The 57,671-nt window shown below is 46.0% G+C and carries 51 protein-coding genes and 4 tRNA genes (1 of these 55 running past the window's edge); 6 read left to right on the top strand and 49 right to left on the bottom strand.

Annotated features, from left to right (window positions below; translation table 11 throughout):
* The 9 genes from HFE01_RS18065 to HFE01_RS18025 form a co-directional block, all read right to left on the bottom strand.
* Positions 1-524, bottom strand: partial view of a peptidase U32 family protein gene (locus HFE01_RS18065; RefSeq protein WP_019688310.1) — the beginning only. Its footprint begins 808 nt before the window's first position; the window shows 524 of its 1,332 coding nt (coding positions 1-524); it begins with the start codon at positions 522-524; its stop codon lies beyond the left edge, outside the window.
* 32 nt (positions 525-556) lie between these two features.
* Positions 557-1,486, bottom strand: a complete 930-nt coding sequence (locus HFE01_RS18060) for a peptidase U32 family protein (RefSeq protein WP_016819081.1) — start codon at positions 1,484-1,486, stop codon at positions 557-559.
* An 11-nt stretch (positions 1,487-1,497) separates the two neighbouring features.
* Entirely contained in the window at positions 1,498-2,526 is a 1,029-nt protein-coding gene (gene mltG, locus HFE01_RS18055; protein WP_019688311.1) for an endolytic transglycosylase MltG, read from the bottom strand.
* Positions 2,527-2,620: 94 nt separating this feature from the next.
* A complete protein-coding gene (locus HFE01_RS18050; protein WP_019688312.1) occupies positions 2,621-2,926 on the bottom strand; it encodes a DUF1292 domain-containing protein in 306 nt (101 codons plus the stop codon).
* Positions 2,923-3,225, bottom strand: coding sequence for a DUF1292 domain-containing protein (locus HFE01_RS18045; protein WP_013372606.1), 303 nt, complete (start codon positions 3,223-3,225; stop codon positions 2,923-2,925). The genes HFE01_RS18050 and HFE01_RS18045 overlap by 4 nt, the downstream gene beginning before the upstream one ends.
* 13 nt (positions 3,226-3,238) lie before the next feature.
* Positions 3,239-3,655, bottom strand: coding sequence for a Holliday junction resolvase RuvX (gene ruvX / locus HFE01_RS18040; protein ID WP_016819084.1), 417 nt, complete (start codon positions 3,653-3,655; stop codon positions 3,239-3,241).
* 9 nt (positions 3,656-3,664) lie between these two features.
* The gene (locus HFE01_RS18035) at positions 3,665-3,925 is read right to left on the bottom strand and encodes an IreB family regulatory phosphoprotein (RefSeq protein WP_007431624.1); all 261 of its coding nucleotides are present in this window, start codon (positions 3,923-3,925) and stop codon (positions 3,665-3,667) included.
* A 136-nt stretch (positions 3,926-4,061) separates the two neighbouring features.
* Positions 4,062-6,695 (bottom strand): alanine--tRNA ligase, encoded by a 2,634-nt coding sequence (gene alaS, locus HFE01_RS18030; RefSeq protein ID WP_019688313.1) that lies wholly within the window; start codon positions 6,693-6,695, stop codon positions 4,062-4,064.
* Positions 6,696-7,045: 350 nt separating this feature from the next.
* Positions 7,046-8,113 carry an AI-2E family transporter gene (locus HFE01_RS18025; RefSeq protein WP_107734572.1) on the bottom strand — a complete coding sequence of 356 codons (1,068 nt, stop codon included), beginning with the start codon at positions 8,111-8,113 and terminating at the stop codon, positions 7,046-7,048.
* Between the two features lie 211 nt (positions 8,114-8,324).
* Between HFE01_RS18025 and HFE01_RS18020 the strand changes: the two genes are divergently transcribed.
* Positions 8,325-10,298, top strand: a complete 1,974-nt coding sequence (locus HFE01_RS18020; protein ID WP_016819087.1) for a methyl-accepting chemotaxis protein — start codon at positions 8,325-8,327, stop codon at positions 10,296-10,298.
* Between the two features lie 177 nt (positions 10,299-10,475).
* Here HFE01_RS18020 and HFE01_RS18015 read toward each other — a convergent pair whose 3' ends face one another.
* The 4 genes from HFE01_RS18015 to cymR form a co-directional block, all read right to left on the bottom strand.
* A complete protein-coding gene (locus HFE01_RS18015) occupies positions 10,476-10,688 on the bottom strand; it encodes a hypothetical protein (RefSeq protein WP_013311529.1) in 213 nt (70 codons plus the stop codon).
* A gap of 10 nt (positions 10,689-10,698) precedes the next feature.
* Entirely contained in the window at positions 10,699-11,220 is a 522-nt protein-coding gene (locus HFE01_RS18010) for a PRC-barrel domain-containing protein (RefSeq protein ID WP_016819088.1), read from the bottom strand.
* A gap of 135 nt (positions 11,221-11,355) precedes the next feature.
* The gene (locus HFE01_RS18005; protein ID WP_019688315.1) at positions 11,356-12,507 is read right to left on the bottom strand and encodes a cysteine desulfurase family protein; all 1,152 of its coding nucleotides are present in this window, start codon (positions 12,505-12,507) and stop codon (positions 11,356-11,358) included.
* Positions 12,508-12,897: 390 nt separating this feature from the next.
* On the bottom strand, positions 12,898-13,317 hold the full coding sequence (cymR, locus tag HFE01_RS18000) for a cysteine metabolism transcriptional regulator CymR (protein ID WP_013372613.1): 420 nt from the start codon (positions 13,315-13,317) through the stop codon (positions 12,898-12,900).
* 304 nt (positions 13,318-13,621) lie between these two features.
* Here cymR and mnmA point away from each other — a divergent pair, with 304 nt between their 5' ends.
* Positions 13,622-14,743 carry a tRNA 2-thiouridine(34) synthase MnmA gene (mnmA, locus tag HFE01_RS17995; protein WP_025365607.1) on the top strand — a complete coding sequence of 374 codons (1,122 nt, stop codon included), beginning with the start codon at positions 13,622-13,624 and terminating at the stop codon, positions 14,741-14,743.
* Positions 14,744-15,265: 522 nt separating this feature from the next.
* Here the strand turns inward: mnmA and HFE01_RS17990 are convergent.
* A complete protein-coding gene (locus HFE01_RS17990; RefSeq protein ID WP_016819093.1) occupies positions 15,266-15,616 on the bottom strand; it encodes a hypothetical protein in 351 nt (116 codons plus the stop codon).
* Between the two features lie 14 nt (positions 15,617-15,630).
* Positions 15,631-16,836, bottom strand: a complete 1,206-nt coding sequence (locus HFE01_RS17985) for a WXG100 family type VII secretion target (protein WP_167438593.1) — start codon at positions 16,834-16,836, stop codon at positions 15,631-15,633.
* A 286-nt stretch (positions 16,837-17,122) separates the two neighbouring features.
* Here HFE01_RS17985 and HFE01_RS17980 point away from each other — a divergent pair, with 286 nt between their 5' ends.
* Positions 17,123-17,953, top strand: a complete 831-nt coding sequence (locus HFE01_RS17980) for a PPK2 family polyphosphate kinase (RefSeq protein ID WP_016819116.1) — start codon at positions 17,123-17,125, stop codon at positions 17,951-17,953.
* A gap of 106 nt (positions 17,954-18,059) precedes the next feature.
* Here HFE01_RS17980 and crcB (HFE01_RS17975) read toward each other — a convergent pair whose 3' ends face one another.
* From crcB (HFE01_RS17975) to HFE01_RS17910, 14 genes are all read right to left on the bottom strand, one after another.
* Positions 18,060-18,425 carry a fluoride efflux transporter CrcB gene (gene crcB / locus HFE01_RS17975; RefSeq protein WP_019688317.1) on the bottom strand — a complete coding sequence of 122 codons (366 nt, stop codon included), beginning with the start codon at positions 18,423-18,425 and terminating at the stop codon, positions 18,060-18,062.
* Positions 18,422-18,823: a fluoride efflux transporter CrcB gene (crcB, locus tag HFE01_RS17970; protein WP_016819118.1), complete on the bottom strand. Its 402-nt coding sequence runs from the start codon at positions 18,821-18,823 to the stop codon at positions 18,422-18,424. The genes crcB (HFE01_RS17975) and crcB (HFE01_RS17970) overlap by 4 nt, the downstream gene beginning before the upstream one ends.
* A gap of 85 nt (positions 18,824-18,908) precedes the next feature.
* Entirely contained in the window at positions 18,909-20,219 is a 1,311-nt protein-coding gene (locus tag HFE01_RS17965; RefSeq protein ID WP_019688318.1) for a replication-associated recombination protein A, read from the bottom strand.
* Positions 20,220-20,495: 276 nt separating this feature from the next.
* The gene (locus HFE01_RS17960) at positions 20,496-22,637 is read right to left on the bottom strand and encodes a HelD family protein (protein WP_019688319.1); all 2,142 of its coding nucleotides are present in this window, start codon (positions 22,635-22,637) and stop codon (positions 20,496-20,498) included.
* Positions 22,638-22,770: 133 nt separating this feature from the next.
* On the bottom strand, positions 22,771-24,597 hold the full coding sequence (locus tag HFE01_RS17955; RefSeq protein WP_019688320.1) for an ABC transporter ATP-binding protein: 1,827 nt from the start codon (positions 24,595-24,597) through the stop codon (positions 22,771-22,773).
* 97 nt (positions 24,598-24,694) lie between these two features.
* Positions 24,695-25,993: an NCS2 family permease gene (locus HFE01_RS17950; RefSeq protein ID WP_019688321.1), complete on the bottom strand. Its 1,299-nt coding sequence runs from the start codon at positions 25,991-25,993 to the stop codon at positions 24,695-24,697.
* 172 nt (positions 25,994-26,165) lie between these two features.
* The gene (locus tag HFE01_RS17945; RefSeq protein WP_019688322.1) at positions 26,166-26,915 is read right to left on the bottom strand and encodes a tRNA threonylcarbamoyladenosine dehydratase; all 750 of its coding nucleotides are present in this window, start codon (positions 26,913-26,915) and stop codon (positions 26,166-26,168) included.
* Between the two features lie 158 nt (positions 26,916-27,073).
* Positions 27,074-28,852 (bottom strand): aspartate--tRNA ligase, encoded by a 1,779-nt coding sequence (gene aspS / locus HFE01_RS17940; protein WP_019688323.1) that lies wholly within the window; start codon positions 28,850-28,852, stop codon positions 27,074-27,076.
* An 85-nt stretch (positions 28,853-28,937) separates the two neighbouring features.
* Positions 28,938-30,182, bottom strand: coding sequence for a histidine--tRNA ligase (gene hisS, locus HFE01_RS17935; RefSeq protein ID WP_013372628.1), 1,245 nt, complete (start codon positions 30,180-30,182; stop codon positions 28,938-28,940).
* Between the two features lie 656 nt (positions 30,183-30,838).
* The gene (locus tag HFE01_RS17930) at positions 30,839-31,309 is read right to left on the bottom strand and encodes a hypothetical protein (RefSeq protein WP_016819125.1); all 471 of its coding nucleotides are present in this window, start codon (positions 31,307-31,309) and stop codon (positions 30,839-30,841) included.
* Between the two features lie 61 nt (positions 31,310-31,370).
* Entirely contained in the window at positions 31,371-31,877 is a 507-nt protein-coding gene (locus HFE01_RS17925) for a type 1 glutamine amidotransferase domain-containing protein (RefSeq protein ID WP_019688324.1), read from the bottom strand.
* Between the two features lie 229 nt (positions 31,878-32,106).
* Complete coding sequence (locus HFE01_RS17920; protein ID WP_016819127.1) at positions 32,107-32,268, bottom strand: hypothetical protein; 162 nt, start codon at positions 32,266-32,268, stop codon at positions 32,107-32,109.
* Positions 32,269-32,400: 132 nt separating this feature from the next.
* On the bottom strand, positions 32,401-32,847 hold the full coding sequence (dtd, locus tag HFE01_RS17915) for a D-aminoacyl-tRNA deacylase (protein ID WP_013372633.1): 447 nt from the start codon (positions 32,845-32,847) through the stop codon (positions 32,401-32,403).
* A 137-nt stretch (positions 32,848-32,984) separates the two neighbouring features.
* A complete protein-coding gene (locus HFE01_RS17910; protein WP_016819128.1) occupies positions 32,985-35,162 on the bottom strand; it encodes a RelA/SpoT family protein in 2,178 nt (725 codons plus the stop codon).
* Positions 35,163-35,431: 269 nt separating this feature from the next.
* Here HFE01_RS17910 and uraA point away from each other — a divergent pair, with 269 nt between their 5' ends.
* Positions 35,432-36,742: a uracil permease gene (gene uraA, locus HFE01_RS17905; protein ID WP_017427785.1), complete on the top strand. Its 1,311-nt coding sequence runs from the start codon at positions 35,432-35,434 to the stop codon at positions 36,740-36,742.
* Positions 36,743-36,888: 146 nt separating this feature from the next.
* Here the strand turns inward: uraA and HFE01_RS17900 are convergent, their stop codons facing one another.
* From HFE01_RS17900 to HFE01_RS17870, 7 genes are all read right to left on the bottom strand, one after another.
* A complete protein-coding gene (locus HFE01_RS17900) occupies positions 36,889-38,937 on the bottom strand; it encodes a methyl-accepting chemotaxis protein (RefSeq protein WP_019688325.1) in 2,049 nt (682 codons plus the stop codon).
* Between the two features lie 249 nt (positions 38,938-39,186).
* A complete protein-coding gene (locus tag HFE01_RS17895; RefSeq protein WP_013372637.1) occupies positions 39,187-39,699 on the bottom strand; it encodes an adenine phosphoribosyltransferase in 513 nt (170 codons plus the stop codon).
* A gap of 65 nt (positions 39,700-39,764) precedes the next feature.
* Positions 39,765-42,161 (bottom strand): single-stranded-DNA-specific exonuclease RecJ, encoded by a 2,397-nt coding sequence (gene recJ / locus HFE01_RS17890; RefSeq protein WP_019688326.1) that lies wholly within the window; start codon positions 42,159-42,161, stop codon positions 39,765-39,767.
* Positions 42,162-42,194: 33 nt separating this feature from the next.
* Positions 42,195-43,151, bottom strand: a complete 957-nt coding sequence (locus tag HFE01_RS17885; protein WP_019688327.1) for a cation diffusion facilitator family transporter — start codon at positions 43,149-43,151, stop codon at positions 42,195-42,197.
* 140 nt (positions 43,152-43,291) lie between these two features.
* Complete coding sequence (secF, locus tag HFE01_RS17880; RefSeq protein WP_019688328.1) at positions 43,292-44,206, bottom strand: protein translocase subunit SecF; 915 nt, start codon at positions 44,204-44,206, stop codon at positions 43,292-43,294.
* Positions 44,196-45,452, bottom strand: coding sequence for a protein translocase subunit SecD (gene secD, locus HFE01_RS17875; RefSeq protein WP_016819134.1), 1,257 nt, complete (start codon positions 45,450-45,452; stop codon positions 44,196-44,198). The genes secF and secD overlap by 11 nt, the downstream gene beginning before the upstream one ends.
* A gap of 90 nt (positions 45,453-45,542) precedes the next feature.
* Positions 45,543-45,800 carry a post-transcriptional regulator gene (locus HFE01_RS17870; protein WP_013372642.1) on the bottom strand — a complete coding sequence of 86 codons (258 nt, stop codon included), beginning with the start codon at positions 45,798-45,800 and terminating at the stop codon, positions 45,543-45,545.
* Positions 45,801-46,108: 308 nt separating this feature from the next.
* Between HFE01_RS17870 and spoVB the strand changes: the two genes are divergently transcribed.
* Positions 46,109-47,680 carry a stage V sporulation protein B gene (gene spoVB / locus HFE01_RS17865; RefSeq protein WP_016819135.1) on the top strand — a complete coding sequence of 524 codons (1,572 nt, stop codon included), beginning with the start codon at positions 46,109-46,111 and terminating at the stop codon, positions 47,678-47,680.
* A gap of 6 nt (positions 47,681-47,686) precedes the next feature.
* Here the strand turns inward: spoVB and HFE01_RS17860 are convergent, their stop codons facing one another.
* Entirely contained in the window at positions 47,687-48,463 is a 777-nt protein-coding gene (locus tag HFE01_RS17860; protein WP_016819136.1) for a YetF domain-containing protein, read from the bottom strand.
* Between the two features lie 206 nt (positions 48,464-48,669).
* Between HFE01_RS17860 and HFE01_RS17855 the strand changes: the two genes are divergently transcribed.
* Positions 48,670-49,059, top strand: coding sequence for a TIGR04086 family membrane protein (locus HFE01_RS17855; protein WP_016819137.1), 390 nt, complete (start codon positions 48,670-48,672; stop codon positions 49,057-49,059).
* Between the two features lie 69 nt (positions 49,060-49,128).
* On the opposite strand, the gene yajC is transcribed toward HFE01_RS17855, so the two are convergent.
* The 12 genes from yajC to HFE01_RS17795 all read right to left on the bottom strand — a co-directional run bounded on the left by yajC (position 49,129) and on the right by HFE01_RS17795 (position 57,561).
* Positions 49,129-49,464, bottom strand: coding sequence for a preprotein translocase subunit YajC (yajC, locus tag HFE01_RS17850; RefSeq protein ID WP_016819138.1), 336 nt, complete (start codon positions 49,462-49,464; stop codon positions 49,129-49,131).
* A 35-nt stretch (positions 49,465-49,499) separates the two neighbouring features.
* On the bottom strand, positions 49,500-50,639 hold the full coding sequence (gene tgt / locus HFE01_RS17845; RefSeq protein WP_019688330.1) for a tRNA guanosine(34) transglycosylase Tgt: 1,140 nt from the start codon (positions 50,637-50,639) through the stop codon (positions 49,500-49,502).
* Positions 50,640-50,659: 20 nt separating this feature from the next.
* Entirely contained in the window at positions 50,660-51,688 is a 1,029-nt protein-coding gene (queA, locus tag HFE01_RS17840; protein ID WP_107734569.1) for a tRNA preQ1(34) S-adenosylmethionine ribosyltransferase-isomerase QueA, read from the bottom strand.
* 7 nt (positions 51,689-51,695) lie between these two features.
* Complete coding sequence (locus HFE01_RS17835) at positions 51,696-53,789, bottom strand: SpoIID/LytB domain-containing protein (RefSeq protein WP_107734568.1); 2,094 nt, start codon at positions 53,787-53,789, stop codon at positions 51,696-51,698.
* A 224-nt stretch (positions 53,790-54,013) separates the two neighbouring features.
* Complete coding sequence (gene ruvB / locus HFE01_RS17830) at positions 54,014-55,021, bottom strand: Holliday junction branch migration DNA helicase RuvB (RefSeq protein ID WP_044787290.1); 1,008 nt, start codon at positions 55,019-55,021, stop codon at positions 54,014-54,016.
* A 50-nt stretch (positions 55,022-55,071) separates the two neighbouring features.
* Complete coding sequence (gene ruvA / locus HFE01_RS17825; RefSeq protein ID WP_025365638.1) at positions 55,072-55,686, bottom strand: Holliday junction branch migration protein RuvA; 615 nt, start codon at positions 55,684-55,686, stop codon at positions 55,072-55,074.
* Positions 55,683-56,186, bottom strand: coding sequence for a crossover junction endodeoxyribonuclease RuvC (gene ruvC / locus HFE01_RS17820; RefSeq protein WP_016819144.1), 504 nt, complete (start codon positions 56,184-56,186; stop codon positions 55,683-55,685). The genes ruvA and ruvC overlap by 4 nt, the downstream gene beginning before the upstream one ends.
* A 230-nt stretch (positions 56,187-56,416) precedes the next feature.
* The gene (locus HFE01_RS17815; protein ID WP_016819145.1) at positions 56,417-57,118 is read right to left on the bottom strand and encodes a BofC C-terminal domain-containing protein; all 702 of its coding nucleotides are present in this window, start codon (positions 57,116-57,118) and stop codon (positions 56,417-56,419) included.
* A 113-nt stretch (positions 57,119-57,231) separates the two neighbouring features.
* Positions 57,232-57,305, bottom strand: a tRNA-Pro gene (locus tag HFE01_RS17810).
* Positions 57,306-57,312: 7 nt separating this feature from the next.
* Positions 57,313-57,392: transfer RNA gene (locus HFE01_RS17805), tRNA-Leu, on the bottom strand.
* Between the two features lie 12 nt (positions 57,393-57,404).
* Positions 57,405-57,481: transfer RNA gene (locus HFE01_RS17800), tRNA-Arg, on the bottom strand.
* A 5-nt stretch (positions 57,482-57,486) separates the two neighbouring features.
* Positions 57,487-57,561, bottom strand: a tRNA-Gly gene (locus HFE01_RS17795).
* Positions 57,562-57,671: the final 110 nt, after the last annotated feature.

Raw genomic sequence — 57,671 nt, 5'->3', positions numbered from 1 at the left:
TCGATGTCCACATGCTTTTTAATTTCTTCGATTTCCTCCAAGCTGGTTTCACGTCCAAGTACCACACGCGGCAGTCCCTCGTCTTTCCAGAACTTTACCGCTTGCCAATTCAGCGTGGACTGCTGTGTGCTCAAATGCACTTCCAATCCGGGAACTGCCCGCAATGCCACGGATACAATAGCCGGATCAGCGACGATAACAGCATGAATTCCTACTTCATACAGATTGCGCAAGTATTCCTCAATTCCGGCAATATCTTCATTGTGAGCATAGATATTAGTCGCCACAAGCACCTTAGCACCGTACTTGTTGGCGAATTCCACACCTTCACGCATTTCTTCAAAACTGAAATTATCGGCGTTAGAACGCAGACCGTATTTTTGCCCACCTATATATACAGCATCCGCGCCATAGTGAACGGCAAACTTCAGCTTTTCTAGATTTCCGGCAGGAGCCAACAACTCCGGCTTAGCCAAACGATTTCGTTTACCTGTATATTTTCTCGTTTTGGTGATCGTTCCCATGACGTTCCCCCCTCTGTAAATTCATTTTGTAATTAATAAACCTGCTCTTTGTAGAAAAATCCGAAGGAAAGTTCCCGTTCAGGGTCTTGAAGGCGGCGAACCTCATCCAGCCAGCTTTCATCATAAACATAAGCATCCGGGTCGGCTGTATAACTGTCTATAGCTTTACGGTAAGCACGGACAACTGCCTCATTGTAAGCGGTAGGTTTCAACAAGCCCTCGATCTTAAAGCTGTGCACGCCCGCCTCCATCAGAATATGCAGATCCTCCATGATACAAAAATCATCCGAACTCATAATATGTGTCCCGTTGATATCTTCGTAAATGGGGAACTTCTCTTCCTTCCGCTCTGCTTCAATCAGAAACAAGCCACGCCCTCTACCGAGATCACCTTCTACCGTGCGACCTTGGTGCAGCATATAGCTTTGAACAAGCTTACGCTTGGAGTGATAAATATTGGTCATTCCATGTACCTGAACCTGTGCTTCTATGTTCAACTTTGGAATCATTTCCGTAATTTCATCCATACTGAGCTCACGAGCCAAGATGACACGTGACGCCCCTTTTTCACCCCAGTAGTTGGCGGTTGCGAAGTTGGTAGAAATCATCTCTCCGTTCCAGAAGAGTTTCAGATGAGGGGCATATTCCTTCACAGCCATGAGCACTGCTGGATCATTAAACTCAATGGCGTCTACGCCGCATCCAGCTATGGTCTGCACATATTCGGGAAGAAGTGGCAATAGCTCATTCGTCATCAAATTCGTCATAGATACATATACCTGCGCCGCATGCTTCCTTGCCTCTTCCACAACCTCACGGATTTGGTCCGGGGTAAAATGTCCTGGCAGTCGCATGCCAAAGCGGTCATCTCCAATCAGCAATGCAGTTGCTCCAGCCTCCAGCATATGGCGGGCATCCTCCGGAGAGCTGGCAGTTGCCAGCAGTTCGGGTTTGTAAGCCATAGGCTCACCTCCTAATTTGTCTTACGGTTACTTATCTGAATGTTATGCAAATGTTCTTTATACGTTTTGGCAAATAAATGTTTATGTGTCCCATCTTTTTTGGTCACATAAAATAAATAATCTGTAGATTTTGGCTGTAGAGCCGCCACTACTGATTTCAGACTGGGACTTGCAATCGGTCCTGGCGGAAGTCCCTGATGCATATACGTATTATAAGGACTTTCTACAGCCAAATCCTTGTAATACAGTCGTTCCTTTTGCTTGTCCAGCATATATTGAACTGTAGCATCAATTTCCAGCTTTTTATCCTGTTGAAGGCGGTTATAAATAACGCCAGCTACGATAGGCCGCTCATCGTCTACAACCACCTCGCGCTCTACCAGAGAAGCAACTGTCAGCAACTGATGCAGTGTTTCACCGCGTTGCTGCAACCCGGCATCCAGATCAGAAATGGTATCCAGACGTTTTTGCGTCTGCTCCAGCATCGTCTGAATGATATCCTTGGTTGTGCTTCCTTTTTTCAGTTCATAGGTTTCCGGGAAAAGATAGCCTTCCAGCGCATAGCGAAGCCCCGTCTGCTTTGGTATGTCCCGCACCAGCGCGACGTCAAAAGCGGACGGATCGTTGGCCAGCTGCAAAAATTGCTGCCGGTCCGCCAGTCCTTCCTTTTGCAGCTTATCAGCCATCTGTCTAATCGTAAAACCCTCCGGGATTGTAAAACGAATCATTTCCTCTTTGACTACATCCCCAGCCGATAGCTTGGCAATCAACTGATCAAAGGTTGCGCCAGGCTGCGCTTCATATTTTCCAGCCTGAAATGCGTTTCCTTGCTGTTTGAATTTTACATAAGCCTTAAACACAAGCGCATTACGTATAAGTCCCTTTTGCTTCAGCATATCTGCAATAGCCGATGTTCCCGTACCCCTTACCACCGTAAAAGCAACGGGTTGTGTTTTCGGCTGAACAGGCTGCATGGCATTCCATATATAGAGGAGTGCACCTCCTGCTATGCAAACAAGCAGGAGAAGCAACGTAAGCATCCTTGTCCTTCGCTTCACATCCACCCAACTCCTTCACAGCCAAAAAGGGCGGACTGGTCCGCCCTTTCAGGTTTGATCTCCTCGTTATCCAGACTTACAGCTCTTCCGGCAACGTACATTCGTCGTACAGCTCAGAAATATCTTCCCACTCATCATCATCTTCAATGGTGGTGATGGAGATTTCGCCGTCTGTGGATGAGCTTACATGATATAATTCATGTTCGCCAGCAGCAGCGCCAGGTCTACGCAATACGGCGTACCGTTGCTCACCTACCTTGAACTCTGCTTCCAACTCCATGCGTAACGCATGACCCTGTTCATCCTGCAACTCTATGTCACCATCAAAAGCTTCTTTCAAATCAGAGGTCCAGCTCAGGTCTTCACGTGAATAGCTCGTCATTTCCCGTCTTCCTCTTCTTCTTCCTCTACAAATGTATTAAAGGTCTCTTCGACGATTTCCCATTCGGCATCGTCTTGGATCACAAACAATTTAATATCATCGCCTTCTTCCTCGTAACGGAAGGCGTACACATCGGACTCATCAGCTTCAGGGTCCACTGGCGCAACCATCATGTACTTCGCTTCGGAACCATCTACCTCAAACTTCATAATGACCTCGAACTCTTCCTCGTTGCCCTCGTCATCGGCAATATAAATAATTTCCGGCTCTTCTTCCATACCCAATTGATTTTCAGCCATTACGAAATCCCCCTCACCTTGTACTGTGTGCGTCCAAATAATTTTGCAAGATCAGGCTTGCGGCCAGTTTATCTACCACCTGCTTGCGTTTTTTGCGGCTGACGTCGGCCTCCAGAAGCGCACGCTCTGCCGAACGCGTCGTCAGCCGTTCATCCCAAAGGTGAACGGGTAAACCCAGTAACTCCTTGAGCCGGTTCGCAAACTCAATGCAAATCTCACCGCGTGGACCCACGGTTCCGTTCATATTTTTCGGCAAGCCTACAACAACCTCACCAATTTCATGTTCACGAACCAAATTTGCAATTTTACCGAACTCGCTGTCGTCACCGCGTCGTTCTATGACTTCCAATCCTTGGGCGGTCCAGCCGAAGGCATCACTTACGGCGACCCCAATTCGGCGATCCCCGTAATCCAATCCCATTACTTTCATGCCTGTCTCCTAACGATGCTTAGCGAGATAGAAACGAACCAGCTCTTCAATCAATTCATCGCGTTCTTTTTTACGCACCAGGCTTCTAGCATTATTATGCCGTGGCACATAAGCCGGATCACCGGATAGCAAATACCCGACGATTTGATTGATCGGATTGTATTCTTTTTCTACCAACGCATCATATACGGTCAACAAAATCTCCTGAGCAGAAGCTTCCTTCTCATCCGCCTTGACATTAAATTTGACCGTTTTGTCCATGGAATCCATTGTTGACACCTCGCTTCCACAAAACATGTGTACATGTTTATGCCAGCTTATTCTTTTATATCATACCATAAGCAAAGCCCTTCAAGGAAATGTCTAAGTCCGTTTTTTTCCAAAAATCCGCAAAAATTATCGAACTTTATCCTTGTGAGGCTGCTGACACCAATTCATGTGCACGTTGAAGTGCTTCGTCCAGCTTGCTGGCATCCTTACCCCCGGCTTGCGCCATGTCAGGTCGTCCGCCGCCACCGCCGCCGCATACGGCCGCAATTTCTTTCACGAGCTTACCTGCATGAAGTCCTGCCTTGGTATGCTCAGCTGGGACAGCAACGACAAAATTAACTTTGTCGTCCATTGCAGCGCCTAGCACCAGCACAGCTGCAGGAAGCTTACTTTTCAGCTCATCAGCAATTGCACGCAGCGCATCCATGCTGGAGGCCTGCACGCGTGCAGCCAACAACTGCACTCCGCCAGCTTGCACAACCTGATCAGTCAGTTGACCCGCCTCAATAGCGCTCAGCTTGCTTTGCAGTGATTCATTTTCACGACTGAGGTCTTTGATCTGTTGCTGCAAAGATTCGATGCGTTTTGGCACCTCGGACAGCTTGGATTTAACCAGCCCAGCCGACACCTTCAACAGCTCTAATTGACCTTCCATGTACTCAAAACCAAAACGTCCGGTCACTGCTTCAATACGACGTACACCTGATCCGATGCCGCTCTCGCTAACAAGCTTGAACAAGCCAATTTGCGAAGTATTGCTGACATGACATCCTCCGCACAGTTCGATACTGTAATCGCCAACCTTAACGACCCGTACGATATCACCATATTTCTCACCAAACAGCGCCATCGCTCCAAGAGCCTTAGCTTCGTCAATCGGTTTCAGTTCAATAGTCACATCCAGTTGGCTCCAGATGGCACGGTTAACCCGCAGTTCAATATCTGCCAGCTCTTCTGGGGTAATGCTACCAAAATGGGAGAAGTCAAAACGCAGACGCCCAGGTTCTACCAAGGAACCCGCCTGATTGACATGGTCACCCAGCACTTCTTTAAGCGCTTTGTGAAGCAAATGTGTAGCCGTATGGTTTTTCTCGATTTCTCCACGTGAAGCTTGATCTACTTCAGCTTTTACCGTATCGCCTACGTTCAGCTCACCAGCCTCTACAACGACCTGATGCACATGCTGACCTTGCGGCGCCTTGAACAGCCCTTCAACCTTCGCGGTTACCGTTCCGCCACGCAGTAAGCCATGGTCACTGACTTGTCCGCCGCTTTCGGCATAAAAAGGAGTCACATCCAGCACGACCTGACAGGACTGCCCTTCACTAACACTCTCCACCAGCATATCATTATATACAATTGCCACAATTTTGGACTCAGTTATGAGGTCATTATATCCAACAAATTCACTTTTAACCGCCAGATCGGACAAAGCTCCGCCCTGAATCTTCATGCTGGCATTGTCTTGGTGAGCGTCACGCGCACGTTGACGCTGTTCCTGCATCGCTTCATCAAAACCTTCACGATCAACTTTCAAGCCCTGCTCGTCCGCATAATCCTCTGTGAGATCAAATGGGAACCCATACGTATCATACAGCTTGAAAGCATCTGCTCCGCTAATGACATTGCGGCCTTCGGCCTTTGCCTGAGCACTGATATCAGCCAAAATAGCTAGTCCGTCTGTCAATGTTTCATGGAAACGCTCTTCTTCTGTTTTAATCACCTTGATGATGAAATCACGCTTGTCCACGACTTCAGGGTAGTACACGCCCATGATGTCCCCAACGGTTTCCACCAGTTCAAACATAAATGGACGGTTCATGCCCAACATCTTTCCATAGCGAACAGCCCGGCGCAGCAAACGGCGAATGACGTAACCCCGTCCTTCGTTGGAAGGAAGTACACCGTCACCAATCGCGAAAGTCACGGTACGAACATGGTCAGCAATGACCTTGAGAGCCACATCACTGTCCACATTGTCGTTATATTTAACTCCTGCCATGGCAGCCGTTTTCTGGATTAGTGGCTGGAAGATATCCGTATCAAAATTGGAATCGACATTTTGCAAAATGGATGCAAAACGTTCCAAACCAGCTCCTGTATCTATATTTTTATTGGGAAGCGGCGTGTAGCTGCCATCTTTGTTATGGTTGAATTGTGAGAATACGAGGTTCCACACTTCCAGATAACGCTCATTTTCTCCCCCTGGATACATTTCAGGGTCTGTCATGTCGTTGCCGTAGGCTTCGCCACGATCATAAAAAATTTCCGTACAAGGTCCGCAAGGGCCTTCACCGATATCCCAGAAATTGTCTTCCAGTTTGATGATACGTTCAGCCGGAAGTCCAACTTTTTCATTCCACAGCTTATACGCTTCTTCATCCTCAGGATATACCGTTACAGCCAGACGTTCTGGATCAAAGCCAATCCATTTCGGGTCTGTCAGAAACTCCCATGCCCATGTGATGACTTCTTCCTTGAAATAGTCGCCAATAGAAAAGTTCCCAAGCATTTCGAAAAACGTATGATGACGACGCGTTTTACCGACATTTTCAATGTCGTTCGTACGAATACATTTTTGCGAATTGGCGATACGTGGATTTTCTGGTTTTACGCGTCCGTCAAAATAAGGCTTAAGCGGCGCCATACCCGCATTAATCCATAGCAGGGAAGGATCTTTGTGTGGAACAAGCGGTGCGCTTGGTTCAATCACATGTCCCTTACTTTCAAAAAACTCCAGCCATTTGGAGCGGATTTCACTAGCTTTCATATAAGTAGCCTCCTAATTATGGTGTCACTGGTTTCTGGCACAGGCCATAAAAAATAGAAAAACGCCCCTGAACGGATCAGGGACGATTGTATCGCGGTACCACCCTGGTTATCGCCGTCCCCTCTGTACGAAATGCCACATGTGCAAGCGCACACCAACATCTGCTTAACGGACGATCGATCGCCTTGTTTTCACTGGTAACGGGAGCATCCCGGCGGGTTCAGCCCGCACTCCGAAATGAGCTTTCCCTACTGGATAAACACATTTAAACATACTCAATTCAGTATATCCGTGTCATTTAGCCGTGTCAACGCGATTTCAGACAGCATGCATCCGGGATATAGACGAAATTAGATTGTTTTTCGCTTCACGTAATATGCAAAAAAATGCTGAAGCCCTACCTTCAAAACAGCCATCACTGGAACTGCCAAGATCAAGCCAGCAATTCCCGCAATTTCCCCACCCACTAGCAGAGCGAAAATAATGGCTAACGGATGCAGATGCAGCGTTCGCCCTACCACCTGAGGGGATATTACATTACTTTCCAGAACTTGAATACAGGAATTAACGACTACCACTAAAAGCACCATTTTTAAAGAAACCGTAGAAGCCATAATTACTGCCGGGGCAGCGCCCAAAAAGGGGCCCAAATATGGAACAATATTAAAAAGAGCCACAACTCCGGCCAGCAACAGCGCATAAGGCATGCCAATCAGCATATATCCAATATACGCCATTACGCCAATAATGACGCACACCAGCAATTGGCCCCTGACATAGTTGCCAAGCGCCTGATCAATTTCCTTAAGCACCGATACAATCGCCTTACGACGAGAACGCGGGAGATAAGAAACAATCGTCCGTTCAAACACGTCAAAATCCTTTAAAATATAAAAAATGAGAAAAGGTACGATGAACACATTAAACAACATGTTGATCATCCCACCGATGTTGTCCATAAAGGTAGAAATCCCAGTAGCCATCCGATTCTCCAGTTGGAAAAACCATTGATTCATCCCCGTACGCACCCCTTGGGGTAAAATACTGCTGTCCATATTCGTCATTAGTCCCTGTGCATGCATGGTCAGCTCTGGCAGATGCTCATTCAGTTCATCCAGTTGTTCAATGAACATCGGAATCAGATTCATCAGGATCACAATAAGACTGGCCAAAAACACAGCGTAAATAAGCAGTACAGCTACACTACGAGGCACCTTTCGACCGCCCAGCATACTCACTACAGGATTAAGTACATAGGAGATGATCATCGCTACCGCAAACGGAGCAATGATTGTTTTCAGAAATTCATACAAATGAAAAAACAAAGGTCTCAGCAGCCAGATAAAATATAGAATGACAAGTCCCAGCAGCGTCCATATGCCGTACCGGAACAGTCTACTTTTCGTTAATTGGTCCATTTTGTGCCCCCTTACCGGACTAGCCTCCTTTAAGTATATGCCTGTACCTGTACTTTAATCCTTCCCGCCAGTCTGAGATGTCCCATTAATAACCATTGTGAAAAATTGATGAAAATGGATGAAAACAATAAACAAAGTCATTCGATCTGACGATATAAGTACAAAGCACTATCCTAAGCTTTCACATTTCTGAAACATCGGGGGTCGTTACATGAACTTAAAAATGAAGCTTATTCTCCTTTTCACTTGCATTGTAATCGTTGCAGCTGGGCCTTTGTCCGTCATTAGCATGACAAGTGTTAAAAATCAGGCCAATCATGATATCCAAGAGCTTATGAACAGCAAAGCTTCCGAAACCGTCAATCAGCTCGACGGATGGACAGGCGGCAAAGCTGAAATTATTGAAACATTAGCTGCGAGTCTGGAATCCAGCGATATTTCATCAGATGCCAAAATAGCATCTCTGAAAGCAGCTTTCCAAAACTATAAGGATCAAAATATTTCCAACATTTATGCAGGGTATGAAGATGGATCTTACTGGGATGGATCTGGCTGGTTTGAAGAGGGTTACGATCCTCGCGCTCGTCCGTGGTACAAGGACGCCAAAACCAAGGGAGAAATGTACTATTCCTCACCTTATACTGATGCAGGCAGCAATGACTTCACCATTTCCATTGCTAAACCTCTCAAGGATGCCAACGGCTCGATCACCGGGGTAGTCAGCGAGGATATTATGCTCAACGATATGACAAAAATGATTAAAGGCATAGACTTGAACGGATTGGGCTACGCATTTCTGATTGACCAAAAGGGAGTCGTAATCGCGCATCCAGACAACAAGCTGGCTGGCAAAAACCTCAAGGAAACCCCCGAGTTAGGATCATCGACCGCGACCCTGCTCAGCACAGCTTCGGGAAAAACAGACTATAGCTACAATGGCAGTGACCGTCAGCTTTATTTTAAAAGAATGCCTAGCACAGGCTGGATTGTAGGCCTGTCTATTTCTAAAGATATTGCTTTTCAGGAATATTACTCTACTCGTAATCAGTTGATTATTACTGTTGCTATCATTTTAGTCGTTGCTATGCTGCTGGCGATCTGGGCGGCAAACAACTTTATCAAGCCGATTCGCAGACTCCAAACAAATGTCAAACGGATAGCTGAAGGCGATATGACCGCTCGTGTGGATATTAAGGGTAAAGATGAAATTGCCAGTCTGGGGACAGATTTTAACCTCATGTCAGACAATCTCTCTCACCTGTTGCGCAAGGTATCAGATACAGCTAGCGATGTCAGTTCTGCTTCCCATGATATGCACCAACACGCCAAAGATACTGGAACCATTGCGTCACAAATCTCCAGTGCAGTTCAGGAGCTAGCGCAAGGAGCCAGCGACCAAGCCGAGGCGGTATATTCCGGTTCTGAGAAGCTGACACACATGACAGGCTCCATCAACCAGATTGGCGAAAGTGTCAAACGGACCCAAACTGCTGTATTCGAAACAGATTCTGCTGTGCTGGCCGGCTATGAAACTGCAGAGCGTCAAGCGAAGCTGGCAGCCGAATCCAGACAAACGACCACCGCGGCAGGAGAAGCGGTAGATTCGCTCACGCTGAAAACCCAGGATATTGGGCGGCTGGCCGGGGCCATCCACGATATCGCCGCACAAACAAACCTACTGGCCCTCAATGCATCCATTGAAGCGGCACGGGCCGGGGAACACGGACGAGGTTTTGCCGTCGTCGCGGGAGAAGTGAGAAAGCTGGCCGAACAAGCAGGTAGCTCCAGTGACAGTATCATGAGTAAGCTGGAAGAAATTAAAATTGCGGGAGTACAAAGCGCGGAAGAAATGAAGAAGGCTCTTGCTGTAACTGTAGAGCAGGAGCATGCTGCCATTGCAACGAGACAGGCGTTTGAATCCATACGTGGCGCTTCTCAGCACATGCTTGCCCAAATTGAAGATGTTTCTGCTGCAGCAGATCATCTGCGTGTAAATGCCGGACATATTTCTGATGTCATCTCCAGCGTTGTCGCTGTTTCTGAGCAAAGTGCAGCATCTACCGAGGAAGTAGCTTCCTCAGTACAAGAACAAGGTCATGCTATGAACAATATTGCCGACCTTTCTGCCAAACTTGATTCTCATGCAGATCTTTTATTGGAAGAGGTCAAACGCTTTAAATTGTAAAACTAGCCATCTTCACAAGAAAGGATATACAAAAGAGGGTGCCCCCAGGCCAATAGCCGTTCGGGACACCCTCTCCATTTTTTATTAAGCATGATCCAATCCACTTAGCTATATGTTAAGCCATAGGGGGAAGATCACACCTCTTCGTAAACAGCCTGTCCACTTCCCGAGTCAAGCTTAGGAAGAAGCGTGAATTTGCGGCAAGTCCTGTTGTGCCATCTCATCTCCAAAGAATAAGTCGTCCAGCGAACTGAGCGTTCCATCCTCTTCCACTTGGTAGACAGACATTTTTTCACCATTCACTTGAAGTTCGATAAAGCATCCCCAGCAATAAAATTGATGGGAGCCAATTTTTCCGATATCTTTGGAATTACAATTCGGACATCTCAATAAACTCACCCTATCCATTAACAGAATATATGGCTTTTTCCAGACGCTGCTCGCTTAACGGGGGAACCATAACAGCATTTTCCCCGATGGACATATCTTCGGTGCAGGGCAGCCATTTCCGCCCTTCAATAATATCCGATACAAAACCATCGCTGATTTCCAAGCCTATTATGTTATTGCCCATTTCCTGGTCAAAATAAACATCCGAGATGTGCCCGAGCATAAGCCCTTCCTCTGTTAGCACGGATAAATCCTTCAGTTTACCGGGTCCAAGCAAGTACGTATGTTGTATATCATGGGCCTCTGTTTTACGGACGGCCTGCTGATTGCGAATCATAATCGCATCCTCACCATAAGCAACGATGTCATCCCAGGCCACCATTTTGACATGAGATGAAAAAAGCCCTTTACCTTCTAGCTCAATCCCTGTAATTCGCCAATCAGCTGTCAACATAAAGTCATGTATTTTACCAATCTGCTTCCCGTCCTCGACATCGAAAACAGCAAGTCCGATCATGTCTTGAAGCCTCATATATAGGGTCCCTCCTTACTATGCAGTCCGAACGAAGGTGCGGTGTTTTTCCTACATGCCTGTCAATACCTTGCTTCCGTTCATGCAATGAAATGGAAACCGCTCCTCCCTTCTTACTAAAATGCGGAGAAATCCCTAGTACCTAGTACGCAGCCGCTTCCATATAGTTTCAATTTTCTTGGCCGTGTATTCCATTTCTTCCGTAGTATTACCCAAACCGAAGCTAAATCGAATCGCTGAATTCAAAACATCTTCAGGAAGATCCATCGCCTGCAACACATGTGATAGCTCTAGAGACCCTGAAGTGCAGGCTGAGCCGCTGGCCGCTGCGATTCCTTCCATATCGAGATTCATCAGCATGGTCTCTGTACCAATGGCCGGAAAGCTAATATTTAGCACATTAGGCACAAAATATTCAGGATCGCCATTGATTATAAACTCATGACTGCCCAGAGAGCTTTCCAACGCTTTTAGCAGCGTTTGGCGAAGAGCCATATCATGTGCTCCTCGCTCTTCAATGGAAGCATTGGCAAGAGTTGCGGCTTTAGCCAGCCCAGCAATGCCGGCGATGTTTTCTGTTCCTGCACGGCGTTTCTTCTCCTGAAGTCCTCCATACATTAGCGGCTGAATGCGTGTACCCTGACGGATATACAGTGCACCCACTCCTTGCGGTCCGTTAATCTTATGGCCAGACACACTAAGTAAGTCAATCGGGAGGTTCCCGCAGTCGATGGATATATGCCCGAAGGCTTGAACTGCATCTACATGAAATATAATTCCATGCTCTCTCGCAATCTGTCCTACTTCTTGGACCGGCTGAATGACGCCCACCTCATTGTTGGCATACATCATGCTGATCAAAAAAGTATCCGGGCGAATAGCTGCCTCAATGTCCGCAGGATTCACACGCCCAAAACCATTGACTGGGACATAGGTCACCTGGTATCCTGCTTTTTCCAGCTCATCGCAAGCATGAAGCACGGCGTGATGTTCAATCGCGGTTGTAATAATATGGCCGGAAGTACGACCATCTGCCGTAGCCGTCCCAAACAGGGCCAGATTATCACTCTCTGTCCCTCCGCTCGTAAATATAATTTCTTCAGGCTTGCAGCCCAAAGAGGCCGCAACGGCATCCCGCGCTGCGCTGACGGTGCGCTTGGCATCGCGGCCAAAGGCATGAACGCTCGAAGCGTTGCCGAATTGGCCGGTCATGATATCCATCATAGTCTGCGCAACCTCAGGATGCATAGGAGTCGATGCGGCATGATCCAGATAAATTCTGTTCATGTTATCCACCTCAAATATAGAACATCTTGTTTTTAGTATTGCCGAAGTTCCATTATATACTTCTTTATTGATATAATGCACTTTAAAAGTTTTTGTAAGAGCATTTCAACTGCAAGTATTCACGGAGACCCCCTTGATCCGATTATCGGTGTAAGAAGACAGATACCTCGCAGAGGTCGTACTATAAAAAGCTTTGGCCAAAGCTCAAGCTGCTTATGACGAAATCAAAAAAGGGATTGGTCCGTAAAAAATAACTCTCAGACATGCTCAAGCTTGGTAATTTACAGGATAGACAATTTTAATGTATTTTATATAGAATTAAAGCCCCATATAATGGGGCTAAAACGTTTGATAAACCAAGATCTTTCTCGTTATATACATAATTGGAAATCAAATATAAAACATGTAGTTATCCAATTCATCATGTTCTTGGTATGTGATCAAGTCCTTGAGTGTAGTTGAATCCAGCACTTCAGCAATGCTGTCACGAATTCGCAGCCAGAGCTGGCGTTTTGCCGGATCGTCTTCTTCCGTAAAATCAACTGGAGAAATCGGGCCTTCCAGCACACGAATGATGTCTCCTGCTGTTACGCCTGACGGTTCATTCGCCAAAATATAACCGCCATAAGCACCACGGATACTTTTTACCAAACCTGCATTACGCAAAGGCGCAATGAGCTGCTCAAGATAATGCTCTGATAGCTGATTTTTTTCGGCAATACTTTTTAAAGAAGTTGGACCTTCGCCAAACCTGGCCGCAAGCTCCATCATAATGGTCAGGCCGTAACGGCCTTTCGTTGATATTTTCAATTGTGGCACCTCGCTTATATTAACAATTCCGTTAAACACGCGGAATAATTGGAGTTGTAAACCTCTCTATTCCGATCCTAACCCTCAGCTTATGTTAACATATTAGGGCAGGTAAAGGGAAACATTACGGTAACAATCTTAAAAAAAGTTGCTTTCGAGCGATTAGCAACAGATTTAGCCCGTTTTATGTAGCTTTCTTGCATCGTTCGCCGTGTCGTTTGTTCATCCAAACATCGTAACTTATTATCGTTTATGTTACAATAGGTGGGTTCTACAACAATATTGAAAGAATTGGGTGATGACCATGGCTAAAGCCAATCATGAAACCCGTGTCGTCGTCGGCATGTCCGGTGGCGTCGACTCATCCGTTACCGCGCTGCTGCTAAAGGAGCAGGGCTATGACGTAATCGGCATCTTCATGAAAAATTGGGATGACACGGATGAATTTGGCCGTTGTACGGCTGAAGAGGATGCGGAGGATGTGCGCCGCGTCTGTGAACAGATCGACATTCCTTACTATACAGTCAATTTCGAAAAAGAATACTTCGATAAAGTATTCTCCTATTTTCTTGATGAATATAAAGCTGGACGCACACCCAATCCAGATGTCATGTGCAACCGTGAAATTAAGTTCGGCGAGTTTCTGAACAAAGCGCTGGATTTGGGAGCGGATTATGTTGCTACTGGACATTATGCACGGGTTGTAGAGGAAGACGGCCGCTTTACTTTGCTGCGAGGTGTGGACAGCAACAAGGATCAGACTTATTTCCTGAATGCATTAAGCCAAACACAGTTGTCGCGAGCCATGTTCCCGATCGGTCATCTGCCGAAACCAGAAGTGCGTAAAATCGCAGAAGCTGCGGGACTTTATACAGCCAAGAAAAAAGATAGCACGGGCGTATGCTTTATCGGCGAACGCAATTTTAAGGAGTTTCTGAGTGGATATCTGCCTGCAAAAGGTGGAGATATGGTGGATATTGCTACGGGTGAAGTCAAAGGACGCCACGATGGTCTGATGTACTATACACTGGGTCAACGACAAGGCTTGGGCATTGGCGGCTCAGGTTCAGGCGAACCATGGTTCGTAGCAGATAAGGATCTGGAGAAGAACATCCTGTATGTGGTACAAGGTGATCGTCACCACAGCCTGTATTCTACCAGCCTGATTGCCACGGATGTAAACTGGATTGAAGGCGCAGATGCACGTCCATCTGGCGAATTCCGCTGCACAGCCAAGTTCCGTTACCGTCAGCCTGACCAGCAAGTCACTTTACAATGGCTTGCGGATGGAACTGTGCATGTCGTATTTGATGTACATCAAAAGGCCATTACTCCTGGACAAGCTGTTGTATTTTATGACGGGGAACGTTGTCTGGGTGGGGGAACTATTGATAAGGTTGAAAAACTTCAGCCTGAAACGGTTTGAATGAATGACAATTAACATTGAATAGCCCTAATAAAAAAGTCGTCTCTCCTGATTTGGGAGGAGCGACTTTTTTCTGTTACATGTTTTTAGCCATAAGTCGAAGGGAATTGGTGATCTGCTCTTTATTATGTCTATCATGCTGAACAAACATTTCCTGTAAAAAGGTTTCCAAAGTATACAGGCTATTAGGAATTGGACGCACAAAAGCCGATTCTGGAACCGTTTAGAGTTTCGCAATCATTCGCTTACGCTGAGCAATAGCTTCATTTAGCATCATGTGGTTTCATATTTCTACCGAACGCTACAGATGAGTCGTTGAATGCCTGTACAACGGGATGTTCTTTGAGCGTGACTTGTCCCTTATCAATTATCTGTATAAGCGTCTTAGTGAAGCTTTTGTCCCAGCCCATAATATGACTGACCATATCTTGAATCGACCATGTACCTGCTATGGGTTCACAAAGTAACTCATCTGAGTACGGAGATAAAGCATTAGCATGGATAAGGACTTCTAAAAAAACACTAACTTATTCCCTCTGTAATTCTTTCAACTATTTCTTTATCAAAATCGTCGAGTTCAGACATTAACTGCTCGTACTGTTTTATAGATTCAGAAGTGTTCAATACTCGAAGCACGGCAATACTATAGTGTCCAAGCGTATCAATACCAAAAAGCTTATTTACCTTAGGGTCTCTGAACTGGCTAATATGTCTCAATTTTTCGATTATTTTCTCATTGCATAGTTTCTTTTTAGCGATCTGACTCATTGCATTCAACTGTACCTGATTATGCTGGATATCCAAACATTCCACCAATTGATCGTCGCCTATTTTTCCCTCTCGTATTTCTTTCGATAAAGTAAGTAGCTTCATTTTGTTATCTCCCATCAATCTAGTTTAACTGGCCCATAATTCTCTAAAAGATACTGCCGTTCATCCCTGTAATTGTTCCAAAGGTGTTCTGCAAGGTCCTTATTTCCAATCCTCTCTGCTTCTTTTATCTCGACCATGTAGGCTCTAAGTTCCATAATAATCCTATTTTTGAATTCATATGTTACATCCAGACTAGGAAAACCTTTAGCTTTATCATCAAGAAAATGTTGGTACTCATGCCGCAGTGCACTAATTGAAGCATCCTCATATATATTTAATTGCCCAGGCTTCCCTGATCCCTTGGGGGCATACGCCATAATGTCTCTATCTAGAATCCTAACTTCAACTCCGGCTCCTTGCGTATTCTTAATAATGGTACTCCACTCTTCTGGATGAGAAAGTCGTCCGGGACCATATATATCCCTAAATGGATCAGCATCATTCTTACCTAACATCGTATCAGATAAACGATTCGAAGTCCCTTTAACTTCAATAGTAGCCCCAGATTTCACCTCATATTTTAATGACGAGCCCAATCCAATCTTAGGTTTAATTACCGAACTGACTCCCCCAAATATTCCCGCTGTACCGATCATGTTAGCCCAATGTTCCTTTGACCATGCATTTGTAGGAAACATTGCTTCTCTGATTGTTCCATGTACACCAAAAGTCCAGAAGTTAAAAAAATCATTCCCTGAATCAAACTGCTTGGATGCACGCTCTGCATATCCTTGATACAAACCTTTCGGAATTCCAAACGTCCAATAGTCTAAAAATCCACTTACAGAGTCATAGCGTTTTTCGTACCTGTCCTCCGCAGCAGCCATAAAATCCTCACCAAGCTCTACCAAACTATCTGCTGATTTTTCCAAAGCATTTCTAGTATCTGGAGTAGGGATAGCACATGAATTAGGTGGTGGTGGTAAGCAGCTTGAATCAATATTACCTGCTTCCAGCAAATCAGCTAACCTGAATTTATCCGCATGACGACGCAATTCTTTTGCAATAGAATCTGTCAGTGTAACAAAGTCATTCATATTCTTCTGAGATGTTTGGAAACTATAATAGAACTGCTCTTTGGTCACTCCATCCCAGAATCGTTCCATAGATGAAATTTGTTTTATTAAATTGATATTCATTTGGGTCACTTTTTGCTGTGCAAGTTCGAATTGCTTGGAGATAGTCATAAGCTGCTCAGGTGTTACTTTAATAGTTGTCATATTATACCTCTGTTGAGAGTTCGTCATGACATAATAACACTCTTCAAATTTATGGAGAACCATCTTAATTCCTAATTGTTATAAGAAAGATTAACCTTATTGCCTATGTCTAAAGACTTAAACTTAACTTTTTAATTGTTAAACCTGAAGAAAATTTCGTGACCAGAGGCATCATCAGTAGAAAAATCGCTAATAAAGACCATACATAAGGAATTTTGATAACGCCCCCATTTGGGTATATGATGTAGACAAGATCATTACTTCAATTGAAAAGGAGCGTGCCTTTATGTCTGATTCATTAGGAATGCTGACACCGGGTAAGAAAGTTTCTTTGAAAGAATGGGACCCCAAGGATACGAAGAATATTAAAAATAAAGAAGAAATCCGACAGGAAACAGATCAATTGAAGGAACGCTTCGCAGAATTACAAAGCAAATTATTTACAGAGAAAAAACAAGCCGTTTTGTTTGTATTCCAGGGTATGGATTGCAGCGGAAAAGATGGCGTGATCAAGCAGGTATTTTCTAATCTTAACCCTGCCGGGGTGACTGTACACAGCTTCAAATCACCTACGACTGAGGAATTAAGCCATGATTTCTTGTGGCGCGCCCATAGCGTAACTCCAGGACGCGGATATATTGCGGCGTTCAACCGTTCTTACTACGAGGATGTGCTGATTACGCGTGTTCACGGACAGGTATCCGATAAGCAGGCCAAGCAGAATATGAAGCATATCAAGCATTTTGAACAGTTGTTGCTGGATAGTGGTGTAAAGGTGGTTAAAATCTTTTTACATATTTCAAAGCAATTTCAGTTGGAAAAGCTGATTGACCGGATTGAGAAGCCTCGCAAAAACTGGAAGCTTGATCCGAGTGATTTGCAGGAACGGAAATTTTGGAAGCAATATACCCAATACTATGAGGAGGTACTAGAGCTAAGTGCAACCAAGCAAGCACCTTGGTATGTTGTTCCTTCAGACAATCGTTGGTACAGAGATTATACTGTACTGCGTATTGCCGTCCAAACGCTAGAGGAAATGAAGCTGTCTGACCCTGATCCACGACCTGAACTCAAAGCCCTTTTACCTGAATTATACAAAGAACGAGATAAAAAATAGTTAAATAAGCACAGCACTAAGCTTCCGCCCTCCTATTCACGGCTGATAACGCCTTGAATGAGGGTTTGGAAGCTTTTATGGTGTGCTCACATGTCATTTTGAAAATTTATAAGGTATAACTGACCCTGTACCCGATTGCTGCAGCTATAACTCCTACTATTACAGAAGATAATACATACATAGCCATACGTCGGTATTTATTGTGTTCCATCAGTTGAAGAGATTCATAGCCGAATGTAGAAAAGGTGGTGTAGCCGCCACAAAAACCGGTTCCCAGTAGCATCCAGAGTGCAGGAGACAAATTGTGTTGCGCAAACTCGCCATACAGCCAGCCTAGCAGCAATGAACCGCTAATATTAATGATCCACGTCCCCCACGGGAATACAGTACCCAACCTTTTTCCGGCCCACATGCCAAGCCCGTATCTCGCTAGTGTACCCACCATTCCACCTGCTGCCGCCCACCAAATCATAAATGTTCCTCCTTGGGGGCAACCTGTGTCATTTTTGTGCCTAAACGGATACCTGCCCACGTCAAAAACAAACCCCCGCCTACGCTAAGCAGCAAGTACAATATAGCCGTCAGCATACGATCGTGAACCGTGAGGCGTACAGCATCCACTGTAAAGGTGGAAAAGGTGGTAAATCCCCCTGTAAAGCCTGTTCCGATGGCAAGTCGCCAGCGGGGGTTGATCCGCCACGATCGCAAGGTCACCGTAAAAAACCAGCCGAGAAACAGGCAGCCAAGCCAATTCATTAACAGGACGCCAAATGGAAAGTCTGCCCCAGCCGCAGGCAATAATAATTGTATACTGTAGCGAGCAGAGGTTCCGAGCGCTCCACCTGCTGCGACGAATAGTACGTCTTTCATTTCTTTTATTCCCTTCTTCGCTCTTGCAAGATCATCGTGTAACCTGACAATATCGTACACACTTCGTATATTAAAGTCACATATATCAAGACTGCGACTCCCGCCAACGCTGGTTTTGCCTAATTTTAGACTCATTTCCTTGCTCAGTGGCCTGGTAAAAGGTCTGGCCTGCTATCGAATCGGGTAAATATTGCTGCCTTACATAGTGATTCGGATAATTATGCGGATATTGATAGCCAACATGGCCGAGTTTTTCCGAGCCTTTGTAATGTGCGTCGCGCAGATGTAGCGGCACCTCGGCCGATTTTATATCGTCCATGGCCGACATGGCCCGTGAAATCGCCGTGTATACGGCATTCGACTTGGGACTTTCCACGGCGAACAAAATGGCCTGTGCAATGTTCAGTTTGGCCTCAGGCCAGCCGTTATTGCGGTAGGCCTCAAGCGCACTCACCGCTTGCACCATCGCCTGCGGGTTCGCCAGACCAATGTCCTCGCTGCTCGCTGCAATGAGGCGGCGAATAAAAGTCATCGGGTCCATGCCGAGCTTCTCTACGGCATACAGGAACCAGAACAGCGCCGCGTCGCTGGAACCGCGAATGCTTTTGTGAAAGGCAGACAGCACGTCATATTGTGTGGACTCGTCTGCCTTGACAATCGGGCGGCGGATGGATTCCTCTGCCACTTCCAGCGTCACATGAATCGTGCCGTCTGCCAGCGGAGGGGTCGTGAGCGCCGCTAGCTCCAGTGCGTTCAATGCACGGCGGATATCGCCGTTCGCCATCGACGCGATGTGGTCCAGTGCAGCTTCATCTACCTGAAGCTGCATATAGCCGAGCCCCTTGTCCGCATCGCTCAATGCGCGGCGCATAGCAGCCAGCGAATGCTCCCGGGTTAGCGCTTCAAGCTGAAATAACGTAGAACGGCTCATTAAAGCGCCGTTGACGTAGTGAAAGGGGTTTTCCGTCGTGGCGCCGATAAACACGATCGTTCCCTTTTCCACCGCAGGCAGCAATGCATCCTGACGCGAACTGTTAAAACGATGGACCTCGTCAAGAAACAGAATAGTCTTTTTGCCATACATCGATTTATTCGTCTGTGCACGGTCAATGACTTCTCTTACATCCTTTACAGATGCTTCTACTGCATTTAGACGGACGAAATCACCTTGCGTGTGTTGAGAAATGATATGTGCCAGTGTCGTTTTGCCGCATCCCGGTGGCCCGTACAGCAATATAGAAGAAACCTGATCGGCCTCTATAGCTCTCCGCAGTAGCTTGCCTGGACCCACAACATGCTCCTGTCCAATATATTCATCCAGCGATGTCGGACGCAGGCGGTCTGCAAGCAACCGATTGTTTGGCGTTGACTCCTGGGAATATGAAAATAAGTCCATTTCATTCACTTCCTTATCATTTATGAACGAACACTTTTTTTCATTGAAAACAAGTTCGCCCATACAGCTAAAAGACATGAAAATCCAATCGATCTACTGTATTAAAACGATTATAAACCGCCTCTTATTCTACCATATCGGTTAACAAGTTGCAGATAGCCTGGTCACGGTATAACTGTAGCCTTACATGTGATTCAACTAAAAAGAAAGAACAGCCTAGGACGAAAAATGAATTTCGTGGCTGTTCTTTGGTTGGCATGACCTTCAGCGTTCTAATTACTCCGTTTGCGTCTGTACGTAACTTGGAAGTGGACCGTCATGCAATAGCCACAGCTCATGCAGCGCACGGGTACATCCCACATACAACAGCTTGGCATCCCAAGTCCGTTCTCCATAATGATCCTGGTCGGCATCGGCCATAATAACTGCATCAAACTCCAGGCCTTTGGACAGATATACAGGCAGTACAGACAAGCCGCCTTCATATTGCTTTTTACCACCATCAATCAAATGGACATCCAACCCCGCACTGGTGAAAACCTCATGCAGCTCTACAGCTTCTTTTAAGGTACGTGTCAGTACGGAAACAGTACGATACTCCTTGGAGGAAAGCTCTTTTAGAGCGGTAAGTAAACTCTGTTCACGCATGGACGAGTCGTAAGACACAGTACGCACCGGATCACCGCTACGAAATACCGGAACCGCTGTAATGCCGCCACGTACTCCCTGCTCCAAAATTGTATTTGCAAATTCTATAATTTCCAAAGTTGATCTATAACTCCGTGTAAGTGCAAAATACCCTGTTTGTTCAGGCACAAATAGTGAACTCATTTCCTCCCATGCATGTACACCACGATATTCATGAATTCCCTGCGATAAATCGCCCAGTATTGTAAAGGAATGCCCTTTTACAAACAAATCCAGGAGGGCGATATGAAAAGGTGAAAAATCCTGCGCTTCATCAATGACCACATGGTCAAAACGTTGAGATGATTCTACCTCATGAATCAGCACGTGAAGATACACCAACGCAGTCAGATCCTCTTCACGGATGATCTGATTTCGCAGGTCTGACTGTGTGGCCTTAAAGATGGGAGCCGGCAAAGAAGCCTTCATTTCCGCAGCGGTCTCTGCAGGTAATCCTTTAGTTGCCTGAAAAAGCTGCTTATAAAGCGTCAGTGCGTCATATTGTGGCCATTTTTTAGCATACGCCTTTTCCCGAGATCCGGCTTTTTTCTTTCGTTCCTTGAGCGCAGCCGCCGAAGGTGACTTTTTCAGTTCCATTTCAATCCAGCGATGGACTCTTGCCAGCACACGCTCCTTCCGCTTCGCGAGCGGATAGGGCTTATATTCCTCATTGAACCAATTCAAAATCTCAGTTCGCGGCAGCACCGCCCCATCCCAAGGTGAAAAGTCGCCCTCAGGCACCGAGATAGGCTCCAGTCGTTCCACAAAATCCTGAAGCAGCTTCATAAAATGAACCGATCCCTTAAATCTACCCGGCGCCTCATCCATAGATTCCGTTCTCAAGCTGCCACTTTCAAACCAATAAGATAACGTTTCGGTAGGATCTGCCAGAGGTAAATCCAGCCCCAGCAAGCCTAACGCCCAGTCTGCAAATGTACTTTGCTGAATATTTCCAACCCCCAGCTCTGGAAGTACATCTGAAATATAATCGAGAAACATGTGGTTTGGTGCGAAAATAACCATTTTGTCCGCCGACACCTGATCCTTGTATTGATACAGCAAAAATGCGAGTCGATGGAGCGCTACGGTCGTCTTGCCACTACCGGCTACCCCTTGAATAACGAGGGCTGTATTTTTAGCCGCGCGGATGATCTGATCCTGCTCCGCTTGAATGGTAGATACGATATCCCGTAAACGGTTATCCTTGTTCTCTCCCAAACGATAAACGAGAAACTCATCAGAAACGGCAGGCTCGTCACTTTCACGATTGTACGTATCAGCTACCCGTTCCAGGATTCTTTTACGAATGACAACGTTGCGTTTCAGATACACCAAGCCCTCGACAGTTCCCTCAGGAGCTTCGTAGGACGCCGTTTCTTCACCACCTGTAAACGAATAAAACAAACTGGCAATCGGTGCACGCCAATCAATCACCAGCGGATATGCTGACGTTTCTTCACGCTCCACCCCGATCTTACCGATATAAAGTGGCTTGCGCTGACCTCTACCGCGCTCGTCAAAATCCATACGCCCAAAATAAGGCTCCTGCGAGCTTTTGGTCAAAGCCTGGCGTTTTTCCTCCCGTGCAGATTCCAGTACTTGCTCCGTAAAGTCATGCCCGGTGTACACTGGCGTATTGCGAAGCCGTTCCAATCTCCGATCAATTTCCTCCATAGCAAGCGACAGCCTATGCTGTTCTTCTTGATAGGCACTTTGAAACTTATTCTCCATTTCAGTTACCTCCTAAGAATATCAAGTCTCGATTTCTGCATCTCATCCACTTGCTCCGATACAAAAAAAGGAAAGTAAGCGTAACACATTTGACCACAAAAATCCAACCTTATTTCCTAATACGCCCAATTCCCTACTCTTTCACAAAAGTATGAAGCTTTTCTCCCATCTCCACAAACTGCTTTTGAGCCAACTCGCGGTACACCTGATGGGTTTCTAATAACTCGGCATGGGTTCCTGCACCAGTCACATTGCCTTTGTCCAACACGATAATTTGATCGGAGTGGACCACCGTAGACAATCGGTGTGCAATGACAATCGTCGTGCGTCCTTCCATCAAGTTCGCTAAGGCCTTCTGCACCTCATGCTCGGATGAGCTGTCCAGGCTAGAGGTAGCCTCATCCAGCATGAGGATGTCAGGACTGCGAAGAAGCGCACGCGCAATGGCGATCCGTTGTCGCTGCCCGCCGGACAGCTTCATTCCCCGTTCCCCTACCTCCGTATCGTAGCCTTGAGGTAGATCCATAATAAATGTATCCGCATACGCCATCATGGCAGCTCGTCTGACTTCTTCCAAATCAGCTTCGCGCCCCAAGCCATACGTAATATTATCTCTAACCGTTCCGGTCATCATCGAGCTCTCCTGTGATACATAACCAATCTTCGAGCGCCAGGAGGACAGTGTATATGACGATATCGATTCGTCTCCATAACGAATTTCCCCTGTATCTGGCACATAGAAGCGCTCCAACAATGAAAACAAGGTGGACTTCCCACTCCCGCTCGGTCCCACGAATGCTGTCGTTCGGTTAGCCGGAATGACCAGGTTTGCACGATGAAGAACCTCTTCACCTTCAGTATAGGAAAAAGCGACATCACGAAATACAATATCTCTGCTCTCTTTTGCCGCTTCCTGCTTCAATTCAAGTGGTTCCTCTTCATGGTCTAAAATAGTCTGAATCCGTTCAGTGGCCCCAACCACCTTTTGCAGACGTGAATACAAGGTCGTGAATTGGGCCATCGGTGTAATTACCTGAAACAGTAGCAAAATAAAAGCCACCAAATCACCCGCGGTCAGTACACCCGATGCAACGCGAACACCACCAACACCCAGTATAATAACGAGCACCGCAGTCAGCAAAAAGGTAGAAATGGGACCTACAAGGGCCAATATACGCGACTCCTGCAACCCGAAGCGGAACATACGGTAAATGCGATCCTCCCCGGCCTGTGCCTCTCTGCTTTCCGTTCCGTAGGCCTTCACCAGCCTGATTTCGCCGATAACCTGACTCAGCACAGAGGTCAGATCTGCCATCTCATCCTGTTGTTTTTTGGAGATACGATACATTTTTCTGCCTACCGGAAATAAAATCAGGGCTGTTAGCGGAACAATGGTCAGAATAATGAGCGTCATCACCCAATCCAGATAAAATAACAATGCAATACCACCAATAATGGCAATCACATTAGAGATCAGATTCACGAGATACTCGGTAATTAAGTTCATAATCAGGCTTGTATCATTAGTGACACGACTCATCGTATCTCCTGACCGATTCCGGTCAAAGTATGGAATGGGTAGAGATAAAATTTTATGCCATAAGCGTTTGCGCAAATTAGCCACTATTTTGTGCCCGGCGTAGTTCAACATATAGATCGAAACTGCCGAAGCTACCGCTTGAAGCACAAAAGCGCCAAGCAAACCAATAATGACCATACGGTTCAGTGAAGAAAAGGTTAAGCCATCGATCAACCCTTTAGTCATCATTGGTACGATTAAACCAGCAATCGTCTGAACCAGGGTCAGTATCAGGGCGATGATCAGAATGGCCTTGGGCGGATGCGCACTCGCAATCAGTTTGATAAACCGACCCATACCAGCCTTGTCCGGCCTTTTACCCGGCTTTTCCTTCATCCGATCTTCCTGCTCATCTTGTCGCCCATGTTGTTCTTTTTCCATAAACCATCAACCTCGCTTCCTGTCTGACCATTCTTGTTCAAACAACAACACCCGCGCTCTGCGCGGGTATGAACAGTACAACCTATCTTCGAGTTTACTACACCAGAGAATGAAGCACAAAGTTAGCCACAAACAGTACAGAAATGATATATAATGCGACAGGCACTTCCTTGCCCCGTCCTGCTGCCAGCTTGGCTACGGGATATGCAATAAAACCAAATGCCATCCCGTCTACAATACTGTAAGTAAAGGGCATCATCACCATGATCAGAAATGCAGGAAAGGATTCAGTAAAATCACTGAAATCCATCTCTCGCACATTTTGTACCATTAGGCCTCCGATAATGATTAATACAGGTGCAATGGCACTGTCAGGAATATAAGCCAATAGTGGAATAAAGAAAAATGTCGCTCCGAATAAAATTGCAGTTACCAGCGGGGTCATTCCTGAACGTCCGCCTGCCGCAATACCAGCCGTCGACTCCGCAGCGGCTACCGCGGGACTGCTGCCCAGAATACCAGCAAAAATATTGGTCACAGCCAATACACGCAAGCTATTCTTAAAAGAATCCGGTCTTCCAATCATGTTGGTCTGTGCAGTAATCATTCCAACATTCTCAAACAACACAATCAGTAACAGCAAAAAAACAGCGATCCAGAAGGCTACCGAAGCGATACCTGAAAAGGAAAGCTCCCCAAACAATTGCCCATACTGTCGCACCGTTTCAGAGGTTCGTACCGTGCTTGTTGGTTCTACAGCTCCCAGTACGTATGCAAGCCCAGTTCCTGCCAAAATGCTGATAAGCAAACCGCCCTGAACGTTACGTACAAATAATACAATCGCGAGTAGCAACGTTACACAGGCCGTAATCACCTTGGGATCATTGAAATGACCAATAGCCACAAAAGTCGTTTGATGTGCAATTACGATCCCACTTTTTTGCAGACCGATAAAGGTCAAAAACAGACCAATCCCCACCGTAATTCCATGCTGCAAATTATAGGGAATCGCCTGACTGATCAGCTTGTACAATGATGTAAACGCCACAACGGCAAATATCACTCCTGTGACGGCAACCACCATCAACGCTTCCTGCCAGCTCAGCTTCATGGAATGTACGAGTGTGTAAGTGAAAAAGGCATTAATTCCCATACCTGGTACAACGACCATGGGAGACTTTCCGCCAAAAGCCATCAGCAGACAGCCGATCATCGAGGTCAGCAGCGTCCCGAGCATTGCCCCTTGAAGAGGGATCCCGGCATCTGCCAAAATGGTTGCATTAACCATAATAATATATACAACGGAAAAATAAGAAATGGCACCCGCGGCTAATTCCTTTTTCCAATGATGCTCGGGCTTGAAACCGAGACTTCTGGACCATAGCCCATCCTTCATACCAAAACCCTCCAGCAAGTTGTTCAATCTGTTTGCAGTAAGCTGCTTTTTTCAAAACAAAAAGAGCTGTAGCCTACTGTGACACCAAGAAGTGATGCACAGAACTACAGGTCTTAGGTTGAAACATACTACTGTAAATCTAACGAATGTACTGTCATGCTACATTTCAAGCTTATACACCAGCGTGCTCTAACAGGTCCTTGACAGCTACGCTGACCATAATCAATCCTGCTACCGGAGGTACAAAAGCATTGCTTGCAGGTGGTTGCTTCGCTTTCCGGATTTCAGGTGCGTTGGCAGGTACAATTTTTTTGGTAATTTCTTCACGCGGCTTCATTGGCTCCTCATCAGAGAATACAACCTTGACGCCTTTGGTAATACCTTCTTTGCGCAGCTTGGTGCGGATGACACGGGCAATCGGGTCCATTCTTGTCTTGGAAATATCGGAAACTTGAAAACGGCTTGGGTCCATTTTATTCGCAGCACCCATACTGGAGATCATCGGAATTCCCCGTTTCAAGCATTCTTTAATCAAATGAACTTTGTAAATAATCGTATCCGAAGCATCCAGCACATAATCCAGATCGTACTTGAATAGCTCCTCATATGTTTCTTCCGTATAAAACATGTTCAGTGCAATTGCTTCACATTCAGGATTAATCAGCTTCACACGCTCTACCATCAGATCAGCCTTTTTTTGACCTACTGTTGTCGTCAGCGCATGAATTTGGCGATTAATATTGGTAATATCTACGACATCCTTATCAATCAAAATAATGCGTCCAACACCCGTCCGCGCCAGCGCTTCCACTGCAATCGAACCGACACCGCCGATACCCAATACAGCTACCGTGCTATTTTTCATAACCTCCAGACCTTCCGTCCCGATGGCCAGTTCCGTGCGTGAAAATTGATGCAGCATATGGTAATCCTCCCTCACTGGTTTAAACTCTATGCTTGAACTCCAGCATACAAACCACGAACCCATTATCCATAAAAGGGTAACGGGTTCAAGGCATTTTATAATCTATTTACATGCCAACAGATGGCAACTTGCACTTGCAAAATCCAACGCTTGTTTTAAGCTTTAGGTGCAACAGGCTTCGGAGCAAGACGAATATGAAGCTGATCCAATTGAGCTTGATCCACTTCGGCTGGTGCATCCATAAGCAGGTCTGTCGCGCTGGCCGTTTTCGGGAATGCAATGGTTTCACGCAGATTTGTACGACCTGCAAGCAACATAACAAGACGGTCAAAACCGAAGGCAATACCACCATGTGGAGGCGTACCGTATTCAAATGCATCCAGCAGGTAACCGAATTTATCCTTCACTTCTTCAGGCGGCAGATTGAGCGCTTTGAACATTTTCTCCTGAACTTCACGTTTGAAAATACGCATCGAGCCGCCACCCACTTCGTAGCCATTCAGCACGATGTCGTAGGCCTGAGCACGAACTTGACCTGGATCTGTGTCCAAGAGGGCCAGATCTTCTTCCTTCGGACGAGTGAACGGATGGTGCTCCGCTACATAACGTTTTTGTTCTTCGTCATAGCCCAGAAGCGGGAAGTCTACGACCCAGGCAAATTTGAATTTGTTATCGTCGATGAGCCCCAAATGACGGCCAATTTTCAGACGAAGCGCGCCCAAAACATCAGCAACTACTTTTTTATTATCCGCAGAGAACAGCAACAGGTCGCCTTCTTCGGCTCCCGTACGCTCTTTCAAGGCTTCGATTTCTTCCGGTGTGAAGAATTTAACGATAGGCCCCTTGAATTCGCCTTCTTTCACTTGGATCCAAGCCAAGCCCTTTGCTCCATAACGTGCTGCAAAAGGACCCAGGTCATCAATGTCCTTACGGCTCCACGTGCCACATCCTTTGGCATTAAGGACTTTAACTTCGCCACCCTTTTCAATTACGGAAGCAAATACTTTTACCCCACTGGTTGCCACGATATCATTGACATTTATCAACTCAAGACCAAAACGCAGGTCAGGCTTGTCAGAACCATACTTGTCCATTGCCTCTGCATGTGTAATCCGTTGGAATGGGGTTTCCAGTTCTACCCCAACTGTTTCTTTGAACAATTTCACCATCAGACGCTCCATCATAGGCAGCAAGTCATCCTGTTGCATGAAGGAAGTCTCAATGTCGATCTGCGTAAATTCAGGCTGGCGGTCAGCACGCAAATCTTCATCACGGAAACAACGTGCCACTTGGTAGTAGCGCTCCAGGCCGCCTACCATCAGCAATTGCTTGTACAATTGTGGCGATTGCGGCAAGGCAAAAAATTCGCCTTCATGCACTCGGCTAGGCACCAGATAGTCACGTGCACCCTCTGGGGAGCTTTTCGTTAAAATTGGTGTTTCTACCTCAATGAAATCTTCACCGTCCAGGAAGTCGCGGAATACTTTTGCTGCTTTGGAACGCAGTTTCAACGTCTGATGCATTTCCGGACGACGCAGGTCCAGATAACGGTATTTCAAACGCAGCGACTCGTCTACTTCTACGCCGTCTTCAATGAAGAACGGTGGTGTTTTGGATGCATTCAATACTTCGATTTCAGTGACACGCACTTCAATCTCACCTGTAGGCAGGTTCGTATTGATCGTTTCTGCATCACGTTTGACAACAGTACCAGTAACCTCAAGCACATATTCACTGCGAACACGATCCGCAATTTGCAGTGCTTCACCGGAATAGGCCGGATTAAACACGATTTGTACAATTCCGCTACGGTCACGCAAATCTATAAAAAGTACGCCCCCTAAGTCACGACGGGTCTGTACCCAACCGTTCAATGTAACTGTTTCTCCGATATGCGCATGAGTCAATGCGCCGCATTGATGACTCCTTTTCATAATACACACTCCTGTTAGGTTTAGTAGTTAATGCTATATGACAGCCAGAGGGAAGCTCCCCCTGACTGATGTTACATCATGTTGTTTAGCCTAATTCTTCCACCAGCTGATCCAGCTTAACGGTACGTTGCTCACCGGTTTCCATGTTTTTCAGTGCAATTTCACCTTTAACCAGCTCATCATCACCCAGAATCGCCGTATATCTTGCTTTAAAGCGATCTGCCGATTTCATCTGAGCCTTCATTTTACGCCCCAGATAATCTCGCTCTGCGGAAAATCCAGCTTGACGCAGCTTGAACAGTTGTTTGGTCACTTCCGTTTCTGCCGCCTCACCCAAAGCCACCATATAGATATCCAGCGGCTTGGCTTCGTTCAATTTGACACCCTGATGCTCCAAAATCAGCTGAATTCGCTCAAGCCCAATGCCAAAACCAATCCCTGGCTGATCCGGTCCGCCCAGATCTCCAACCAATCCGTTGTAGCGACCGCCTCCACCAATCGTATCAATAGCACCAATGCCTTCGGCTTTGAATTCGAATGCTGTCAGCGTATAATAATCCAGTCCTCGTACCAGGCGTGGGTTCACTGTATATTCCACACCCATCGCATCCAAATTTTGCTTCACTTTCTCAAAGTGAGTGCTGGATTCCTCATCCAAACTATCCAAAATCGAAGGTGCCCCGCCAAATTTGTCCTGATCATCTTTGCTATCCAGCACACGCAGCGGATTACGCTCGATGCGCGCTTGGCTCTCCTTGGTCAACGTATCCTTAATGGGCATCAGGAAGTCCACCAAATGCTGCCGATAAGCAGCACGGCTGGCAGCATTACCAACGGAGTTGATTTCTACCTGTACTCCTTTCAAGCCTAGCTCTCGGCAGAATTGATACCCGAAAGCAATAACTTCTGCATCCAGCGCCGGGTCCATCGCCCCGAATGCTTCAATGCCAAATTGGTGAAACTGGCGCTGACGCCCAGCTTGTGGACGCTCATACCGGAACATTGGGCCGATATAGTACAGCTTAGTTACATCCGGTTCACCATACAGTTTGTTCTCCACATAAGAGCGGACAACCCCTGCCGTTCCTTCCGGACGCAGCGTCATGCTCCGTTTGCCTTTATCCTCAAAAGTGTACATTTCCTTTTCCACCACATCGGTCGTTTCACCCACGCCCCGAACGAACAAATTCGTTTGTTCGAACATAGGTGTACGAATCTCTCGGTAATTAAAGCGGCGGCTAATCTCACGAGCTTTTTCCTCGACCACTTGCCATTTTTCTACACTGCCTGGCAGCAAGTCCTGTGTTCCCGTCGGTTTTTGAAAGGCCATTTACGTATCCCCCCGTCATTGTATTTCTTATAAAAACAAAAAATCCCTCGCCCTGTTATCATTAACAGGGACGAGGGATTGTCGTTTACAAATCACCCGTGGTACCACCCACATTCCGGAGTTTACCAGACCACTAGCATACAAATGACTCAGTGTCCGTCAGCATTACACTGACTCCGCTCATACGTATAACGCCCGTAACGCGCAGTACGGCTATTATGCAGGATGGTCCGCTGTTTGGCATATGCCATGCGTTACTCAGCAGAGATTCCTCATTGTTCGCCGCCTGTTCTCGGGGAGGTCATTCGTCCGCTCATCAAGGGAATTTTTACAGCCTGGAAATTCCTCTCTGCGCTTGTGGGTTCGGAGTACTTGGTCCCGTCATCAAATCATTTTTCATTATTTTATGATTTTAATGAACTGCTTCGACAAAGTCAAGACATTCCCCCTAGAATCAGACAAATAAGTCTTATAAAAAGAAAATAACCTGCGGAAACGGTCCGCAGGTCTAAAAGATATATCAAAAGGGGGTCATGCTGTTATTATAAACAACGAATATTAAGGAATGATGTTTCGAATATTACAATTGTATTACAGCCACTCTAGTGTGACTAATTTCCTCGTATATCGACATTTTTGTGACATTCGCTCCCTTTTTAATCCAGCTGCGCCACATATGCACGATTGGAACGAAGCTTATAAATGATCTCATCATAATCGGCATCATTCACCTTGGCGGACAATACATACCGTAATTCATCATGATCACCGTTAATATACACATCTGTCGCACGGAGCAAACCTCCGTCATGATTCGTTGTTCCGCTCCGATCCTCATTCAGATCCCTTTGGGCTGCGCTAGAATTAATCTCGTCATTCTTCGCATCGGGTAGAATATTCTCGCCATAAGCCCCTGCGGCTGGAATCGCCGCACCCGCAGAACCTCCTGTACTCACAGAGCCAGTATTGTTATAAGGGACCAACGGAATTAAAACCCTCGTCTCCCGACCGAGCGTCTCATCCAGAGCACCTACTTCCAAATGTTCAGTTCTATAAGCCTGAAGCGAAGCTCTAGCGCCCTCAGCTTCATCTTCTGTGCGAAAATAAGCCTGAATCTGTTTAGCCATATCAAATCCTCCTCGTTTGGGAATTGTACTGGCATAAATCTAGGAAGCATTCACGGTTAAATTACAATGCCTTTAACAACTCACGCACAAAAGCGGGCTCATCCTTAGGAGTCCGAGACGTAATAAAGTTACCGTCCACCACCACCTCTTGATCCTCAAAATGAGCACCCGCATTAATCAAGTCATCTTTCAATGGAGGGTAAGCTGTAATCGTCCGGCCTTGTAACAAATCGGCACTCGCCAAAATTTGCGGCCCGTGACAGATAGCTCCGATCGTTTTTTTGGACTCATTTATTTCAGTTACAAACTTCAGAACATTTGCATCCAAACGCAGATTTTCCGGTGATGATCCACCAGGAATAACAACTGCATCATAGTCACTTGATTTCACATCTGCAATGGCTTTTTCAATAGTGTAGCTTGCTTTGCCTTGCTTACCGTTCACTTTTTCACCTTGTTTTAATCCAATAATATCTGCCTCATGTCCAGCCTTTTTCAGTTCATCATAAGGGACCTTCATTTCGGAATCCTCAAATTGGTCAGCCAACAAAAATGCAATTTTACTCATTATCGTTCAGATCTCCTTTCCGGTTATCCTTAAAGCGAGCTTAAAGTTAGGTTTGTTTGTTTACCACGCTTTGTTATTACCCGCTTGATCTGTGTTTATAACAATTCCAAGCAGTGAAAAAGAAAAAGGAGCCCGTTGGCTCCTCCCTGATGTACTGCTACATAATTATTTTCGATCTCTTTATAACCGCTTGAGACAATACGTCGTTAATGCTGCATTTACAAATGGCTTACCTACGCGGTAGGGCACCGCGTCCTGGCTTGTCCACAGCTGTAGCAACATGCTGTAATAACGCATCAGCATTACGAGTAAGGTTGATTGCCTCCCGCATACTACCAGGATAAAGTAGCACCGCGCTTTGATATCCGTCCATTTTTGGGGTCTGACGCATAGCTTCGTCTCTCCTATCACCCTTAAGGCTTTCCAGATGGCTGCTTACCAACCGGGATGACATTATGGTCCCTCTAAACGGCTATTTTATTCTCTTCTACTCAAGTTCTCAGATCATACCAAGAATGGATACCTACGAACGTTCGCTGTCCAAAATCAACGTCACTGGACCCCAGTTGGTCAAGGAAACATCCATCATAGCTCCAAAAATCCCCGTCTCGACCTCCAGGCCCTTGGCTCGAAGCTGGCTGTTAAAGAAATCATACAGCTTCTCCGCTTCCTCAGGTTTGGCCGCTCCCATAAAGTTGGGCCTTCTCCCTTTACGGCAGTCACCATACAACGTAAATTGGGAGACAGACAAAATGGCCCCACCGACATCCAGAACACTATCGTTCATTTTTCCTTCAGCATCTTCAAATATACGCAATCCCGCTGTTTTATCCGCCAAATAAACGGCATCGGCTGCCGTATCTCCCTGACCAATACCAACCAGCAGCATTAATCCAGTTCCGATTTTGCCGACCACCTTTTGATTCACTGTTACCTGAGCGTCTTTACAGCGCTGAATAATGATCTTCATTGCCTATCCGCTGCTCCTTTACTCTTCCCCTTACAAGGTGTTCACAGTCGTACCATGGCTCTTTCAGCCACCTATGAGTCTTTGTACCCAAGATGTATTACAAAGGCTATATAAACCTGCGTGTATGCTTCACAAGTTTATTGCATAATCCGATGCACGGTGTATACATCCTTCACCCGTTTGATCCGTTCGACAACAGAATGCAAATGATCCGTGTTACGAATAAGAATTGTAATGTGAATCATTGCCATTTTATTTTTATCTGTACGTCCTGTCACGGCCGAGAAGCTAGTTTTATTCTCAGAAATGGCCTGAAGCACCTCGTTCAATAAACCATTGCGGTCATGCCCTGTAATCTCAATATCGACACTATAATTGACCTCGGCTGCTTCTTCCCACTCCACTTCAATCACACGCGCCTGATCTTCGCCCACCCCCGAAGGAATATTCGGGCAATCGGTACGGTGAACAGATACGCCGCGCCCGCGTGTTACGTAGCCGATGATGTCATCACCCGGTACGGGATTACAACATCGTGCAAAGCGAACGAGCAAATTGTCGACGCCTCTGACGCTGACACCGTTGGTCGGTGTTTTTTTCCGATCACCCTGCGGTTTGTACTCCTTAACCTCGGTCGTCAGCTCAATTAGACGTGCCTCTTCTTGTTCCTTGCGCAGCTTCTCTGTCAAACGTGTACAAACCTGCGCTGCGGTTATACCGCCAAAGCCAATCGCAGACAGCATATCTTCAGAATCATTAAAAGAGAACTTTTGTGCCACATCCTGAAGTTTGTCCTCGCTCATCCACACGGATGGCTCAATATCACGCTTCCTTAGCTCACGTTCCAGACTTTCGCGGCCTTTTTCTACATTTTCCTCACGCTTTTCTTTCTTGAACCATTGCTTGATTTTACTGCGCGCGTGAGAGGACTGAGCAATTTTAAGCCAGTCCTGACTAGGTCCATAGGAGTGCTTGGACGTCATAATTTCCACGATATCGCCAGTTTTCAGACGATAATCCAAAGGAACAATTCTTCCATTTACCTTAGAGCCAATCGTTCGATTTCCAACTTCTGTGTGGATACGGAAAGCAAAGTCCAGCGGAACCGATCCAGCCGGTAACTCAATGACTTCTCCCTTAGGAGTAAAGACAAACACAAGGTCTGAGAAAAAGTCCATTTTGAGTGATTCCACAAATTCCGAAGCATCCTTCGCCTCGTTTTGCAGCTCCAGAATTTCTCGGAAAAAGGTGATTTTGTCCTCAAAGTTTGTGTTATTTGCCCCGTTGTTTTCTTTATAGGCCCAGTGGGCCGCAATCCCGAATTCAGCAGTGCGATGCATATCCACTGTGCGAATTTGTACTTCTGTAGGCTCTCCGTTGGGACCTACTACGGTCGTATGGAGGGACTGATACATATTAGCCTTAGGCATGGCAATATAATCCTTAAACCGCCCCGGCATCGGTTTCCACAACGTATGGATAATCCCCAATGTGGCATAACAGTCTTTAATGTTATCCACAATAATTCGAATCGCAAGCAAATCGTATATTTCATTGAATTGCTTGTTTTTTGTCGTCATCTTTTTAAACACACTGTAAATATGTTTAGGGCGTCCAGACAAATCAGCCTGAATCCCCATCTCTTCCAGCTTCTCTCTGATACGCTGTATGACATTATCAATAAATTGCTCGCGCTCTGCCCGCTTCTTATGCATCAAATTAGCGATGCGGTAATACTGCTGAGGATTCAGATAGCGCAAAGCAATGTCTTCCATTTCCCATTTAATCGCTGAAATACCCAATCGGTTTGCAACCGGACAGAAAATTTCCAACGTTTCATAAGCGATTCGACGCTGGCTTTCTTCCGATTGATATTTCAGGGTACGCATGTTGTGCAGACGATCTGCCAACTTAATGACGATGACACGAATGTCCTGCGCCATGGCAATAAACATTTTTCGATAATTTTCGTTCTGCTGTTCTTCCTTGGATCGGAACTGGATACGCTCCAGCTTCGTCAGACCATCGACAAGCATCGCACATGTATCGCCAAAATGCTCGCGAATCTGCGCCAAAGACACCGTCGTATCCTCCACAACGTCATGTAAAAGAGCGGCGATAATGGAGATGGTATCCATCTGCATATTAACGACGATATCAGCAACCGCAAGCGGATGCAGAATATAAGGTTCACCGGACTTACGAGTCTGGCCGGAATGGGCCTGCTCGGCAAAATCATAGGCGTCCCTGATGCGGATAAGATCTGCTTCTCTGGTATAGGCCCCGGCCTTTTTAAGTAATTGCTCTATCCCCATTCTGCTCTATTCCGTGTCCTTTCTATGCAAAATGGAACCCGCCGATCAATGTCGCGCAAAGGTTCCCTTTTAAAAGTGATTTCCTACAATTATGACGCTTAGCACGCCACACGTCAACTATTACAGGTTTGGCACTGTCGCATTATTTTGTCACACATGGTTAAGTAAAATCAGGATTGTTGACGAAATGAAACGAATTATATTGAAAAAATTACGAAAAGTAATTAATGTATATAAGAATAATTGAAAGAACTAAGGAGTGAACTGCGTTGCAACGCGAAATTCAAGTTAATGAAAAGCTTCCAGCAGGACCTGGGATCCTGCTCAGCGTACAGCATTTGTTTGCCATGTTTGGCAGCACCGTGCTGGTGCCCAATATTTTTGGCGTCGATCCCGGCATGATTTTGCTCATGAACGGTATCGGAACATTGTTGTACATATGGATCTGCCGTGGCAAAATCCCTGCCTATCTCGGCTCCAGCTTCGCTTTTATCGCTCCTGTCAGTCTTGTGCTTAAAAGTAACCCTGGCAGCAATGGCTATGCAATGGCCCTGGGTGCTTTCATCGTTACAGGTATTATTTTCTGTCTCGTCGCACTGGTAATTAAATACGCCGGGACACGTTGGCTAGACATCGTTTTTCCACCAGCTGTCATGGGATCAATCGTAGCCTTGATTGGTCTGGAACTGGTTCCGGTTGCTGCAGGCATGGCAGGCATTATTAATGCCGATCCTACTAAAGCCTGGACGCCAGATCCCAAAACGATCACCCTTTCCCTCGTTACGCTCGGTGTTACTGTTCTGGGTGCGGTGTTGTTTCGCGGATTTGCCAAAATCATTCATATTCTAATCGGTATCGTGGTGGGCTATGTGCTTGCTTATTTCATGGGTATGGTCAATACGCAGGCTATTGCGGACGCTCCTTTGTTCGCTCATCCCGCAATTACCACTCCAACCTTTAATGCCTCGGCTATGCTGACGATTCTTCCGGTTGCTCTGGTCGTCATCGTAGAGCATATTGGTCACTTGCTAGTGACGAGCAACATCGTCGGACGTGAGTTGTCCAAAGATCCTGGTCTCCACCGCTCTTTGCTGGGTAACGGGATTTCTACCATCATTTCCGGTTTTGTTGGTTCTACACCTAATACGACTTATGGTGAAAATATCGGTGTTATGGCATTAACTAAAGTGTACTCTGTATGGGTTATTGGCGGAGCGGCTATTATTGCCATTCTGTTGTCCTTCTCGGGTACGTTCTCAGCGATTGTTTCTAATATTCCGTCTCCAGTTATGGGTGGCGTATCCTTGCTATTATTCGGTGTGATCGCTGCCTCTGGTCTTAGAATCTTCGTCGAGCAAAAAGTTGATTTCGCCAAGCCAACTAACATGCTGCTCGCCACCATCGTGCTTGTGGTCGGAATCAGCGGTACTACGCTCACTTGGGGTGCGGTCACCTTGAAAGGTATGGCCCTGGCGACAATCATCGGTATTATTCTGAGTTTGTTCTTCAAGCTGGTTGATGTGCTCGGCTGGTCGAATGATAAAACGCAGGAACCTTTAACTGAAAAAACACCAGATTAATATCTATTTTTCAATTTTAAAACGCCGCTCCATGTTAGTTATGGATGAACACGCTCAGGCTGTATAGACAAGCGTGTAAGTATCCTTCTTACATGGAACGGCGTCTTTTTATGCACGGCTTTTTTATTTATTTTTAAAATAAGATATCACACACGAAAACGGGATACGACCTGATTAAGCGTATCGGAAACACCTGTAAGCGACTTGGCAGAGCTATCCAGACCTTTCAGGTCCTTTAGCTGCCGTTCGGATCGTTCCGAGACTTGGCCTGTACGTTCAGCTGAAGCTTTCGCAATGTCTGCAAGATAACCAATGGAGGCTGCAACTTCCTCTGAGCCTGCCGACATTTCTTCAGAGGCAGATGAGACCTCCTGCACTTCTATCGCCACCTGCTGAATATCTTGATTCATCGCAATAAAACGTTCTTCCACCTCACGTAAAATAGATACGCCTTCATCCATCTCCAGAGCCCCCTGCTGCATTCCTTCCAAAGCGAATTTGGTTTCTTCCTGCATGGATCGGATTCGACTTGTAATTTGCTCCGCAGACTCGCTTACGTTTACGGCCAGCTTTCCGATTTCTGAAGCCACTACAGCGAACCCTCGGCCATGCTCCCCAGCACGAGCGGCTTCAATGGAAGCATTCAGCGACAGTAACTTGGTCTGCCCACTAATATCCTGAATCATTCCAATAATGCTGCCAATTTGAGCGGACCGCTCATTTAACGAGCTTACTACCCTGCCTGCCTCATCCATAGACATTTTTGCTTTATGCATTCCTTGGCTGACCACGTTCAACCGTTCATTTCCTTGTTGTGCTTTAAGTTCAATCTCAGTGGTAGCCTCGGATACATGCTGTATAGATTCAGCAATACGCTGTATGCCAACAGCCATTTCTTCCATCGCAGTCGCACTTTCTGCTGCTGCGGCCAACTGAAGCTCTGCCCCTTCCTTTACCTGCGCCAGTTCTCCTGCATTATGGTGCGCATCTTTAGTCGCTCCGGAAATCTCCTGAGATATTTTTAAAGATACACCTGAGATTACACCTGACTCTTCGCTCAAGCGTGATGCCATTCCTCTGGTTGCAACAATCACCTTATTGATCCCATCAGCCATTTGGCCAAATTCATCTTTACGATGATGTGGTAATTCAACGGTATAATCACCAAGTGCCATACGATTGGTCATCTGCCTAATTTTTTTAATTTCTTTGATCATGCCTGAATTGTTAATCAATACCGCTCCCATAATTAGTAAAATACCTATAACACTAACAATCAGCAGAAGTTTAAGCATTTCATTCGCAGAGCGATTCAAATCCGATTCTGGCAGTAATACACCAATTTTCCATCCGGTTTGTGGGAGTGTTTCGTACATTATCCGGTAGTCCTCATTATCAATGTGTATGGATAGTTGTCCAGACATACCACTTTGAATAGATTGTGCTGCTTCCGCATTCATCGTGTTTTTTAACGGCTCGCCTGCTTTTAAGGACTGAAGACCGGATGACAGAATGGCTCCATTCTTATCCACTAAGATCGCACTACCTTGAGTACCAAACTTCATTTTTTCAATATACGTCTGGATACTCGTCATGTTTAGGTCGCCTGTAATGACACCTAATAGTTTCCCCTCCCTGTCGTAAAATGCTTTCCCTGCCGTAATCATATTGATGTTCAGCTTGCTATCGTAAAAAGGCTCTGTGAAATTTATATCTTTACCACGTTCCACGGCTTCTGTATACCAAGGCTGCGTTAAATAGTCATATTGCGAATCGTCATATTCAGTCGATTGCTTGACTAGCTCGCCGTCTCTATGCACATATATTGAACGGTATGTCACTCCTGGGTCATACGCATCTTTAGCAAAATAAATCCCTAACCCGTAAGTCATATCATTTAATGTCAGCTCTTGTTCAAAGAGTCGTCCATAGCCCTCAATGTTCATTTCTGTTCCCAGTTGTTCCGCACTCTTAGTCAGCATCGAAACAAGCAAAGCATGACGATCTACGTTAGCTGCAATATCTGCTTGAGCCCTCGACAAGGAATGAGCAGCATTTTGGCTTATTTCCGTATCCAGCTTCTGTTTGGCAAAAAAATAAGACAAAAAGTTGATTAAAATCAGCGTTATAAGTACTAACGGAACCAAGGTAGAAAGTGTCCGTGCTTGTAAACTCTTAAATTGAAATATACCCAATGTATATCCCCCTCTGTTTCTTTTTACACTTTTATCGACATTTATTTTATTTTTTTATAACTATTTTCCAATAAAAACCGTGGTAATTTGTTACAATAAAATAATCCAATTTAATTACAATCAAAAAATAGTCCGATGGAGCAACTCTTTAGATAAAGAGATGTTCCATCGGACTATTTAGGCAATCCATGTATAAATATTTCCCGGGAAACCCCGGTTTCTAAACACTTAATACTTAATACTTAATACTTAATACTTAATTAGGGTGAATACATCTACATCAGGCAGCTTTGCCCGTCCGTTGAGGTCAGACAGCTCGATAAGAAAGGCAGCCCCTGCCACATTGCCACCAAGTTGGCGTACCAAGTTAACGGACGTAGCGATGGTTCCACCTGTAGCAAGCAGATCATCAGCAATCAGAACATTTTGCCCCGGCTCAATCGCATCCTTATGCATAGCTAGAGTATCCTTACCATATTCCAAACCGTATGCTTCCTCAATGGTTTCTCCAGGCAGCTTGCCACTCTTACGGATGGGAATAAAACCAACACCAAGCGCATAAGCCAGAGGTGCACCGACAACAAATCCACGTGCTTCCGGACCTGCAATCAAATCAATTTTTAAATCAGATACCAGTTCCTTCATATCGTTGATCGCCTTGCGATACAGTTCACCATTTTTCATTAGGGTCGTAATGTCCTTAAAACTAATCCCTGGTTGTGGAAAATCGGAAATTACCCGAATATATTCTTTGTAGTCCAACTTAGTTCCTCCTACTGTAAACTTCTAATTAGTATATACATTTTACAAAACTACAAGGTAATATCTCAAGACGCACCTTTCATAAGCGACATGATCCAGCTCGTCATCTGGGTGGTGTCCGCATCCAGTAAATACCGCTCCATCTCAGCCATATTGTACAATTCCTGATAGCGCGGAGAAGCAGTTAAATCCCGCTTGGGCGGATTGGATACAAAACAAAATTGACCATCTGTACGAGTCAAAAATTCAAGATCCTCGAAGATGTCCAATACCTTGGATAACATGCGCACTGAACACGAGCACTGCCTGCTAAGAGCAGGTAGCATTGCTTTTTCATCAATTAGCTGTGTTCCCATTCGAGAAAGCACAATGTAAATACGCTTAAACAGCTCCCTATCGGGGCTCACGAGCCGGCCGCCACGCTCACTGATCGAATGAAGAAGAAACACGTTCTCTACATTCTCAAAGGTAGACCATAATGCATGAAACTGCTCGGGTGTATCTGGCGGCTCCAGTACGAACAGCGACTTCACAGAGTGCTGTGTATCTTTTCGACCATCACTAGGAGTAACGCTGCCATCTTTATCGTATAACCATAAGTATTCAGCGCCCACGGAGCTCGATGTCCGAAGCCGGGATGACGGATGGATCAACACCGCAACATCATTCTTTCGTTCCTCTAAGCTTGGATGGAAGATCCTCAGCCCTCGCTCCAGTTCGGCAAGTGGGTCCGATACTCCACGATAATCAAAAATTTGCGGAGCCTGCACACGAATATCCTGCATCATCAGCTGAAGTGAACGTTTACCGTTCCACTCGTTAATTGATAACTCGCCCAACAGATCTATGTCCGTTTGCTGCTGTAAAAAATCAGCCAAATCGCCACGTCGGAAGGCAATCGCATCCAACGATAAACCATTCTGCTCCAATAGTAGCTTCACATGGTTTTTCTCACGTCCCATTTTGCGAGCCTCGCGCAATTGAAGCCCCTGTAATATGAATCGTGGAGAAGGATTTCCCATCCCAAAAGGCTGAAGTAATTCCAGTTCTTCAACCACTTGTAAAGACACCTCATCCAGACGACAGACCATATCAGCCTCAGCTATAGGGATAAAATCCTCCGGTGTCAAAATGGAACCTGCATAGCGGTTAAGCCGTTCTTCGAATAATTCCAGATTGTCACGGGACAGCGTCATCCCCGCTGCCGAAGGATGTCCACCAAAATGCTCCATGAGCTCATGGCAATCTGTAAGAGCACTGTAAATATCCAATGCAGGAATAGAACGAGCAGAGCCTTTGCACATGCCTGTCTCCGCATCTATGCCTAGAATAATGGTCGGACGATAATACCGATCCAATAGCTTGGATGCCACAATTCCGACGACACCAACATTCCAGCCCTCACCAGCCAAAACAATCACAGATGGAAGCTTGCCTTCATTTAGTTTGGATGCTAATTGCTGCTCGGCTTGCTCCACAATGTGTTCGACCACTTGTTGACGCTCACGATTGAGCAGATCCAGCGCATGCGCAAGCTGGTCTGCTTCCTCCTCTTTTTCTGTCGTCAGCAGGGAAACTGCTCGTCCCGCATGATCCAGACGCCCGCTCGCATTAATCCGCGGTGCCAATGCAAATGCGATGTTGACCGAAGTCACTGTGGATATCTCCACACCCGCTACATGAAGCAACGCCCGAATTCCTGGAAATGCAGTGTTTCTCATGGATTGAATCCCTCTACGTACTATCGTCCGATTCTCACCATGTAGTGGCATCAAATCAGCTACCGTACCAATAGCGGCGATTTCAAACCATTCCTCGGGTACTTCACTCAACAGCGCCTGAGCCAGCTTCAGAGCAACACCAACGCCTGCAAGGCCTTTAAACGGGTAGGGACAATCCGGCAGCTTCGGATTGATCAAAGTATAAGCCTCGGGAAGCACAGCAGGCGGCTCATGATGGTCAGTCACAATCACATCGATTCCTAAGGAAGTCGCATAAGCAATTTGCTCTACTGCACTAATTCCCGTATCCACTGTAATGACCAGCGTCACTCCCTGCTGATGTGCCCAATCTAGAGCATGATTGTGCAGACCATATCCCTCATTAGAACGATGGGGAATGTAAATATCATAAGAAGCCTTCAGAAAACGCATAAGCTGAATCATCAATGATGTACTGGATACGCCGTCCGCATCATAATCGCCATAGATTAATATATGCTCGCCGCGCTCCAGAGCCTGGCGAATTCTCGGCACGGCCTCTTTCATGCCAAGAAGCAGAAATGGGTCGTGTACATCGTCCACACTTCCGTACAAAAAGCGGTTTGCTTCCCCGGCCGTAGTGACGCCCCGGTTCACTAAAAGCCGGGACAACAATGGTGAAATCCCCAGCTCTTCTGTTAACGGCTGAGCCGCTTCCAGGTTAACCTCCGGGGTCTTCCATCTGTACTGCGAATGAAGCAATCCTATTCACCTTTCTTTCATAGTCGGCCTGCCTTATTGAAGCAAGGACGACGCATCATTATCTGGCAGTTCATAGTTGGATTTATAAGGATACCCGGCTTGGTAAGAAATGAACTGCATTTGTACATGAGTCACCTGTGGAAAACGGGCTAACAGTAAATTTTTGGCTCGATCAGCAATTTCCTGCGCCTCCTGCACCGTAATCCGCGGGTTAACACTTATCGTTACATCCACTGTTATGAAATGACCCGTTTCCTGAGCATGTAAGTGTTCAACCGTTACAATACCATATACCCGTTGAATCGTCTCCATAAAGCGCTGGGAGTCTTCCTCCTGCAAGGGCTGTGCAGGCACCTGGTATGCGGTATTCATTACCATGAGATATCCTTTACGCAACACCAGACAGGCTACCAGCAAAGCTGCAGTTGGATCAAGATATAACAATGCAGGCCACTCCATTGCCTCGCCAGTCATTGCACCGATCATGCCGATCAATGCAATCAGCGATGCATATAGCGAGTACCGTTCATGGTTAGCGTACCGATCCGCTTCCGCTTTATGGCCGTGTTTAATCGAGTAGCGATATTGAAACTGAAACAACGCTTCTCTCAACACCAAAGCAATAAACACGGTAATTAATGCGTACAAACCGGGAGCTTGCGGTTCCGAACTGCTTAATGAACGAATAGCAGAAATAGCTAGTTGAAGTCCGCTCATCAGCACTAAAATAGCCAGCACCACAGATATAACCGTCCGAACTTTTTCACCGTTCCGCAACCGCGCCAGCATTCCGTGATCTGTACCACCCTTGGAAAACAGCATCTCCTGCAAACGGGAAGCACTATCCGCAGCCGTGTGCAGTGCATCCCCCATCAACGCCTTGCTGTTTGCTGCATAACCGACGGTTCCCTTTAGAACAGCCAGCGCGAGATTGCCTACAATTCCGCTCAACGCCGCAGTTTCTAATGATCGGCTGCGTTCGCTATTCACAACGTTTCCCCCTCAATCCTGAACTAACCATTTCCCGATAAAGCTCCAATCCAATATAACCGAATTCTTAAAACCTTAGAAAACCGCGCCCAAGCAGACGCGGCTTTCTCTTTAATTTATACTACTGGTATTTGCGTAACTTAAGACTTTGCAGTTTTGGCCGCTCCACCAGTTGTTGACGTCTTTTGTTTTCCCTTCAAAGCTACCCACAGCGGGCTGGCAATGAAGATGGAAGAGTAAGCACCGAACAGCAAACCGATAACCATCGCAAGCGAGAACATCCGAATGGACTCGCCGCCAAAAATGAATAGGCAGACGGAGGCAATAAACACTGTAAACACAGTTGCGAGTGAACGCGTCATTGTCTGTGCAATACTGTGATCGACGACTTGCTCCAAGTCGGTTCTGGACTTTTTCTTTGCAAATCGCAGATTTTCCCGAATACGGTCAAAAATAACGACGGTGTCATTAATGGAGAAACCGACAATTGTCAGAATAGCCGTAATAAAGGTCAAATCCACCTCAAGCCGGAAAATCGAGAATATACTAATGACGAGAAACGCATCATGCAGCAGCGAAACAATTGCAGCAACCGCAAAACGCCATTCAAACCGGATCGAAATGTAGATAGCAATAGCCACAGAGGCCAGCAAAATCGCCCAGATTGCATTTTGCTCCAGCTCTTGCGCCATTTCCGTATCCACCGTATTGACCTCAAATGATGCCTTCGGATCAAGCTCTTTGTTAAAAGAGGTTTTGAATTCATTCACTTGCTGATCCGTTAATACCTGTGAAAAACGAATGCCGAAACGCTCTTTACCTGGTGTATAATCCACCTCTTTGCCGATCCCGTTCTTGTTCAGCAAAGCTTGAATCTGTTCTTGTGTAACTGTCTTAGTCAAATTAACATCCACGTTGGAACCGGAACGGAAATCAACCCCGTAATTCAAACCAAATATCGATAAGCTCAAAATACCAAGCAATGTGATAATAATCGAGAACGTGTAAAACCACTTGCTCATCTTGACATATTTATAGTCCCAATTAAAGCGCACTGATATCACTCTCCTTCACACCAAAATACTTGGCCTTCTTCACAGCATCTGCTTTAACCAGCAGATTGAGCAAGAAGCGCGAGAAGAAGATATTTGTCAAAATACTCACGACAATATCAACGATGAGCACGAGAGCGAATCCTCGAACGGAGCCTGTACCCAGACCAAACATGACGGCTGCCGCTATAATTGTCGTAATATTGGCATCCATAACAGTACGGAACGATGCCTTACTGCCTGCAATGACAGAAGAACGAATCGTTTTGCCTGACTTGATTTCTTCTTTAATCCGTTCATACGTAATGATATTGGCATCCACCGCCATCCCGATCCCGAGCACGAAGGCTGCGATACCCGGAAGTGTGAGCACGAAACCGCCCAAATAAAAAATCGCAAGCACCAGCCAGGTATGAACGATGAGACAGAAGCTAGCTATCAGTCCCGGTACACGGAACATTGCAATCATAAAGATCAGAATGATGACCGAACCGATCAAACCGGCACGGATCGTCTGATCCAGTGACAACTGACCCAGTGTAGCTCCTACACTCTGAGAATATTTTTCCGTCAGTTTAAGCGGAAGAGCACCCAGGTTGATCGTATCTGCTAGCTTGTTCGCCTCATCACGTGTGTAGCTACCTGTAATCGAAGCACTGCCATCCGTCAATTCACTACGGACTGTAGGTGCAGACAGTAATTCATCATCCAGGAAAATAGCCAACTCTTTATTCATAAGTCGCTTTGTGATTTCTGCAAATTTAGCTTTGTCTTTTACTTTGATACTAATCTCAGGCTTGTTCAGCTGATCATAGCCTACCACTGCACCATTCTCCACAAAATCATTACCGCGGAGCTCAATTTTGCTGTATTGACCCGGCTTTTTAGCATCTGCTGCCGTTGCACTACGGAAGGTTAACTCTGCGGGTTTTTTCAGCATGGAGCGGACTTCCGCCTCATTAGAGACACCAGCAAGCCGCACGCGAATCCGATTGCTCCCCTCAGTTGTTACTTCCGGCTCAGTCGTACCAAGCGCATTAATACGTCTCTCCAAGCTTTGTGCTGTTTGTATCAGAGACTGGCTGGTTACACGCTGCCCGGCTTCCAAAGGCTGGGCTTCATATAAAATTTCAAAGCCTCCCTTTAAATCGAGGCCTAATTTTAAACTTTTTAGTAGGCCCGGGCTTGTCCCGACCATAACACCAGTAGTTATGAGCACGACCACGATGAAACTTAGAATTCTTTTCATTCCGTCCCATGTTCCCCTTTCATTCTCAATATTCCTATTATAGCTACCCCTCAAAAAGCAGTCAATTTGAACGCAAAAAAAGACCCCCTTCTATTCGAAAGTGGAGCCCCGTAATGCGGACATCGTCAAATAGTTCATAAAGCTCGTCGCTTTAAGGGAAAGTATATCGTTAACGAGCTTGTGCAGCGGAGGAATACCCTCCTTTTCATATTTATGGCTGACGCAATTCCACACGTCCTTACTGGTGACATGTTCATAACCTACAAGGATCAGCTCGTCTGCCTTACTTTGACAGAGTATCTCAATTGCGTCATCCCAATCCTGCTCATCCAGCTCTTCCATACCCACGATGGTCGTTCCTCCTCCCAGCGACTATCGGTTCCGCAGATCAGCAATTAGCGGGGTTATTGACTGCTTTATAGAACATTTCTGTCCTGATCTTGGAAAACCCTTCTTTTCATCGAAAAATAGCCGTAAATCAACAATATATGCATTCATTTCGCTCGTCAATAGCAGAATTCACCACTCTCCCTCTTGTAGTCTGGATCACCTTGTTTCTAAGCTGAAAAGCTTGTCATGAACATGGACAGGTTCAGCATATCTTCTAAAGAAACACATAGACGCAGAATTTCATTTTGGGGAAGAGGGAGTTGCGATTGAAAAAGCAGACATTCATTCATGGAGCAATTATTTTATTGGCAGCGGGAATCATCAATCGGCTACTGGGTTTTATTCCCCGAATCGCACTCCCGCGTATCATCGGCCCCGAAGGAGTCGGCTTGTACCAGCAGGGGTATCCCTTTTTTATTGTACTAGTGACTCTTATTACCGGCGGCATCCCTCTTGCGGTAGCCAAGCTTGTAGCTGAAGCTGAGACGGCGGGGCAACCCGAAATGTCGCGGCGTATTTTGCACACTAGCTTGCGCTTCACCATTACACTCAGCCTGATCGCCATGGCAATCTGTCTTGTGTTTGCACCTTGGATCACAAGCCATCTCCTGACCGACAGCCGTGTGTATTATACATTCGTGAGTATGAGCCCAATGATTGTCATTGTTGCTGTTTCCTCAGCTTATAGGGGCTATTTTCAAGGAAAACAAAATATGATCCCTTCCGCAAGCTCCTCCATTGCGGAAACCGTCATGCGCATTTTTTGCGTCATTTGGTTTGCTTACTTGTTACTTCCCCATGGGGTAGCCTACGCTGCTGCGGGTGCAATGCTTGGTGCTTTGGCGGGTGAATTCATTGGCATGGTTGTGCTGCTGTGGCAATACGCCTGGAATCAGCGAAAAGATCACATTCTTCAACCGAAGGCGCCTTTACCTTCAGAAGTTCATACCGAGCAATCATCCGTTTTGTCACGTCTTATGTCGATTTCCGTTCCCGTTACTGCTGGAAGGCTTGTCGGTTCCTTATCTTATTTGCTCGAATCTATCTTATGCATGCGTAGCCTCGCCGTAGCAGGCATTGCAACTGGCGTGGCAACTGCACAATATGGAGCCATGCAGGGCATGGTTATTCCTGTGTTATTACTACCTGGAGCCCTTACCAGTTCGCTGGCTGTTTCACTCGTGCCTTCGTTATCCGAAGCAGCAGCAAAAGGGCATATTACCGCCATTCACAAACGTTTGCATCAATCGCTTCGTCTTGCTTTAGTCGCAGGAGCGCCATTTGCCGTAATTATGTATGTATTAGCAGAGCCGCTGTGTCTGCTGCTCTACAATAATGGCGATATTGCGGGCATGCTTAAACTCATGGCGCCCTTTGCACTTTTTATGTACATTCAGGCCCCGCTTCAGGCAGCACTTCAGGCGTTAGACCGTCCTGGAAGCGCCTTATTGAACACCTTTGTCGGAGCCATTATCAAAATTGGGCTGATTGTATGGCTTGCTTCCCAGCCTCAGTACGGTATCTACGGAGCTGTCATCGCCATCTGTATTAACAGTGCTATCGTTACCCTCCTACATGGCTTCAGTGTCAGCAGACTGCTTCGCTTTCGTGTACGTTTACTTGACTTCTGGAAAACCGGGATAGGCATGATCATTATGGCGGCAGCGGTATTATATACCTACAGACATTTAACGATTTTCGATCAAATGTGGCTCCAGTTTATTTTTGCCGCAGGCTTGGGAATTATTCTGTACCTTTTCCTGATGACCTTGATCAAAATGATCGACTGGGACAACCTCACACGCATTCCAATCCTGAGAAGATGGTTTAAAGCATAAAATAAGCTAATCTGAAGATTCTCCATAGACCGGTGGTGTAATATATACATCCCCTCTATGGTTGACCGAGCATAAGAAAACATCCTTAAAATCTTTGTGTCCCTTCGCTTGAATCTGATTTTTAAGCCAAAAACGGTTCATATCCATCCGTTCCAAATTTCGATCCAGCACCTTGCCATCCATAATTAATGGAATCGGCAGTCCCTCATATCTAAACTTTCCACCGATTTGTGGAGAAGGGTGGACTCTATTTTCCTGGTGCTCTTTGCTTATCAAATCATTCTCGCTTTGTTCCTGCTTTATTTTTTCGCGTTTAGCGCCATCGTAAATATCCTTGCTAATCACCGTGAGTTTACCTGTTGTTTCCAGAATGACATATTCAACCTCGTCCAAACTTTCTATATTTTGTTCACGAAGTTGTAACAGCAAGTCATCTAAGTTATAACGCTGCTTCGCCATTTCGTCCTTGTTTAGTTGTCCATTGGAGAACAATACACTGGGCCTACCATCAAATAGTAAGCGCAGACGCCGACTTTTCAGACTGAAATAGGAAATCCCGATTTGCAAAATTAACAGCACTCCTAAAGGAATCAACCCTTCATAAAGTGGACGTTTTATATCCTCCAGGCTGAACACAGCAATTTCCGCAATCATAATGGATATGACGAGATCGAAAACAGACAGTTTTCCGATCTCCCTTTTACCCATCAAGCGCATCACCAGATATACAATAAAATACATGAGCAGCGTCCGAAAAATATGAGCAAAAATATCGTGACTCAATAGGTTCGCCTCCTCTCCTGTACTTGCGACAAGACATTAGTCGTTCATTGTACACGTATTCTGACCGTTCCTCACTTGGCTCATACAAAAAACAAAAGGCTAAATTATTGAAATAAAGAGAAAGACTGCTTACGACTTGGTACTAACCCGGGAAGCTTGGCCATAGAATGATAATAGTTCAAACCTTGGTACAGGAGGAATTATCCATGGAGCTCATTCGCCGCTGGTGTTCGTTTCGTCTGGCCCATCCCATTTTATCCGGCTTATTTTATGCCTTTGCATGGATGCTGTTTGGCGCATTGATTCTTTCAATACTCTTGTGGATGACACAGATGCAAGAACAGGATTTATCATTGTATACGTACATCGTCCACGCATTCGCCATGCTATCTGGCGGCTTCGTCGCTGGTAAAAGATCCACGAACAAAGGCTGGTATCAAGGCGGTATTACAGGCATTCTGTATGGACTAATCGTTCTTCTGGTCGGTTTTTTGGCATTGGATGCAGGCATGAACGGTAAAGACCTGATGCACTTAGGAATCGCGTTTGTCATAGGAGCAGGTGGCGGGATGTTTGGCATTAACTTCAGCAAGTAAGTCGACATGTATGCAACACAAAAAAACCGAGCCTCCTCTAAGGCTCGGTTTTTGCATTACAATCGCATATTACGATTTAGAAACAACTTCCTCAGTTGCAGTGTCTTTTGCAATCGCATTACTAATTGCACTGCGGTCAAAGGTCAGCTTTGTCACATCATTCACACGCAAAACAACCACATCGTCCGTAATCTCCACAATTGTACCGTGAAGACCTCCGATTGTAATTACTTTATCTCCCTTTTTCAAAGCTTGAAGCATCGATTGACGCTGCTTTTGTTTTTTCTGATTCGGACGAATCAGCAAGAAATAGAAGATTACAAACATCAGAGCCAGTGGCCAGATCATTTGAAAAAGTCCGCCAGCTCCACCAGGTGCAGCCGCAGCTGTAGCAAAATGAAACACATTAAATCCCCCTTTCGTATACTCTCCCCTAAAACTTAAAAGCCTTTATCATTATCATGAAGACCGTACTGCTCAAAAAATTCATCGCGGAAATCAAGCAGCCTGTCATCCATAATCGCTTGTCTGACATTACGCATCAATTGTATTAAGAAATGCAAGTTATGATACGTTGTCAGTCGGAGCCCGAAGGTTTCATCTGCTTTAATTAAATGTCGCAAGTAAGCACGTGAATAATTGCGACAAGTGTAGCAATCACAAGCCGGATCAAGCGGGCCAAAATCGCTTGCATAATTCGCATTCCGAACGACAAGACGTCCTTGACTTGTCATCGTTGTCCCATTGCGAGCAATTCGGGTTGGAAGTACACAGTCGAACATATCCACACCACGAATGGAGCCTTCAATCAAAGCATCCGGCGAACCTACGCCCATCAGATAACGTGGTTTGTTGGTAGGAAGCAGAGGAACCGTATAATCGAGCACTTCATACATCAAATGCTTAGGTTCACCTACACTCAGTCCACCAATAGCATACCCCGGGAAATCCATGGAAGTCAAATCTGCCGCACTTTGCTTACGCAGATCTTCATGCATGCCTCCTTGTACAATGGCGAACAGACCTTGATCATGAGGACGCGCATGTGCCTCCAAACAACGCTCAGCCCAACGGCTGGTACGCTCCAGTGACTTTTTCACGTATTCATACTCAGCCGGAAACGGTGGACATTCATCGAAGGCCATCATAATATCCGAGCCAAGTGAGTTTTGGACTTCCATTGCCACTTCCGGAGAAAGAAACTTCTTATCTCCATTTAAATGAGAGCGAAAATGAACACCTTCCTCTGAAATTTTACGCATTTCACTTAAGGAAAACACTTGGAATCCGCCGCTGTCTGTTAAAATAGGACGATCCCAATTCATAAACTTGTGCAGTCCGCCCGCTTCACGGACAATATCATGACCAGGACGAAGAAACAGATGGTACGTATTACTCAAAATAATTTGAGCATCCATCGCTTTCAGTTCCTCAGGGCTCATCGTTTTAACAGTTGCTTGAGTTCCCACAGGCATAAAGGTTGGAGTCTCAATCACTCCGTGTGGTGTGTGTACACGCCCCAGACGTGCTCCTGATTGCTTGCAGGTCTTAATATGTTCGTATCTTATTGCTGGTGCCATATTTTCTCTACCATCCTTAATTAATAAATGAACATAGCGTCCCCGAAGCTAAAGAACCGATATTTTTGGTCAATCGCCTCCTGGTAAGCATGCATAATATTCTCTCTGCCAGCTAGTGCGCTGACCAGCATAACCAAGGTGGACTTAGGCAAATGGAAATTCGTAATCATTGCATCCACCACACGGAATTCATAGCCTGGATAAATAAAAATCTGTGTCCAGCCACTGCTGGCCTGTAGCACACCATCTACGAAGTTATTGCCCACCGTCTCCAGCGTTCGGCAACTGGTTGTTCCCACTGCCACGACTCTCCCACCGCGTGCCTTGGTTGCATTGAGTACATCTGCCGTTTCCTGTGACAATGAATAGTATTCTTCATGCATAACATGTTCTTCAATCGTATCCACCGACATCGGTCTGAACGTCCCTAAACCGACATGAAGTGTGATAAAGGCAACCGTAACGCCCTTCTCTTTAATTTGGTCCAGTAATTCATCTGTAAAATGTAACCCTGCCGTTGGTGCCGCAGCAGAACCTTCGTGCCGAGCATAAACGGTTTGATACCGCTCACGATCATCCAGCTGTTCCTTGATATACGGAGGAAGCGGCATCTGCCCCAAGCGATCCAGAATCTCCTGAAAAATACCATCATATGAAAATGAAAGTACCCTTCCGCCCATATCTCCTTCTTCCTCAATAACTGCCTTCAGCTCATCACCGAAAACAATAACAGCTCCCTTTTTCAGCTTTTTGCCGGGTTTCACCAATGCTTCCCATCGGTCTCCCTCCAGTTGTTTAAGCAGCAGAACCTCGGCCTTAGCCCCAGTGTCTTGCTTGATGCCAAACAAACGTGCAGGAATTACCCTGGTATCATTCAGAACCAGCGTATCCCCTGGCTGAAGATACTGCACAATATCCGAAAATGTATGATGTCCCACTTCGCCGTTGTTTTTGTTTAACGTCAGTAATCTAGAAGCGGTCCGCTCAAGCAAAGGCGTCTGTGCAATTAATGTTTCAGGTAGTTCAAAATCGTAGTCGTTTACGTTCATATATTGGTCAGTCCTTAACTATATCCACATTTTTGTAATAGTGTTGCAAAATTTTCTTGTAATCATACCCCTGCTCTGCCAAACCGTTGGCCCCCCATTGTGATAAGCCCAAGCCATGACCATTCCCTTTACCTGTAAAAATAAAGCTTTGCGTTTTGTCGATGACTCGTGCATGGCGATCTTCATTCATGACGACCACCCCGTTACCACTTGAAGTGCTGGTGCCAGATGCAGACAGAATTTGGGTGCCTTGTGTGCCGCTTACATGAGTAGTAGCTCCATCAGCGCCTAATACAGTATAACTGCCGGTACTCGCAATATCAAACAATGTGCTCGGCAGTCCCCCCATCGCTGAGCGATACATGTCCGGATATTTCACTTTTAAAGGAGTGCCATCTGCTTCAACCTCCAATACTCGCCCTGACGGACCTCGTTTGGTGACATCAAGGTGATTAATAGAGGATGGTACCGTGCCAGTTATTTTTCCTTGCAAGGACTTAGCAATTTGAGCTGCTGTAAAGGGGCCTCTAACCCATGCATAGTCTCCGGATTGAGGCACCTTTTCCAAAACAATCATCTCTTCGCCCGGCTGCGCCTTTGCTACGGGTGTAACCGTTGATTGGATTTGGGGAATAGGACGCACATTTGTATTTTCTGCAGTGACGGTGATTTTGTCTAACCCTGCTTCTGTAACTCCCTCTAGCTCCTTAGCATTATCCTCGCGAATATAGCCTGTCTTGCCACTGGAGAGAAGTACGTGATACCACTCTTGTGCTCCTTTTTGTGCCGAAGTATCTCCCGAGCTGTCCACGCTCGCAAACGCTTCACCACCACTATTCCACACCTCGGAAGCATCTGCTGTCACACCGCCCGCATTAGAAGAGAATACAGCTTCGACTACTTTGCTGCCACTCTTAATAACTTCACCAGCTGTTGCATCTACAGCCTCGTTGACATTCGCATGTTCTGAGCTCTTACCGTTGTAAGCTTGGCTTAGGGTGCCATCTACCACATTGCCGATCTGAAACCGATTGCCTTGGGCAAGCGCATAACTGCGAGCAGCTACCGCTTGAGCCTTGAGCGCTTCATCTGGCCATGAAGAATAGACCTCTGCTCCTACTACGGAATACAAATACTGCTCCAAAGGGACTTCATTTACAAGCGCCAGCTGTCCTGACGTCATGCCAATCTCCATGTCGCCGCGATATGTACGCTGTGATCTTTCGACCACTTGGATTCCATTATTACCGCCGTTGACAATTACCTTGCTGTTATTAGAGCCACTTAGCATGTAATGAGACATCGCCTGTGAGCCTGTCGTTACTCCTGCTTCCTGTCTTAGAATCAGACCAGTTTGAGTAGTATTCACTTTGGAAAGGGTGAGTCTGGGCTGCTTGCTCTCCAGTTCTGTTTTCAAGGCCGACAGCTTGCTGTCATTACTTTCTTCTCCAACCCATACAGCGTACTGGCCTCTTGATTGAATTACTGTAAAAGCATCAAAGCCTGCGGCAGCAATAGTCGTGCGAACAAGATTAGCCTCCTGCTCGGTTCCGTAGCTTCCCGTCGACCAATGTTTGTTTCCCTTAACTTCGGCCTGTGCTCCGGTTGCTGAGGAAATCCGCTGCACAGCAGCCTGTGCCGACTGTTCACTAGCATATAATCCCGCATACACTTGATAGACAGAGCTACCGTTTTTTGAACCGATAAAAACAGTAGGTTTATCATTAGTCTTTTGCAGAGCTTGAGCCGCTTTTATCGCAGTCGCTTCATTTCCTTCAAGTACCTTCACTCGATAGCTGTCTACACTAAAACGAGCCGTACTGTCCGGCAGTCCCATCCAAGCCTGAAAGCTTCCCCCACTGTTCTGGCCGACACTCAGGCTTCCTGATGATTTCAAAGTTACAGCGGGGACTGTCGCTTTATATTTACTACCTAGATCCGCAAAGATCACTACACGAATCTCTTCTTGGGCAGCAGCAGCGTGAACGCCCGAAGACCAAGGTATGCAAGCTGTAGCTAATACCATAATAACTGCTGCTCGTTTGAAGCCGCCTGTCCACGCTCCGAAAGTTTTTTTTCGGTTCAATGTTTCTCCACTCATTTCTAGCTCCCCCAATTCTAGCTGACTAGCACTTTTATTACATGATTTATCGGATCTCGACCTGCGTATTTCCCTTTAAATACATCGGCGGAATAAACCAAATTTTGAACCCGCTCGAATCGGACTTACACACTTCTTACCTCAATTTATCTGTCTATCCATTTCATATCGCCATACTTACGAATAGCATTCAATGATTTTTAAAAGGCACCATGGTTTTCTAGTCACCGTGGGTCTGTTGGCATTGGAATTCCAAGGTGAGCATATGCCGTCGGAGTCACTGTTCGTCCCCGAGGTGTTCTTTGTAAAAGACCAATTTGTAACAAATAAGGCTCATACACATCCTCAATCGTCTGGCTCTCTTCGCCAATGGTCGCAGCAATGGTGTCCAATCCTACAGGTCCGCCCCGGAATGAATGAATCATAGCCTTAAGCATTTTATGATCAATTTCATCCAGCCCGAGTGGATCTATTTGAAGTCTCCTTAGTGCCTCAGCAGCCAACTCTGAATGAATAATACCGTCTCCAGCCACTTGGGCAAAATCACGTACCCTTTTTAACAGTCGGTTGGCAATCCGCGGTGTTCCCCGTGAACGCAATGCAATTTCCTCCGCAGCATCCCCGACAATCTCAATTTCCATAATATCCGCATTCCTAGACACGATGTAAGCCAGCTCGTCTGTCGTATAAAACTCTAACCGACTAATAACGCCAAACCGGTCACGTAATGGCGCAGAGAGCAACCCAGCGCGTGTAGTAGCACCTATAAGAGTAAAGGGAGGCAAATCCAAACGCACCGAACGTGCACTCGGACCTTTGCCAATCATAATGTCTAACGCAAAATCTTCCATCGCCGGATACATCACTTCTTCCACTGTACGATGAAGGCGATGAATTTCATCAATGAACAAAACATCCCCCTCTTGCAGGTTGGTCAGCAATGCTGCCAAATCTCCTGGTCTTTCAATTGCAGGGCCTGAAGTCGTACGTAAATTAACCCCCAACTCATTGGCGATAATGTTAGCCAGCGTGGTTTTACCCAATCCAGGCGGTCCGTACAATAATACATGGTCCAATGCTTCTTTACGCATCTTGGCTGCTTCAATATATACTTTCAGATTTTCCTTAACCTGATTTTGCCCGATATATTCATTTAGATAACGGGGGCGAAGGCTTAACTCCGCCGTCTGGTCTTCCATCATCAAATTGGCGGAAATAATCCGGTCATCCATATTCCATCGCTCCTCTTTTTACCAGAATCCTATCCACGGACATCAGCGTCCTATCCGGCAAACAACAGTTGCAAAGCCCGTTTCATCAAAATGTCGGCAGAATCATCAGGTTTCGCATCTTTCTTCATTTTGCTCCATACCTTATCTAACTCAGCATCCGTGTAACCGAGCGCCTTAAGCGCCTCACGCGCCTCACTCCAATACGAACCTTCGCCTTCTTCTACAACAGGCTCCGCAAACAATCCGGTAGCCATTCCCAACGCCCCAATACCGTCCAGCTTGTCTTTCAAATCTAGAATCATGCGTTGTGCCGTCTTTTTACCGATTCCCGGTAATTTGGTGAGAAATGTGATATTCTCCTGGTAAATCGCCGTCACCACATGAGCAGGCGTACCGCCTCCCAAAATCCCAAGTGCCACACGCGGTCCAATACCAGATACATCGATCAGTTTACGGAATAATTGCTGCTCCTCACGGGTTGCAAACCCAAACAGTAAAATAGCATCTTCCCTTACATGATGATGAGTGTAAATAACCACCGGTCCTTCCGTTTTGGCGAACGCGTAAGGATTGGGACAAAATACCCGATACCCTACACCCTGCACATCCAAAACGACATATTCATTTTCCAAGTGAGCTACAGAACCACGCAAGAAATCTATCATTTTCGTAATACCTCATTTAATTTTGAATTTAGTCCATAGGAATGCGCATGACAAATAGCCACTGCCAAAGCATCCGCTACATCATCCGGTTTGGGCACAGCCTGGAGCTTTAGAAACATTCTAACCATCTCCTGTACCTGCTTCTTCTCCGCCTTGCCATACCCTACAATAGCCTGCTTTACCTGCATCGGCGTGTATTCCCCTATAGGCAAATTACGTTGTTTGGCAGCTAATACCAGCACTCCACGTGCCTGACTTACGGACATAGCCGTTGTAACGTTGCGATTAAAAAAGAGCTTCTCCAATGCTACCGCATCCGGTTTATACTTATCAATTAATTGCAACATGCCTTCATATACATGAAGCAGCCTGTCTTCTTCGGGGGTGTGTGCCTCCGTCTGGATGCAGCCATACTGCACAGGAACCACCTTACTACCAACCTTGTCTACAAATCCGAAGCCCACGATGGCAATACCCGGATCAATTCCTAGAAAACGCAAAAAAATCTCTCCCCTATCGCTCAAACATGACGTAACTAACCAACAGCCAGCACTATCGTCAATATACATGACCAAATCCCATATAAAGCGAACATATGTGTCGTTCTTTTTATTATAACAAAACTTTGTATCTAATAGAGGAAAAAGTTTAACCATGAGTGAAAACATAAAAAGAGACGCTACAAACCTCACCTCGTGGGCAAAGCCTAACGTCTCCGTACTTGGTGTAATCAATAATGCTGCTTTAATACCCTCTGTGTTCGCTCCACTGCAAAATCACTAAAAGTGGAGATTACACTGTTATACTCATTTATATCCTGTACACGGATTCCCTGCTGAAGTTGTTTATATACCCCTTCCGGCAAGGCCGTCTCCATGGACCCTATATCCAATTGAAAAAAGGTACGAATTACTTTTTCCTTTTTTGGTAGCCCTTCAAACAGTGTAAGCTGCCCATCAGTGCTTAAGCCCATATATGCGCGCTCTTTGCATGACTCCGACAAATCTTCCACTCTGCGCTCCAGCCACACTTCTCCCTTAGTATTAAGCCTTCCCTTCCAATCGGGATGTTGCTTCAGCAAATTTTCCAGCTGCTTTGAACTTAACGTTCCCAAGGAAGTGGTCTCCGTGCCACATACGTAGGTAGTTAACAAACGGGTCTTCCTGCTTATACCGGAAGCACGAATACTTTGCAATAGCTGCATCTGTGGGGAGCGGTCTTCGGTCGGGCTATATGATAACTCCTTCATTTCCACCTCTGCCATAACGGGAGTAGCCAGTGGTTGCGACAGCATAGCCTGCATATGATTCGAAAACAGAACGCCCAAACCTGCCAGTAAACAAGCCGCACTAAAAATAGTACATGCCCACACTGCTCTTCTCCACTGTTTCCAGCGCCGTTTCATCTGTTTTTTCCAACTTAATCGCTTCACAGTAATCCCTTCCGTCCCACTTTTTGTGTTAGTGTGACCTGAAGATTACTGAATTATACAAAAGATAATAACATAAACAAAAAAGCCGCTGCTTCCAGCGACTTTCTTTTGAATCGGGATGACACGATTTGAACATGCGACCCCCTGGTCCCAAACCAGGTGCTCTACCAAGCTGAGCTACATCCCGAAATAGATGCCGGTGAGAGGACTCGAACCTCCACGGTTTCCCTCACGATTTTGAGTCGCGCGCGTCTGCCAATTCCGCCACACCGGCTTATGAAGTTAATGGCGCGCCCTGAGAGATTCGAACTCCCGGCCTTTTGATTCGTAGTCAAACGCTCTATCCAGCTGAGCTAAGGGCGCAAATATGGAGCGGACGACGGGAATCGAACCCGCGACCCTCGCCTTGGCAAGGCGATGCTCTACCGCTGAGCCACGTCCGCAATACAATTATATTCATGACGTATAAGTGCATGAATGGTGAGCCATGAAGGACTCGAACCTTCGACACCCTGATTAAAAGTCAGGTGCTCTACCAACTGAGCTAATGGCT

Source organism: Paenibacillus sp. EKM10P (assembly GCF_011800655.1).
GTDB classification, from domain to species: domain Bacteria; phylum Bacillota; class Bacilli; order Paenibacillales; family Paenibacillaceae; genus Paenibacillus; species Paenibacillus polymyxa.
Note: the sequence above shows the minus strand (reverse complement) of the source record. Positions and strands in the feature narration are given on the sequence as shown.

Excerpts from the sequence above, each read along its gene's own strand:
- HFE01_RS18060 (WP_016819081.1), bottom strand. The coding sequence starts at position 1,486 with ATGGCTTACAAACCCGAACTGCTGGCAACTGCCAGCTCTCCGGAGGAT.
- mltG (WP_019688311.1), bottom strand. The coding sequence starts at position 2,526 with ATGCTTACGTTGCTTCTCCTGCTTGTTTGCATAGCAGGAGGTGCACTC.
- HFE01_RS18050 (WP_019688312.1), bottom strand. The coding sequence starts at position 2,926 with ATGACGAGCTATTCACGTGAAGACCTGAGCTGGACCTCTGATTTGAAA.
- HFE01_RS18045 (WP_013372606.1), bottom strand. The coding sequence starts at position 3,225 with ATGGCTGAAAATCAATTGGGTATGGAAGAAGAGCCGGAAATTATTTAT.
- ruvX (WP_016819084.1), bottom strand. The coding sequence starts at position 3,655 with ATGAAAGTAATGGGATTGGATTACGGGGATCGCCGAATTGGGGTCGCC.
- HFE01_RS18035 (WP_007431624.1), bottom strand. The coding sequence starts at position 3,925 with ATGGATTCCATGGACAAAACGGTCAAATTTAATGTCAAGGCGGATGAG.
- alaS (WP_019688313.1), bottom strand. The coding sequence starts at position 6,695 with ATGAAAGCTAGTGAAATCCGCTCCAAATGGCTGGAGTTTTTTGAAAGT.
- HFE01_RS18025 (WP_107734572.1), bottom strand. The coding sequence starts at position 8,113 with ATGGACCAATTAACGAAAAGTAGACTGTTCCGGTACGGCATATGGACG.
- HFE01_RS18020 (WP_016819087.1), top strand. The coding sequence starts at position 8,325 with ATGAACTTAAAAATGAAGCTTATTCTCCTTTTCACTTGCATTGTAATC.
- HFE01_RS18010 (WP_016819088.1), bottom strand. The coding sequence starts at position 11,220 with ATGAGGCTTCAAGACATGATCGGACTTGCTGTTTTCGATGTCGAGGAC.
- HFE01_RS18005 (WP_019688315.1), bottom strand. The coding sequence starts at position 12,507 with ATGAACAGAATTTATCTGGATCATGCCGCATCGACTCCTATGCATCCT.
- mnmA (WP_025365607.1), top strand. The coding sequence starts at position 13,622 with ATGGCTAAAGCCAATCATGAAACCCGTGTCGTCGTCGGCATGTCCGGT.
- HFE01_RS17990 (WP_016819093.1), bottom strand. The coding sequence starts at position 15,616 with ATGAAGCTACTTACTTTATCGAAAGAAATACGAGAGGGAAAAATAGGC.
- HFE01_RS17985 (WP_167438593.1), bottom strand. The coding sequence starts at position 16,836 with ATGACAACTATTAAAGTAACACCTGAGCAGCTTATGACTATCTCCAAG.
- HFE01_RS17980 (WP_016819116.1), top strand. The coding sequence starts at position 17,123 with ATGTCTGATTCATTAGGAATGCTGACACCGGGTAAGAAAGTTTCTTTG.
- crcB (WP_019688317.1), bottom strand. The coding sequence starts at position 18,425 with ATGATTTGGTGGGCGGCAGCAGGTGGAATGGTGGGTACACTAGCGAGA.
- crcB (WP_016819118.1), bottom strand. The coding sequence starts at position 18,823 with ATGAAAGACGTACTATTCGTCGCAGCAGGTGGAGCGCTCGGAACCTCT.
- HFE01_RS17965 (WP_019688318.1), bottom strand. The coding sequence starts at position 20,219 with ATGGACTTATTTTCATATTCCCAGGAGTCAACGCCAAACAATCGGTTG.
- HFE01_RS17960 (WP_019688319.1), bottom strand. The coding sequence starts at position 22,637 with ATGGAGAATAAGTTTCAAAGTGCCTATCAAGAAGAACAGCATAGGCTG.
- HFE01_RS17955 (WP_019688320.1), bottom strand. The coding sequence starts at position 24,597 with ATGGAAAAAGAACAACATGGGCGACAAGATGAGCAGGAAGATCGGATG.
- HFE01_RS17950 (WP_019688321.1), bottom strand. The coding sequence starts at position 25,993 with ATGAAGGATGGGCTATGGTCCAGAAGTCTCGGTTTCAAGCCCGAGCAT.
- HFE01_RS17945 (WP_019688322.1), bottom strand. The coding sequence starts at position 26,915 with ATGCTGCATCAATTTTCACGCACGGAACTGGCCATCGGGACGGAAGGT.
- aspS (WP_019688323.1), bottom strand. The coding sequence starts at position 28,852 with ATGAAAAGGAGTCATCAATGCGGCGCATTGACTCATGCGCATATCGGA.
- hisS (WP_013372628.1), bottom strand. The coding sequence starts at position 30,182 with ATGGCCTTTCAAAAACCGACGGGAACACAGGACTTGCTGCCAGGCAGT.
- HFE01_RS17930 (WP_016819125.1), bottom strand. The coding sequence starts at position 31,309 with ATGGCTAAACAGATTCAGGCTTATTTTCGCACAGAAGATGAAGCTGAG.
- HFE01_RS17925 (WP_019688324.1), bottom strand. The coding sequence starts at position 31,877 with ATGAGTAAAATTGCATTTTTGTTGGCTGACCAATTTGAGGATTCCGAA.
- HFE01_RS17920 (WP_016819127.1), bottom strand. The coding sequence starts at position 32,268 with ATGCGTCAGACCCCAAAAATGGACGGATATCAAAGCGCGGTGCTACTT.
- dtd (WP_013372633.1), bottom strand. The coding sequence starts at position 32,847 with ATGAAGATCATTATTCAGCGCTGTAAAGACGCTCAGGTAACAGTGAAT.
- HFE01_RS17910 (WP_016819128.1), bottom strand. The coding sequence starts at position 35,162 with ATGGGGATAGAGCAATTACTTAAAAAGGCCGGGGCCTATACCAGAGAA.
- secD (WP_016819134.1), bottom strand. The coding sequence starts at position 45,452 with ATGAAAAGAATTCTAAGTTTCATCGTGGTCGTGCTCATAACTACTGGT.
- HFE01_RS17855 (WP_016819137.1), top strand. The coding sequence starts at position 48,670 with ATGGAGCTCATTCGCCGCTGGTGTTCGTTTCGTCTGGCCCATCCCATT.
- tgt (WP_019688330.1), bottom strand. The coding sequence starts at position 50,639 with ATGGCACCAGCAATAAGATACGAACATATTAAGACCTGCAAGCAATCA.
- queA (WP_107734569.1), bottom strand. The coding sequence starts at position 51,688 with ATGAACGTAAACGACTACGATTTTGAACTACCTGAAACATTAATTGCA.
- HFE01_RS17835 (WP_107734568.1), bottom strand. The coding sequence starts at position 53,789 with ATGAGTGGAGAAACATTGAACCGAAAAAAAACTTTCGGAGCGTGGACA.
- ruvB (WP_044787290.1), bottom strand. The coding sequence starts at position 55,021 with ATGGATGACCGGATTATTTCCGCCAATTTGATGATGGAAGACCAGACG.
- ruvA (WP_025365638.1), bottom strand. The coding sequence starts at position 55,686 with ATGATAGATTTCTTGCGTGGTTCTGTAGCTCACTTGGAAAATGAATAT.